Here is a 57,671-nt window from a genome sequence, read left to right as displayed (position 1 = left end):
GCCACATTTTATTCCGATGAGAATAATGCCAAACTTGGGATTTTTGTGAATGAGAATAACGACTTTGAAAATGTCGTCCCGATTGATTTTCAAGGGTTTATTCCCGAACGAAGCTTTTTAGCGGACTTTAATTCGGATGGTCTAACAGATATTTTTCTTAATGATAGCCTCAATGCAGCACTTATTTTTCAGAATATGGAGGAAGAACTCGTTTTTGAAATTATTCAAGATTCCCAAAATAAAATTTTCAACTTTTACGATGAAGATCAAGACGGAGATTTGGATATAAGTTCTATATCAAAAAATAGAAAGGACACATCAGAGTTGGCCATAAACTTAATTGAAAATCATGCCCCGGCTGAAAATCTTCCACCTTCTGTACCTGACTTTCATACAGCTTTTCAAACTTCAGAAGGTGTAATGATAGTTTGGGATGATGCTGTCGATGATCATACAGCGCCAAAAAATATTACCTATGACCTCTACATTGGTCAAAACAGCTATAATGTGGATATTTTAGCCCCTAATTTTGATGTTAATTCTTCGGAAAGGCTAAAAACGGCAAGGGGAAACAACTTTTATGGAAATGAATTGAAGCTTGATTCGCTTTCAGCAGGTAGGTACAGTTATGGTATTCAGCCGATCGATAATTCTCTTACTAGCAGGGTAATTGCTGGTTTATGTCCTCCCGGTTGCGGAGGACGCTATATGGCATGTGGGGAATTTGAAATTTGTGAGTCCATTAATGAAAATATCATCAATACTTGTATTGGCCATGAAATAACCTTGAGTAATGATTCAAAATCCCGTCATTGGTATTCTGAAGAAAGAGGATTTCTAGGTACATCAGATTCACTATCATTTGTGGTAGATTCTGAAGATATTATTTATGCTAGAGATGTTGATTTCACAGATTGTGATAGTTACCAAACATATAAGATCAATATTGTGGAGGAAAATGATTATCAATTTGAGGATAAAGTACTTTGTGAACCCGATGAAATTGAATTGGATTTTGCAGGTGAAGCAGATAGCATCAAATGGTATTCCGCAGTTGACGGATTTTTATCTGATGATTTTAGCACGACAATTTTTATAGAAAAAGAAGATCAAATAAGGTATGAAGCATATTTCAATAACTGTATTATTGAAGGAGAATTTTTGGTAGATTTTGATGAAAGCCAGGTGGAAATCACCAATAATAATTTTCAAATTAAAAGAGGAGGAAGTGTCCAATTGAATGCAGAAGGCGCCATGGAATATGAGTGGTTCCCAGCAAATTCAATAAGTCAAAGTAATATTGCTAATCCTATTGTCTCACCTGAAGCTACCACAAAATATATTGTCAGGGGTACTTCACAATTTGGCTGTATTTCGCAAGACACAATTGAAATCAAGGTGCTTCAAGAAGCCTTTATTCCTGATTTGTTCACACCAAACGGTGATTCGAGAAATGATAGGTTAAAGATTTATGGGCTTGTGGATGTAGCTGATTTTGAATTCATCGTCTATGACAGAGAGGGAAATATAGTATTCAAAACCGATAATGCCAATAAAATGGCAAGCACTGGTTGGGATGGGACAAAAGGGAGTAGTAAAGCGGAAGCAGGCATCTATTTTTGGCAAGTCAGAGGAAAATTTAATGATGGAGAAACTATCCAACTCAATGGCCAGCAAAAAGGAAAGGTTTTACTGAGCAAATAAGCCAAAATGAAGAAATTATTTCTCACATTATGTTTAGGTATAATAGCAGGAAGCTCCTTTGGCCAGAATTTTATGCATGCATTGTATGAATACACGCCAAATAGAGTGAATCCTGCTTTTGCCTCTTCTGATAATTTCCAAAAAGGGATGTTTATATTCCGAAATCAATACGCTTCGGAGGATATAAAATTCATGACTTCCTACGCAGAAGGAAATCACCCAATTTTTAATGAAGAGAGAAGATGGTCAGGAGTTTCTGTTTCATTAATGAATGATCGAAATTATGGTGCTGAAATTTACAGTCTTAACCAAATCAGTGCATCCTATGCGATAAACGTACCTCTTCAAAAATATACGGAATTCTCCATAGGTCTAAATTCAAGTTTTCAAAGTAAATCCCTAAATACACAACAATTAACCACTGGAAGTCAATATGTGGAATATTTTGGCTTTGACCCTAACTTGCCAAGTGGAGAGGGTCAATGCACTATCAATAAAAATTATTTTTCCTTTGCATTTGGCTTATCCTGGCAAAAAGTTGACCGGTATGGGAAAAAACTCTTTTCCGCTGGTTATGCTTTACATAACTTGAACAGACCAGAAGATTCGTTCTATGAAAATAATGTCAATAAGCTTCCCTTTTTATCGATTTTAACTGCTTCTGCCACTTTAATGGAGAATTACCAATGGCATATTAAACAAGATGTATTTTTGCGTCATGCTGGCTCAGTAACTGAACTGGTTTCAGGGCCTTCTTTTCGATATGCGGTTGGCAACATGAGAACGGAATCCATAAAAACCATGCTGAGATATTCCACTGCTAATAATATAATGCTGGGGGCTGTTTATGAATCTGAAAATTTTGCACTTGGGGGAAGCTTTGACTTTAATATCCTGAAAAATAATATTAGTAATAGCGGGACATTTGAAATCATGCTTTCTATTAAAAGACTAAAAAGGCCAAAGCGTAAAAGTAATTGGAGATTTAATGCTGAAAATACAGAAGAATCTGATCAACTTGAGGAGGAAAAGGAGGATCATTCGGTCAATACAGCAGAAGAAAATTCAAATTTTCAGGATGAAGAAAAAGATCCGCAAGATGAAATAACAGTCAAAACAGAAGCTGGTGTGATCACTTATCTTCCTCACGAATTAGAAGACTTAACTTATAATTTTCAATTTGATTTTGATGACTATAATCTTAATCACGAGGATGAACAATACATTAAAGAGATGACCGAAATTATTCGACAAAACAAGAAAGTCAAAGTGAGATTAACCGGTCATACGGATAATATTGGAACGGATGAATATAATATGGAATTAGCGTTTGAAAGAGCGAAAAAAATTGGGATTATTTTGTTGAAAAATGGAGTGCCAAAGCGTAAAATCAAATTGGTAACCAAAGGTGAAAGCGAACCAATTTCTACAAATGATACAAGTGAAGGGCGAGCCAAAAACAGAAGGGTTCAGATGCAATTGGTTTATGATTAATTTCTTATTTTAGCCATCTAAACTTTAAAATTATGCATTCACAATCACACGAAGTAGATTATAAGATTTTAGGAGATGGCGTTCAGCTAGTAGAAATCGAACTGGATCCACAAGAAACAGTAATTGCAGAAGCCGGGGCTATGGTTTATATGGATGATTCCATACATTTTGATACCAAAATGGGCGATGGCTCTAATCCAAATGAAGGCTTTTTAGGCAAATTGATGTCCGCAGGAAGCAGGATATTCACTGGAGAATCCCTTTTTATGACCCATTTCACTCACCAAGGGCAAGGCAAAGCGCATGTTGCTTTTTCAGGGCCATATCCAGGAACTGTAATTCCCTTGGATTTAAAAAATCATTACAATAATGAAGTGATAGTTCAAAAAGATGGATTTTTGTGTGCGGCTATGGGCACAAAAGTTTCTATTACTTTGAACAGAAAAATTGGTTCTGGTTTATTGGGTGGTGAAGGATTCATTTTACAGAAATTATCTGGTAATGGATTGGCATTTGTCCATGCAGGTGGAACAGTAATTGAAAAGCAATTGAATAATGAAACATTAAAAGTGGATACTGGCTGTGTAGTAGCCTTTGAGTCTTCAATAGATTTTGACATACAAACCAGTGGAGGTATTAAGTCCATGCTATTTGGTGGGGAAGGTATATTTTTGGCCACTTTAAGAGGTACAGGCAAAGTATGGTTGCAATCTATGCCAATTAGAAAGCTAATTCAGGCGATAGCTCCTTACAGTAAAAATTCTAGGAAAGAAGGTGGCTCATTGTTAGGGGAGTTTTTGGAGCGATAAATTATCATTTTATGCAATAGGCAAGATTTCCTTGCCTCTGTAAATTAATGATTGGTAAAAAGTTTCCCTTGATTCCTGCTCTTTTCATGAGCCTACTACAGGCCTCTATTCCGCTCTATGTCAATTAATTAGTTTTTATTCTTATATTGTATAAACTAAAGTGCTATACCATGAACAATATTGACAGAAGACAATGGCTCAAATCAATCGGACTAGCTGGAACTATGGCCTTTATTAATCCAGCTCAATTATTATCAAATGATAGCCCAGCATCATATGGGGGTTCAAAATCAGAGTTAATCAAGCTCAACTTCAATGAAAACCCTTATGGTCCCTCCAAAAGCGTGAGGCAGGCCATGAATTCAACTTTTGACAATGTTTGTAGGTATCCATTCTCTGACCTTAAGGAATTAGTAAAAAATATTGCAGCTAAAGAAGGGGTAACTGAAGATCATATTGTGGTTACGGGTGGTTCAACGGAAGGTCTCCGTGCAACAGCGCTTACTTATGGATCAGGTAGTGGTGAAATCATTGCAGCACATCCAACTTTTCAAGCTATGTTGAACTATGCAGAAAATTTGGGAGCTTATGTTCATCGTGTACCTGTCAATGAGAAAATGGAACATGACCTAGAGGGAATGGCGGCTAGAGTCACCAACAAGACGAGATTGATTTTCCTCTGTAATCCAAATAACCCTACGGGCACTTTATTAGATAAAGAGAAAATACAAGATTTTTGTAATTCACTTGAAAACAAAGCGGTAATATTTAGTGATGAGGCTTACTACGACTATATTACTGAACCAGAATATCCCTCGATGGTGGAATTGGTCAAAGAAGGCAAGAACATTATCGTTTCTAAAACTTTTTCTAAAGTTTACGGACTTGCAGGTATAAGAATTGGCTATTTAATTGCCCGTCCTGACATTGCAGATATACTGAAAAAAAATATAATGGCCATGACCAATGTTTTGGCTATCGCTGCAGCTAATGAAGCACTTCAAGAAGATGATTTTTATAAATTTAGTATTGCTAAAAATATGGAAGCTAAGCAGCTAATTTATAAAACCCTTGATAGATTAAAACTTGATTATATTCCTTCTCATACAAATTTTGTCTTTTTTCACTCTAATCAACACATTAATGAATTAAGCTCCAAAATGATAAATGAAGGAGTTGCAATTGGACGTCCTTTTCCTCCGCTGTACGACTGGGCAAGAATTAGTACAGGAACAGTAGAACAAACAAATTCCTTTTGTCTCGCATTGGAAAAGGTTTATAGCTAATCTAATTCAAAATGTATAATCTTTTCATTTTCATCATAAGCAAGTATAACAGTTGCTCCAGTAATATTTTCTAAAAATGGTTTGAGAACACTAATACTCATACTTTTGGCATCGGAGAGAATCCCAGATTGCAAGGCGGCTTCCCTGATTTGTGCCTCTGCTTTTGCATATACTTCATCCACGAATTCTCCAGCTTTCTTTTGATCCTTACTGGTTTTTAAATCATAGAACGTACTTTTATCTAAGTTCACCTTATAGTAGCAAATCTCAGGTTGAGGCAGCTTGATAATAATGGTATCTTCTCTAGTTTCAATGTCTTCAACTTTGATTTTTTGTAAATCGATACAGGCTACGGCCTCACCTTGGGCAATTAAAATTGCTTTTTGATCTTGACCACCCGGAATATAGAAATATCCCAGATCCAAATATCTTTTGGCCACATTCTCCATCTCTACTACTTCCTTGTAATTATATTTTACCAGTTCCAATTTCCCCAATTTTTCAATTTCTTGCAGCACTAAGGTACTTTCAATTTGGGTTTTTTCTGGGGTAGTGTAATTCCCTAATCTTCTGAGCCATAGAAAAACCAAAAGGACCAGTACAATTATCCATGGAATTAATCGAATGATTGCTTTAAAGTTCATGGGGATTTATTAAGTTCGTTTTTGCGTTGAGTACATCAATTAATTTATGCATTTTAAAGATAGCCTTAATCTACTTAAAAAGTTAACATTAAAAAAAGCAGTGAATACTTTTTCATTGTGGAGGAGCTATCATCAGTCCAAAAATGCAGGCTATTCCAAAATTAAGGGCAAGCCCATTTCCATTGCTATTGAGCCGACCACCTCTTGTAATTTACGTTGTCCTGAATGCCCGAGCGGTTTACGATCCTTTTCCCGACCGGTGGGTATGCTAAGGGCTGAGACATTTGAAAATATGCTATTGCAACTGAAGGACCATCTAATTTACATGCTTTTCTATTTTCAAGGAGAACCCTACGTTAATAAAAATTTCCTTGATTTGGTGAAGATTGCCTCAAGCCATAATATTTATACTGCCACATCCACAAATGCCCATTTTTTGGATGAAGAAACCGCCAAAAAGACGGTGGAAAGTGGATTGGACAGATTAATTATTTCCATTGATGGCGCCACCCAAGAAACTTATGAATCCTACAGAATTGGTGGAAAATTAGAAAAAGTACTAGACGGCACCAGAAATTTAATCAAATGGAAGAAAGCGTTAAAATCAAGCACCCCACATGTTATTTTCCAATTTTTGGTAGTTAGGCCCAATGAGCAAGATATCCCTCAAATCTATGAGTTAGCAGAAGAATTAGGTGTTGATGAAGTGAAGTTGAAAACTGCACAGATTTATGATTACGAAAATGGTTCGCCATTAATCCCCAACAACCCGAAATATAGTCGTTACAAAAAATTAGAGAACGGCTTGTACGCAATAAAAAATAAATTATTGAACCAATGCTGGAAAATGTGGCATAGTTGTGTGGTCACCTGGGATGGTAGAGTAGTGCCTTGTTGTTTTGACAAAGACGCTTCTCATCAGTTTGGAAATCTCAATAATGAAAGTTTTGATGATATTTGGAAGGGTAAAAGTTATCATGATTTTAGAAATAAGCTTTTAAAATCGAGAAGTGAAATTGATATTTGCACTAATTGTACAGAAGGCACTAAAGTTTGGGCAGAGGACTAAAGCAATAAAGCAAAATCGACAGACGTTTTAGTGTAACTGATTTAAAATTATTACATATTGGTCGAATTTGTACTAAAATACTTTAAAATTTCATTTTAATAGTTGAATTTAGTGGTTTGTTAGGTTATATTTACCTAGATTTTATATATTGCATTGATATATAAGTGATTAAACAGTGTTTATTAAACGAATACAATAACAGGATATGAAAAAGTGTGTGTTTAAAATCCAACATGCCATGCTTGCAGTAGCAGTAGCTATATTATCTGCTTGCGGTGGTGGAAACCCGACAGCCAAAGGGCCGGGTGTGTTAAGTACGACTACAGGTTTAGAGTATAACAGCGAAGAAGGCTTTCAGGTGGCTGAGTTTCGCGGTCAGCCTGATGGTCCAAACTTAGTCTATATAGAAGGTGGTAGAACTGTATTAGGTTCTTTCGAAGAAGATATCCTTCATACAAGAGACAATATTGAGAGAACGGTTACAGTTTCTTCATTTTACATGGATGAAACCGAAGTAGCCAATATACATTGGTTAGAGTTCTTGCATTATGTAAAATTAGATTCCTCACGAGATTATTATGAATCCGTAATGCCTGATACAACCGTTTGGGCAAGAAAATTAGCTTATAACGACCCTTACGTTGATCATTATTTAAGATACCCTGGTTTCCGTTATCACCCTGTTGTTGGGGTAACTTGGGAACAAGCTACAGAGTATGCTAAATGGAGATCAGTAATGGTAAATTATAAATTAGCCGAAGAAGCCGGAATTGAAGTTCCTGCTGAATCAGGTGGAAGAATTCCTTTAGAGACTGGCGTTGTTTTACCGGATTACAGATTACCTACGGAAGCAGAATGGGAATATGCTGCAACGGCATTGATCGGTACACAATGGGTTGACGAAGTGCAACTTTATAAAAGAATTTATCCTTGGGATGGCCACTCTTTAAGAAATCCTTATGGAAAAGAAATGGGTTACTTCTTGGCCAACTTCAAAAGAGGTCGTGGTGATTACGGTGGTATAGCTGGGAAATTAAATGATGGTGCATTCGTAACAGATTATATATACAACTATCCGCCAAATGATTATGGTCTTTATAATATGGCCGGAAATGTAAACGAGTGGGTATGGGATCTATACCGTCCGCTTTCATTCCAAGATTTTGAAGACTTAAATCCGGTTAGAAGAGATGGTACTTTAGATCCTCAAAGTAACTACGATAATGGAGCTAATGATCCAAATGCTATTAATTCATTAATTAATGACAATATTCGTGTCTATAAAGGAGGTTCTTGGGCTGATGTAGCTTATTGGTTATCTCCAGGTACAAGAAGGTTTATTGAGCAAGATTCTGCTACTGCAACAATCGGTTTCCGTTGTGCTATGATTAGAGCTGGCGGGAATAAGTAATAAGATATTCGTTTAATCATAGAAAAAGGCTTTCTCTTGTTTGAGAAAGCCTTTTTTATTGGAGTCTATCTAAAAATATTAATAAAATAACAGAAGATCAAATTAATCAAAACTCACTTCAGGGGCTTGGTCTGCTCCTTGATCAGCTTCAAAATAACCTTTCTTTTCAAAACCGTACATTCCGGCTAGCATGGCTTGGGGGAATTTTCGAATGTAAGTGTTATATTCTTGCGTTACTTCATTAAAGCGTCTTCTTTCTACTGCAATCCTGTTTTCCGTACCTTCCAATTGATCTTGTAATTTAATGAAATTCTGGTTGGCTTTCAGGTCAGGATATCTTTCCACTACTACCATCAAGCGAGATAAAGCAGAGCTTAAGCCTTGCTGAGCCTGTTGAAATTGTTGGATTTTTTCCGGGCTTAAATCATCAGCATTAACGTTTACGCCTGTTGCTTTGGAGCGTGCTTCTATTACACCTTGCAAAGTTTCTTGCTCAAAATCAGCATATCCCTTTACCGTATTCACCAAATTAGGAATCAAATCCGCTCTTCTTTGGTAAACATTTTCTACCTGTGACCAAGCGCCTGTTACTTGTTCCTCTTTGGTGACCATATTATTGTAGGATCCCGCAAAAAGTCTATAAAGTATAAATACTATTACGACTATTACGCCTATCGTGATTAAAAGTCCTTTTTTCATATTAGTTTAATTAGATTTAGTTATTATATAGCAAAATAATCTTTACGAAGGTAGCAGAGAAATGTTGAATTATAAATTCATTTCAGTTTCTTAGTTAAATTTGATTTTTGAAATCTTATTTTTGCCTTCTTCTAAAAAATAAATGTTATGGTGTTGAAAAAAATTGGTGGATACAGCATTTTGGTTGTCATTTTATTGGGGATTATTTATTTCTTTTTACCCAATTATGCGCAAAAGGCATTTCTTCATTTAACAGCCAATATTGATGATTATAAGATATTTGAAAATAGGACAATAGTGGCCAGCAATCCACAAGCTTGGGAAAAATCAACTTTGTACAATCAATATGAAATGGGGCAAACATTTCAAGAAGAATTGGAGGCTTATGAAACTACTGCTTTTTTGATTGTGAAGGATACCTCACTTTATTATGAAAAATATTTTTTAGGATATGATGAGAATGAAATTTCCAATTCTTTTTCTGCTGCTAAAAGCATTGTGAGTTTACTTATTGGAATAGCCATAGAGGAAGGTAAAATTAAAAGTGTCTTCCAGCCAGTTGGTGATTTCATTGAATCCTTTCAGCAAGGGGATAAATCCAAAATATTGATTAAGGATGTATTGACCATGAGTTCGGGTATCAGATGGAATGAAGCTTATATGAGCCCATTTTCAAAAACCACCGAAGCTTATTATGGAAGTGATTTAAAACAGTTGATTTCTGAATTGGAAGTTGAAGCCGAACCGGCAGAAACTTTTGCTTATAAAAGTATCAATACACAAATTTTAGCGGAGGTTTTGGAATCTGCCACTGGTCAATCCATTAGTGAATATGCCACCAACCGTTTATGGAGAAAGATTGGAGCCGAGAAGGATGCACTTTGGAGTCTGGATAAAGCTGCAGGAATGGAGAAGGCATTTTGTTGTTTTAATAGCACGGCCAGAGACTTTGCTCGAATTGGTCAGTTAATTTTAAACAAAGGAAAATGGAAAGGGGAACAGGTGGTTCCGGTCGCCTACATTGAAATGGCCACTCAACCGGCACAATTACTGAACTCTGAGGAAACTATTCAGCATTATGGCTACCAATGGTGGATCTTGAATTATAAAGGCAGACAAATTCCTTATGCCAGAGGTATTTTGGGGCAATATATCTTTGTATTGGAGGATAAAAATGCAGTTGTAGTCAGATTAGGAAAAAATAGAAGTAAACTATACACAGGAGAACATCCTGATGATGTCTATACTTATGTGGAAGCGGCTTATGAATTATTGAAATAAAAGAAATATGGAGTTTACGAAAATTTTGAGGATTATATATTGGATATTGGTAACAATCATGATCATGGTGTTTTATTATAGTTTGCGCTATGCTGGCGATCAGGCTATGGAATACACATTTTTAGCATTGGCTTTTTGGGCCGCTGCTTTTATATTAAATAGGTATATAAATAAGAAAAAATCACAAGATTAGATTTCATTGCAGCCAAAATTTAATGGTTCAAACTAATAAGTGATTAATACAAAAAAATAAGAAATATTACTTAAGCAAACTGTTGCATAAAAGATGTTATAACACCTTTTGTAAGCCATCTTCATAATTTAACCACTCATCGAAATATAAATTACTTAATTATAGATTAAATAGTACAAACCAAACATTTAATCTATATTCGACTGCTAATTAGACAATTTATTTCAATTGAAAAAGCTGATCCTCAACGTATTAAATGCTGAAGAACAGGAATCCAAGAGGGTATTTTTATTATTACTCATGGGATTCTTCATGGGCTTTTTTGTTTCTGGACTTTCCGTAGGTGCGGAGGCTTTGTTTTTGAATAACTTTAGTGAAGAAACAGACTTACCATTGGCTATAGTGGTATCAGGTGCGATTGGAGTATTGGCCACATACCTTTTCAATTATTTCCAATCAAAAATTAGTTTTGTCCGATTAGCAGGCTACACTCTCTTGGTCATTTTTATTTTATTGATTTCAGTTGAAGTAGCCTATTCTTACTTGCCAGATGTATATCCACTTTATTTCATCACATTCACATTCGTCCTGCCTTTTACCTATTTGATTTTACTGATTTTTTGGGGAGCTTTTGGCAGGCTTTTCGACCTACGTCAATCCAAAAGAATTATTGGGGGAATTGATACAGGTCAGCTTACAGCTTCAATTCTAGCTTTGTTAATCATTATTCCATATTTATTGAATAGACCAGATTTTGCGGAAAAAGACCTCATTACCATGAGTGTTATAAGCCTTGGAGGGATGTTTTTATCCTTTTTATGGCTCATGAACAGCTCTAAAAAATACTTGATCAGGGCAGGGAAAAATGAACTGGTTTCTTTTAAAAAAGTACTGACAGACAAATATATGCTATTGATGGTGGCATTTGTTTTAGTAAGTGTTGTAGCGGTAACATTCATCGACTATTCTTTTTTTAGTGTTGCATCGGCTCAATTTAATGAAAGTAACCTAGCTACTTTTTTAGCATATTTTAATGGTACTATCATAATTTTCAGTTTTCTATTTCAAACTTTTGCAACAGATAAGATCATTGCACTTTATGGACTTAGAGTATCTCTGCTGATTAATCCAATTCTTATAATGATAATGGTGGGTGCGGCATGTCTAATTGGAGCCAGCTTGGGTTTCACCCCTGAGGATCCTAATTTTATCTTCTTTTTTGTAACTATTGCCGTAAGTAAGCTTTTTGCCACTTCTTTAAAGGATGCACTGGACGAACCCGCATTTAAACTTTATTTTCTACCCTTAGATGTTGAGAGTAGATTTGATATCCAAGTAAAAATTCAGGGAGTGGTGAACGCATTTGCTGGAATATTGGCCGGTGCCATCATTATTTTACTCAATAATGTTGAAGTATTTAACCTTTTGACAATTTCCATAGCCGTACTCCCACTATTAGTTTTATGGTATTTTGTTACCCGAAAAATGCATAAGGGATATCGAAGAACACTTCAGGGAACCTTAATTCGAAATAAAGAGAAGAATAAGGTAGATGAAAATGAAAATTCCATTAGTAGGCTATTACAAAAACAAATAAATAGTAAAGAAGAGCATAAAAGGCTTTACAGCTTGAAATTAATGGAAAAACTCGAACCAGAAGAGTTTTCAACTTTTAAGGAGAATTTCAAAGGAGATATTTCCCCTAAGATGAAGGAATATCTTGGTGATGGAAAATCAGCATTTGGAATCAGGTCAAATCTTACTTTAAAAAAATTAGCAGAGAAAGCCCTTAAGGAAAACGAATCAAGAGATGTTACCCCAGTAAGTTTTGAGCAATTAAGTAGCTGGGCAAGGTCTTTAGAGCCTGAGAAAAGATTATACACAGCCCGTATATTTAGGCAACATGCTGATGCCAAGAATATATTTCTGCTGTTGGATTTATTAAAGGATGCTAACATTGAAGTGAGAATGGAAGCCATTGAGACAGCGCGCTTGTTGAAAAGGCATGAGACATGGAATGTGCTGATTGAAATGCTTGATACCGATAAATATGGACATGCGGCCTCCGCTGCATTAGTTTCCGCAGGAAAAGAAGTCTTGCATCATTTAGAGTCTGCTTTTCATAAATCAGGCCAAACAGATAAAATCAAAATGGCGGTTGTCCGCATAATGGGTAAAATAGGTGGTGAAGAGGCGGAAAAGCTATTGTTAAAAAAGATAGATTACCCTGATAAAAGGATAGTATATGAAATGTTGAACAGTTTTGGTTATGAAGATTTCAATGCGCAGGGAAATCAAGCTCAAATAATCATTACTTTAATTGAAGAAGAAATTGGTAAGGCTATCTGGAATATGGCCGCTTTGCAAGAACTGGCCAGCGAAGAAAAGTATGAAATCTTAAGACAAGCATTTAAAGAAGAAATAGGTCATAATTACGAACAAATATTTTTGTTGTTATCACTTATTTACGATACGGAATCAGTATCCTTAGTTAAGGAGAATATTCTTTCCGAAACTGCAGAAGGTATAGCCTATGGAATAGAGTTGATGGATATGTTTATTGATTCAGAATTGAAAACCAAGCTGTTTCCCTTGGTAGATGATATTGGGGTAAGTGAAAAAATCAGAGCATTGGATCATTTCTTTCCAAGAGAACATTTTGAGCCTTTAAAATTGCTAAATAATATTCTCAATAGAGATTACAATCAAATTTCAAGATGGATAAAAGCTTGCGCCTTATATAATTTGGCTTTTCAAAAAGACCATGAACCAAATTTTGCGGTGATAGCCCATATTTTCAATAACGATAGATTGTTACAGGAAGTGGCGGCTTGGTTATTATATCATAGAAAACCGAATCAGTTCGAAAAAGTGATTGGAAGGGTAGAGCAAGAAGACCAGGAAGATTTGATCAATACCATTGCGCACAATCAACTTGAAGATGGCTTAAATGATGGATATTTTCTATTGGTGGAAATTGTTATGTTTCTCAAACAAATTGAAGTATTCTCAAAAATTAATGGCGACCAATTATGTGATTTAGCCGATAACACTAGAGTGATAAGGATGAAGTCAGGTGAGACCATCGATTTAACCAATCCTGAAAATAATGCAATTTATGTGGTGGCAGAAGGGGTGTTCAATCTCAAATCTGATTTGGAGCCTGACATTACATTAACTCAGAAAGATGTGTATGGGGAATTATTTATTCCTGAGAAAACCCTTAAAGCTAAAGAAATCGAAGCAGAAGAAAATTCCGTGGTTTTTCAATTGAACATAAATAATTTCTATACTCTAATGTCAAGAAGCCAAGAGTTTACAAACCAATTATTTAACGCTATAACCCAATTTTATCAATCAAAAGTATGAGTGAAAAATTAGAAATAAATATAATTTATGCAGAGGAGGATAATAAACCTATTCTTCAAAATAGGGGCTGGGTAAGCTATTTTGAGAAATTTCTGTACATGATGTTAAAACAGACCATGAACAGGAAAATTCAAATTAATTTAATTTCTGATGCGGAGGGAAATGATGCTGAATCGAAAGGTATATATATACCTGTTCTTTCACCTGATTTTATTTTATCCGGGGCTTGTCTGGATAGAATAGAAAATCTATTTATAGTCAATAAAACGGATAAAATCCAAGACCGAATATTCCCGGTTTTTAAATCCTCGCTTTCATATATCGATATACCAGAAAAATTAAGGGCATTAAGAGGCTATATCTTTTATCTCAATAGTGAAAACCAAGAACAAGAGCTTTTAGATTTTTTTTCCAAGGAAGCTGAGAAAGGATATTGGATGAAAATGGTGGATTTATGCTTTGATATCTATGAAACCATTTTGAATATGAACCAAAAGAATAAAGGTGATAAAGAGCATGGCCGGAAAGCGATATATTTAGCTGAAACGGGTCAAGACTTATCCGGAGCCAGAAATATCATTAAAAGGGAACTGACCAGACATGGTTATGAGGTTTACCCTAAAAGCCTTCTACCACATAACGTATCAGATGTTAAAAAATCAATTAAAGAAGATTTGCTTAAATGTACTTTTTCCATTCATATGATAGGGGCTTCTTATGGTACTATCCCTAATGGAACAGAAAGCTCAATAATGGATATCCAAAATGTATTGGCGTCAGAATATGCAGAGAAAAATCCTCAAAAATTTAATCGATTGATTTGGATCAGCCCTGGATTAAAATTCGCAAGTGAAAAGCAAAAGTCCTTTATTCACAATATTAAAAGGGATGACAAAGCTTCTTTCGGTGCGGAAGTATTGCAAACTTCCCTTGAAGACTTTAAAAATACGCTTTGGGAAGAGCTATTAGACAAGGGGTTGAACAGAAAATTAAGAAATACTTTCCATAATAAGGAACAAGATAAAGCCATTATTTACCTTATATACGATGAAATTGACTCAAATGAAGTAGAATCTATTAAAAAAGAAATCCTTCAATATGATGTAGAATTGATTGTTTTGGATAATAAGGGAGAATTAATGGATCTAAGAAACAAACATATTGATGCCTTGAAGGAAATGGATGCGGCCATAGTTTTTCAAAAAAATGTAAATAACCAATGGGTTTATATGAAACTCTTGGATTTGTTAAAAGCTCCTGGTTTTGGCCGGTCGAAACCAATTTTGGGTAAGTTGTTTAAATCCAAATTGGCGAAAGGTTCTGAGGATGAGTATATTAGTAGGTACGAAGTGGAGGTTGATGTCAATAAGAATTCCAAAATTTTGAGTAAATTTATTAATGATATAAAGTTGGCTTTTGAAAATAGCCAATCAAAAATGGCAGCAAAAAGCTAAAATGCAAGAGGAAAAATTAACCATATCGAATTCCCCCAAATCGCAATATGGAAAGAAAAGTAATCCTTTTCCAGGGTTACGTCCTTTCAAAATTGAAGAAAGTCATCTATTCTTCGGAAGAGAAGGTCAAAGCGATGAGGTATTATTAAAGCTTTCCAAACATCGGTTTGTAGGGGTTATTGGCCCATCAGGAAGTGGTAAATCTTCCTTTATATACTGCGGTGTTCTTCCCATTCTTTATGGCGGATTTCTAACCGGAAGATCCACGGATTGGGAAGTAGTAGTGACCCGTCCTGGAGCGGCACCAATTGACAATTTGGCTCAATCTCTCTTGAAGGCGGACTTGATTGATAAAGAGCATTCTGATGAAGATAAGCAAATCAAAAAAACCATCATCTCTTCTTTGTTGAGAAGTTCATCTGCAGGCTTGGTTGAAACCATCATGCAATTTAAGGGGGATAAGGAAAAGAACTACCTTATTTTGGTTGATCAATTTGAGGAATTATTTCGATTCAAGGATTCATCCAATATTCAATCGGTCAATGAAACTTTAGCTTTTATAAATCTTTTAATGGAAGCGGTTAATCATGCGGATGTGCCAATATACGTAGCCATCACCATGCGTTCCGATTTTATTGGAGAGTGCTCGCAATTCCCGGAATTGACCAGGCAAATCAACGATAGCCAATATTTGATTCCTCAAATGACAAGGGAGCAAAAAAGAAGGGCCATCACAGGGCCTGTAGCTGTAGGGAATGCGGAAATTGCCCCTAGATTAACCCAACAACTTCTGAATGACTTAGGAGATAATCCTGATCAATTACCTATTCTGCAACATGCTTTAATGCGTACTTGGGATTATTGGAGCCATTTTAGGGATTACGAAAATGAACCTTTGGATATTAAGCATTATGAAGCTATCGGCACAATGTCAGAAGCTTTATCCATGCATGCCAACGAAGCTTATGAAGAGCTCAATGACGAGCAGCAAAGAAATTGTGAGTTTCTATTTAAAGCCATTACCGAAAAAAGGGGCGGTGGCAGTTATGGAATCAGAAGACCAACCCAACTGAATGAAATTGCCGCTATAGCCAATACCTCAGAGGAAAAAATTATTCAAGTAATAGAGAAATTCCGTGACCCAGGAAGGTCTTTATTAACTCCACAATACGGTATTCCGCTTAATAGTAATTCCATAGTGGATATATCTCATGAGAGTATCATGAGAATATGGAACCGATTGAAAAATTGGGTAAATGATGAGGCCGATGCAGTGGCCATGTATAAACGTTTGGCAGAAGCAGCCGATATGTTTCAGCAGGGAAAGACCAGTTTATGGAGACCACCAGATTTACAATTGGCTTTAAATTGGAAGGAAAAGCACAACCCAACGCTAGTTTGGGGACAGCGCTATCACCCTGCTTATGAAAGGACAATGTCCTTTTTGGAACATTCGGCAGAAGAATATGAAATTGAGCAAAGAGCTAAAGAACTCCAACAGAAAAGGAGGCTAAGGACTGCCAGGGTTACGGCATTTATTATGGCTTCTGCTACTGTAATTTCGCTTTTATTTTTGATATATGCTTATTATCAGCAAACAATAGCCGAAAGAAACGAGCGATTAGCAGAAGAGCAAAAAGATAAAGCTGAGGAACAAAAAAACTTGGCTGAGGAACAGCGATTAATAGCAGAAAAAAGAGAACAAGAGGCCACTGAGGCTAAATTAGACGCAGAGGAAAGCGCTGAAAAAGCAAGGATTGAAGAAGAAAAAGCTACTATAGCTGCAAAATTAGCTGAAGAAAGAAGAATTGAAGCGGAAAGAGCCAAAGGAATAGCAAGTGAAGAGGCTATTAATGCTAGAAAAGCGGAGAAAGAAGCCAATCAGGAAAGAGATAGGGCCGAAGAAGAAAAAGCAAGAGCTGATCAATTACGGTATTTAGCCATAGCCAATGCTATATCTGTAAAGTCAACTCAATTAAACGATCCTCAATTACAAGGCTTATTAGCGCAGCAAGCATACATTTTTGATGAGCGATATAATAAATATGAATATGATCCTGAAATATATGATGGCTTGTATTATGCCTTAAAGGAATTTAATCATCCAATTACCAAAAAAGTAGAAGGGCATCAAAAATCAGCCAAAGTGGTTGTGGGAGGTGTTTCAGATAACGAATTTTTCTCTGCGGGTTCCCAAGGGAGCATTCTCAAGTGGGAAAAAGTAGAAAATCAATGGGTAGCAGATACCATTGCCTCAATAAGAAATAGAAGAGTGGTGAAATCCATGATTTATGATAGTGAAAAGAACCATCTTTATGCGGCCGGCCAATTTATAACGGATGCAGGTGAGTCTATAATTGAGCGATATGACCTGAATCAAAGTAGTCCTATGCTTGAAGAGATAAAGGGCGTGAAAGGGGCATTTGTCAAAATGCGATTTGCAAACGATAAATTATGGGTCGTAGATGAAGGGGGCAAGTCCATAAAGTTATTGAATGATGATAAAAGTCAGAGGATTTTTCAATCGGATGTGAAAATAAATGATTTTGTTGTTGATGAGAGCAAACCATTTATTTGGTTGGCCACCGAGACTGGTGCATTAACCCGAATCGATAAAACTGGGGAAAACGACACTGTACTATTTAAGAGTGAAAGTGCTTTAAGTGCCGTAACTTCCAAGTTCAATTTTGTAGTGACAGGTGATGTCAATGGATTGGTAAATTTATTTTCAGATTATAATTTTTCTAAGCCAAATGCACTAACTGGTCATATAGGGGGTATTGATGAATTGAAAATTAGTAAAAACGGCTCTGCAATGCTTTCGGCAGGAAAAGATAGAACTGTTAGAGTTTGGAATTTATCTGAGATTACACAGCCTCCTATTGTTTTATCCGATCACGATGATTGGGTCTGGTCAACAGACTTTAGCGCCAACAATGAATGGATCTTTGCGGCTTCAGAGGACGGGAAACTTCATGTATGGCCATATTCCATTGATAGGATGGGCGATAAACTGTGTGATGATTTAGAGAGAAATATGACACAAACGGAATGGGCAACCTATGTGGGCAGCGATTTGCCCTATGAAGAAACTTGTGAAAATTTAGAAAAACTATCAGATGCTGGTGAATAAATATATCATAGTTCTATTTTTATTAGTGGGCATATCCAATTTAGGTAATGCACAAAGCAATTGTGTTCAAAATTTAAGGGACGCCAGAAACGCTTATGATGAAGGAAAACTTCAAGACATGCCTAAGTTGTTGTCAAAATGTATAGAAAATGGCTTTACTGATGAAGAGAAAGTAGAAGCCTTAAGGTTTTTAACTTTATCTTATTTGTTTAGTGAAGAGCAAGAAAAAGCGGAAATTTCCTTCTTGCGACTTTTAAAAATTAATCCTGAATTTCAAGTTAATGAGGAAACAGACCCTACTGAACTCATCATTTTATCTGAAAACTATGATACAGACCCAAAATTCTTTTATGGTTTAAAATTGGGCAGTAGTTTTAATCTTATTCAAGTTACACAATATAAGCCTGTGTTTAATTTAGCAGGTCGTGGCAGTTACGAACCACCAATTGGTTTTGGAGCGGGTTTGTTTTTTCAATACCCTATTAATGATGATTTTACGGCCAATGCGGAAGTTCATTATAATTACAGAGGCACGGTTTTAATTAAACCCACTGTAACGGCCGAAGGAGGTAGTGGTGTACCTCAGACTATTACGGAAAATCAGCAATGGATTGAGATGCCTTTATTGATCAATTATAAAATACCGTTGGTCAATAAATTTTTGTTGGAGGCTACTGCAGGTCCATCTCTTCATTATCTTTTATCATCTTATTTATCAGTTGAAGGTGGCACTGAAACCATCAATAACTTAGATATGATCAATTTCAGAAATCAATTTAATGTTAGCGGTATTATAGGTTTGAGAGGAAATTTCAAGCAATTGGGGAGAAATTATATTACAATAGAAGCGCTCTATCAGTATAGATTTATTGAGGAGGTTGATTTTAATAGTCCTGGCCGTGCACAGCTGGATTTAGATTTAATACCACTGGCTTATGCTGAAAATCAATATAAAGGACATGCATTCATTTTAAGGTTAGGTTTTCGATTCCCAAGATTTAATCCTGAGTTAATCAAATGAGAAGTATAAAGCAATACATATTAATTTTTACAATTTTAACGACCGCGTTTGCTTGTAATACAGAGGAGGATTTAATTCCGGCTTCTAGGGACTCTTTTATCAAAATTATAAAAGGTCAAGGTTCAGAAACCCCTTTGAAAATTGAGCAACTTTCAGATCAAAATCTCCTAGTGGTTTCTAATACTAGCATTTTTCAAGAAGCATCTACCAAGGAGAAAATAAGAGTATTAAAGTTGAATATGGCTGGCAATGAAGTTTCAGACCCGAAATATTTTCCAGAAGATATTAATCAAAGTTGGAGGGCCGCTGATGCCATTGTTACATCAGATGGTAGAATAATAATTGGAGGCACAGTTGCCGATACGAGTCTAGTTTTCTTCTCCCTGAATAGTAACTTGCAATTAGTGGATACTAAACATTATAAATTGGAGAATGCGATTTCCTATGAACTTAAAGGCTTTTATTTTGATGAATCCAATAACAAAATCATATTTAGTGGATCCGAAATTCAGGGAAGTGAAGAAGGTGAAGAAGAGGTAGGATATACAATATATGGGGAATTGGACTCCGATGATTTAAGCCTGCTAAACGTTTTTAGAAGTGAAAAGGCAAAAGAACTACCCGCTACTAAATTGTATCGAGACCTTGATGGTAGAATTAACTGGGTTTACAATAGCAGTTCCTCCACTTTATTAAGAAGTAATACACCGCAGCTTAGTTTAATTGAAGAATTGGGATTTCTTGAATTTAAAGGAGCTACTAACATCACCACTAAAAAATTAATCGGAACCAATGAAGAAATTGTTCTTTTTGGTGAATTAGATATCAGTAGCCAAACTCAATTGTTTTATAGTAAAGCTTATACTTCAGAGCTTATACCTTTTGGAGATAAAGGAAATCATCAATTAAACAATGTTAAAAAAATTGAATCGGGCTACTTGGTTACTGGCAAAACAGAAATTTTGGAAGAAGGGGCCAATTCGCAAAGTGATTTTTTTATCTCTAGAAGAGGCCTAAATGGCGGAGAGGTATTCACGGAAACCTTTGGAAGCGATGCGGATGAAGAACTGCACGATGCGGTTATGGTGAATAATAAGATTTATGCAATAGGATCCACTATAATAGGGATTAACAATACCTTATTGTTATTGAAAATGGATGAATTCGGAAGATTAAGTAATTAAGCTGTAAGCAGATTTTTATGAAGAGACTTTTACATATATTAATTTTATTTCTGGCTACAAGCTTTCAAGTGAATGCTCAATTAACGGGCACAACTATTAGTAGCGCATCTAATATTACCATAAGTGAGGCAACACTGAATGGAGAAATACAGACATCCTCTGCTGTAGATGTTAATTATCAATTTAATTACGGGGAGACAAGTGGAAGTCTTAATCTCTCTTCCACATTAATAGAGAACTTTAATGTGGATGGAACAGCTTCAGTTAATGCCAATTTATCTGGTCTCTCGCCTGAGACTCAATATTTTTACGAACTGTATGCTGAAAAATCTTCTGATGATACCGAAAATGAAACAAGTTCAGAAGGCTCTTTTTATACCCTTTCCGAAGTTTTCCCTAATGCCATAGCTGACTTTACAACCGGTAATATCACAAATGATGAAATCCAATTAAATTGGACAGCAGCCAGTAGCACCACAACGGATGGATACATAATTCTATATACAACAGGCGCAACTGCTCCTGATCCTGATGGCATACTGGATTTGGGTGTACTTCCGGAAAATCAATCTTTTGCCAATAAATTGGTGATTAATAGTGATGCAACAGAATCAGGCACCGTTTTATCATTATCACCGGGTACTCAGTATTCATTTTCTATTATTCCTTTTAACAATGATGGCGCTGATACGGAAGAAACTACCAATTACAATTTGACTACTTACAGTACTGTTACGGCTTATACCTTAGCCAATGAGCCAACAAGTGACCCCACTAATCCCGCTGTTATTAGCCAAGCGATAGATGAAATTACTATTTCCTACGATCAGGTTAATTCCTCAGATGGTTACCTTCTGTTATGGAAAGAAAACAGTAGTGTAGCCCCAAACATAACGGGCGTTGTAGATGGAACAAAAAGCACTGATGGAAGTGAGTTCACTGATGCTGATGGTTATGAATATGTTCAATTGTCAGGCTCTACCTCTCCTGCTATTTCCCTTCCAACAGCAGGAGAAGAATACAGTTTCAGAATTATTGCATTTGCACATGCTGCCGATGAACCCGCTACTTACAATTATAGAACACCAGGAGTAGAATTGGTTTCTGCCTTCACATTGGCAACCCAACCAACCCAAGCGGTTAGTAATTTTCAATTTGCAGATAATTTCACAGATAGTATATACTTTACATTTGATAGCTATACTTTTCCTGATAATGGCGGATTTGTTTTATTTTATAAATCCGGTGATTCACCAGAAGACCTGACAAATTTAAATAACGGAGCTAGGCCTGACGGACAAATTGCAGGTGCAAATTTTGTGTTTGAGCCTGATGATAATGCTATTCAAATCGGTACTGCAGGTTTATCCGCAGGAACAAAATATTCATTTATTCTTCCTGTTTATAATTCTGATGGTACTAATGATGAAACAATACATTATAGGAAGAGTGATGCGCCAGTAGCCACTCACTGGACTTTAGCCAATCCAGCTTCCGGAGGCGATGTGGACGGGGGAAATTTTATTTTAGACAATGAAACAACAAACAGTATTGATGTAAGTTGGGATGCCGTAACCGGTACCGATGGATATTTGGTAATTTATGAAACAGGCAATACAGCTATTGATCTTACAAATTTGGAGGATGGTTTGGCTCCGGGCGATCTTTCAAGTCCGGGCTTTGATTTTGAAGATGTGGGAAATAGTCTTTCAACCACTATTTCAACCTTGAATTCTGGTACAGAATATGCTTTTCATGTTATTCCTTACACATTTGCTGATGACGCAGGTACTCCTGTTTCTGAAACTTACAATTATAATATTACTTCACCACCTTTAAAAACTGCTTCTACTTTATGTGAACCGCCTTCAGGAACGGCAACATTTAATGCCCCTACCAATAAAACGGCCAGCTCAATTGATTTAAGTTGGGCTGCAGTAACAGGAGCGGATAAATATTTGGTGGTGGCCAAACAAGGGGCGAATGTTGACTTAACGGTAGAAAATGGTGATGATTTTGAAGGAGAAGCAAGCACAAGTTTCATAAATGCCGGTGAGCCGGATTTAGATGGTAATAAAATAATTTATGCTGATGCAGGAACTTCCATAACGGTAACGAATCTTAGTAATTCTACAGAATATACATTTGCGATTTATGCTTATAAAAACACTACCTTTTGTTATGCTTTCGGTCCAGATAGTGAAACAATTACCACCGATCCCGCTGACCAAAGCAATACCCTTACATTAATTGGTGCCGAACCTACCATTTCTTCGGTACTTAATGATGCTTCGGGCAGTTTTATTACGGTAATGGATTTTGATATGAATGATTTGGGGGGTGACAATGAAACAACCAATCTTTCTGGATTTACTTTTTCTGCAGGGGCAAATGATGAGTTTGAAAATCTTCCAACGCTTTGGAATAATATTGTAGAGGAGGCTAAAGTAGTTAATACTAATAACGGAGAAGAATTACCTGCTACTATCAGCACCACAGTTAATGAAATTAATGTTTCAATAGCGACTAACAATAATAACAATGCAGGTCAATTTGGTTACATAGCGGATGGCGGAAGCATCAATGTAGAACTACAAATAAAATTAAAAGAAACTATCACAGCTACTGATATAGATGGAAAAAACTTTGTCTTTACATTAGATCCTTCCGCAATTACTACAGAGGGTAATTCAAGTGAATTTGCTACTGGAGCTGGATTGGAAATTACAACAAATGATGCTGATAATGAAATTGAGGTAATTGCTACTGATTTTAATTTTATAACAAATCCACCTTCAACTATCAATGCAGGTGAAAATGTGAGTCCTCAAGCAGTAGTGGAAGTAACGGATGCCAATGGAAATTTGGATTTGGATTACACCACTAATTTTACCATCACTAATGGAGATGGTATAAGTATGCAAAACTTGCCGACCACTTTTACAAATGGTGAAATGCAATTTCCTGCTAATTTTAATTACCAAGGAAGTGGCGATGGTACTTTAACCATCACGGATAATACTGATAGCTTTTTTGGGAATTCAAATGCAGTAAGTGTTAATCCTACAGTTGGATTAACAGAATTAACTACAGGTTTAAATAGTGGAACACTACAAAGTGGCACCACAGAGCAAGCAGTTTTAGGATTTTCAGTTCAGGTTTTGGGAAGCACACAATTACAAGAAATTGAATTTACTACCAATATTGATTTGACAAATGTAATTGAGAATATTCAAATAGCCGGTTCCGCAGATAATACTTTCGATGGTACGGGAACAGATGGTGTAATAGCCTCCTCACCTGTTGTGGACAATGGTAATAATACCATAACCTTTACCGGTCTTACGCAAAATTTCAGTAACGAAACAAAATATTTTTTCCTCCTTGTGGATGTGGATGAATCTGTCAATGAATTTGATAATTCGGATTTGACTGTCGGGCTGAATATTACAGATTTAAATTTCAGTAATACAGCTAATAAATTGGCTAATGATTTTGCCCAGTCCTATAGTTTTGAGGATATCACAAAACCCTTGGTAAATCAAGTGTTGGCCACCCCAACTTTGCTTTCAGGCAAGGATTTAGGGAATGATGCGCTTGAAATTCAAATTACCTTCAATGAGGAAATGGATCCTTCTTCCATTCCATTGGTGTCTTTTCCTGTTGAAGACCCTACCAACAGTTTATCTGCGCCAAACGGGAACAGCGCTTGGTCAGCCAGTAATACTGTTTATACTTTATTCTATGATTTAACGGATCAAGATGAATTAGTGGAAAACATTGATGTTTTGATTGAAAATGCTACTGATAAATCAGGAAACATTTTAGATGACTTTACCGAGAATGATTTATTCAGCATTGATACCGAAAATCCAGAAGCATCCTCAATTAATTTAGATCGATCCTTAGTAAATCGACCAAATAATACAATTGAGCTTCAAATCACATTTAATAAGCAAATGAATGATGCTATTGAACCTACAATAGTGGTTGATGGAACTAACAATATGTCCGATAATAGTGATGGAGCTTGGAGTGGAGGAGATTTGATTTACACCATCACCTTTAGTCACGATTTGACTGAAGAGGTATTAAGTAACATCAATTTTGATATTACGGATGCTGAGGATGTAGCAGGTAATTTAATGGATCCGGCTACTTCTGGTAATTTTAATATCAATACTAAAAGACCTCGAGTTGATTTTATTAACTCGAGCAGTTCTGATGGACTTTACGGCCCAGGAGATAATATTAATATTCAATTAGTTTTTGATGAAGATGTTACAGTTTCAGGAAATCCTTCTTTGGATTTAAATTCAGGGGGAGAAGCAACTTTCCAAAATGTTACAGGAAATACAATTAACTTCAACTATACTGTAGGGGCTGTGAATTCTGGAGAAAATACAGCGGATTTGGATGTTGTCCAGTTTAATTTGAATGGAGGGGAGATTCAAAATTTAGCTGGAAACGATGCAGAAATAATATTACCAAATAACCCAGATCGTTTACAGGATAATGCGGCTATACAAGTCGATACTGACCCAGCCAATATTGACAATGTTACTTCCACCAATGCTGACGGATTCTATAAAGCAGGGGATATTATTGATATTACTATAGCTTTTAATGAAGATGTTTCCGTAAGTGGAACACCTCAGCTCGAATTAAATTCAGGCGACAAAGCTGATTATCAAAGTGGCGATGGTTCAAATATTCTTACTTTTACTTACACGGTTCAGGCAGCAGATGGTGGCAGCTTAGTAGATGTGGTGGATCTAAATTATGTGGCTACCAATAGTTTAATTTTAAATGGAGGAACAATAACAGATCAGGCAGACATAAATGCGGATTTAGGGTTACCCGCAACAGGCAGTGGTAATTCTTTAGGCGGAAATAAAGATATCACAATTGATACAAAAGTGCCCGAATTAGAAGTTGATCCTTTCAATCCTGCTAGTGGAGACCTAAATGTATCACAACAAATGGTTTTCACTATAGAATTGAATGAAGCAGTAAGTGGGGCGGGTACAAATAATATTCGAATAGTGGAAATGGAATCAGGAAATGTATTGGAAACTTTAGATGGGGCTACAGCTTTCACAAATAATACAAATTCTACATTGAATTTTATTTCACTTGAAACCATTCTCAATGATACCACTGAATATTATTTTGAATTTGATCCGGGCGCAATTGTAGATAGGGCAGGAAATGAATTTGCAGGATTTACAGCCGATAATATTTGGTCATTTACAACCTTTGGCCCTGCAAGAATAGATGATTTTTCAATAGGAGCCTGTGTTGGGGAAACCTTTGCGATTCAAGGGAAATATTTTACTGGTGTAAGCAGGATAAGGACTAATATTAATGGAGGCTCTCCTTTTACCATTTCTACATTTACTATTATTGATGATGAAAATATCGAGTTCACAGTTCCAGCTGGAACAGAGCCCGGCACCATTACTTTGGACAAGCAAAACGGTCAGGCGGGAAATACAGATGACGCATCCACAACTTCACAGGACAATATAAAAGTAGGGCCAAGCAGTGCTCAATTAGTGCTTGTAAATCCTGGGACTGATGTGGTTTGTGACGATCCCGAAGGTGGATCTCCAATTGAAACCGCTTTAAGGGTAGATATTGTAGGAGGTTCGGGTACCTATACTTTGGAATATGATAACGGGACTGAAATCATTACAGAAACGGGCTATAGTTCCGGGCAAATACTCAACGTTAACCCGCCACAATCAGGAATTAATACCTATGAGATTATTTCCTTAATAGACGAAGATGAGGATTTAAACAGATGTTCTGCACCTGATTTAGGCACAACATTAGATGTTGAAGAATACACAAGATCAACTGTAGAAGCAGGCGGTATATTTGATTCGGAATTTGGTGCAGGCTTGATTGAGATTTGCTTAGCCACCACCAATGAAATCGATTTTTCTGATGCTGGCCTAGTGGGGGTCTTACCTTCAATTAATGGCAATGTTACTACAGGAACTTGGACTATAGATCAAGGGCCTAGCCAAAATGGTGGTGGATTTAGTCCTGATGGAAGTGTGAAAACTACTACTGATATCCAGCCGATTTATTACCCAAGTCTGGCAGATGCATCAGAAGGGGAAATTGTATTGCGACTTATTTCTGATGATCCTGCAGCACCTAATCCTTGCGTGCCGGACGAAGATGTAGTTTTGATTCGATTTGTTTCTACCATTTCGGTTCGTTTGGGTGATGACCTATCAATATGTAAAGAGCCAATTAATGAAACCACTAGTATTGCCACAGCTCAACTTAATGCGGCTCTAGGCGGTGGAGCTGATGGAATTGAATGGACTAGGGTCGATCAATATGGTGAAGCAGGTGGCCATGATGGAAGCTGGGGATTTGCAGATGATGAAAATGACAATAGTTTTACTTTGACCTCTACCAATCCTCAAGCAATTTATAAAGCAAGTCCAATGGAAGTTGAAAATGGTGGAGCGATTTTGGAGGCCATCCCAACCGCTTCGGGAGGAGGTTGTGGAGGAACACCTGACCCTAGGCAATTAGAGATAAGCATCAATGATTTGCCAACACCATCCAAATCACTGGATCCGGAAATTGTTTGTTCCGGAGAAGAAAGTGTTCGATTCAGAATGTCTGCCAGCAGTTCTCAAAGTACTTTCACATGGTCATTAACCAATACAGGCCAGGATAGCGAAGGCTTAAACGATAAAAATGAAATTGATGGTTTAGAAACTGGTAATCTTTTAATAGTAAACTTTAGGGAAGTTGCTCAGGAAACACAAGACACATTGATAGTAAATGAAATTAATACATTAACAGGATGTGTAAGTTTACCGGATACCTTTTTTATTACCATTAAGCCTGAACCCATTGCCGAGATTTTATATAATTCTACCACCACCCTATCCAATTCGGCTGATTTGATTTTATTGCAAGGTCAGGGAGGGCAAGAAGGAGCAGTAGAAATAGGAGGCGAATTTTTTGGACCGGGGGTTATTCAGAATAGCAATGGTGATTATTTCTTGGATACCAGCCAATTGGGAGTGACCGATATTACAGACGAGAATGATGTGCATGAAGTAACTTTTATTTATGAAGATGAATTCGGTTGTTCGGCCAGTAGCACAATATCATTTAATGTATTTGATGCCGAAACCATATTTCCAAATTTGGCTCCCCAATATTGCGAGTTAGATGCTTCGGACACGATATCAGTGGATAATGCCATTATTCCTGAAGGATTTATAGTAAGTGATATCAATGGCCCCGGAATCAATGTCATAGGCAGGGAAGAAGTAATTGTTGGAACCGATACATTGGAAATTTTACGGGCAATTTTTAATCCTGAAATTGCATTAGCTGAAAATGAAGGCAGTGAAAATCCATCTCTAATTTCCATTCAATATTCAATAGCGGATCCTGAAAATTCGGCAAATGATGTTGAAAATATTGGAGAACAAATTGTGGTTGTAAATCCATTGCCGGAATTGTTTTATTCTGAGCCAGAATATGATTTCTGTACTTATGATGAACCAGAAGAACTTGAACCTGAAACAGGTAATCCGGGTATTAATTTTTCATTTGAAGTAGTTAATGAAGGCTTGCCTTCTGAAATTCTCACAGGAGATAGCCTCGAAGGATATGAATTCGACCCAGGACCTTTATTAAGCTACCTCAAAGGAATCAATGAAGATTCAATACGTATCGAAATTAGATATACCTATCAAGATGAAAATACTTGTCAAAACTCGGAGATATTTGATTTCTTAGTATGGAGACAACCCCAAAAGCCAATAGTAAATTCTACTAATTTATGTTATGTGAACAATGTATTGGATACCGCAAGGGTAAGTAATTATACAGGGGATAATCCTAATCAAGAAATATTTTGGTATGCAAGTCAAGATTTCTCTTTAGATCCTATTGGGGAAGGATTAACTTTTGTGCCAGATGAAAATTTCTTTGCCACTACAAAGGAAAGAACATTTTACGTATTGAGGAGAAATGTCAATAGTAGCGGGGAAGATAATGACTTATGTGAAAGTGAATCAACAGCCGTTACCTACAGAAGGGTTAATAATCCGGATTTTAGTTGGAACAGCTCGGTTTACCAAGAAGAAGGAATTGAATTTACCAGTACGCCAAATGAATCAGATATTGATACTTTGGAATGGAAGCTTAAAAAATGGCAAAATGATGAATTAATTGAGGTATCCAGTAGTGTATTTACGTTGAAAAATGATTCCACCACATCTGTGGACTTTACTAGTCTGGGTGCTGGAAGATATCAGATGACTTTTAAAGTATATACCACAAACAGTTGTGAAGCTGAACATACTGAAGAAATGCTAATATTGCCAAAAGCAACATCCGGTGTTCAGTATGTTTATGATTTTGAAAATGACAATAGTGAATGGATCAGCTATAGTCCTGATGGACGTGATAATGATTGGGAATTGGAAGTGCCAACAGAAAACTCCAATATTAAATCATCCAATAAAGTTTGGATTACCAATGCCGATGGTTCTTATAATCCTGGTGCATTATCCTATGTTTATTCTCCAGCATTTGACATAAGTGCAGTGTCTAAGCCAGTTTTGAGTTTCGATTTATGGCTTGATATGGTACAGAACGATGATGGTTTAATTTTAGAATATTCCACTGATGATAAAGTGATAGAAGATCCAACCAAACAATGGAATTTGTTGGGTGATTTTGATGGAAGCCAATCTTCAGGTCTTAATTGGTATAATGATGGGGACATTAAATCTCGAATTGGAACCACAAATATTGTAGATAATGAACTAGTAAATAATAACCCATCATTTGTTGGTTGGTCAAGTGAACATATCGAGGATGGTGAAGTATTGGTTAATAATGCAGTCCATGCATTAGAAGCAATTCCATCACAGGATAGAAACCAGGTGATGTTTAGATTTCAATTTAAGTCGAGATCCAATGAAAATGAACAATCTGTAGAAAATGATGGTGTGGCTATTGATAATTTCCGAATTGAAAGTCTTAATCGAAATGTATTGGTAGAATATTTTGGTGATAATACTTCAGCTGATGACAGTGTGGAGATGAAAAGTATCCAAAGTGTTTATGAACAATCCAAAGATTTTGCTTGGATTAATTATCGAATAAATGAGAATGATACATTGTACAAGCAATTTTCCTCGGCTATGCTCTCGCGGATTTATTATTATGATGCTTATGAAGATAGAGACCGGATTTCGATTGATGGAAAATTAAACAGAGAATTCAATTTTAGTGAATCTGGAGAAATTGAATTGGATCAAGCACGGCTTGTAGCCAGTATGGCCACAATAAATATTAATGCAACGGCTGAACAAGAAAAATTATTGATTAATGTTGATTATAATTTAAATGAATCCGAATCGCTGACTGAAAACACCAGATTATTTGTGGCTATAATTCAAAAAGAAGTTTCTGGTGGGGACTTAGGCACCAATGAATCGAAAACCTATTATCATGTTCTAAGAAAATTATTGCCCAATAATGGAGGTATGATTTTAGAAGATTTAAACAATGGCTCTCAATCCTTTGAGTTTACGGCCCAATATCTATCTGATGAAAATGAATTGGCGGTGGTGGCATTCTTGCAAGATATAGAAACAAGAGAAATCATACAATCTGCTCAGACGGATGATTTCGAGACACTATCCTTGCAAAATATTACGTCTAGTGACAAAGCCTTAAAAGATTTGGATATTCAGCTTTATCCAAATCCAGCTAAATCACATTTGAATATCCGCTGGTCCAGAGCGATCGATCAGGAATTGAAGGTAAAGGTAATGGATTTGACCGGTAAGATAATTGAAGAGATAGCGTTTGTTCCAGGCACTTTCAATTATGAATTGAATACACAAAAACTCAAAACCGGAATGTATAATCTCTTGATCACAAATGATAAAGGCGAGCACAAAGTATTGAAATTTGCAGTTACTAATTAAGTTAAAAGACTGTTTTGCTACAATGAACATCTTAATCTTTCATTTCGTTAGTATAAATGTTTAAATATATTTAAGAAAAGAAAATGGTAGAATATAAAAATATTATAACTATTGAATCTGGTAAAAGGGGAGGGAAGCCATGTATAAGAGGAATGCGAATTACTGTTAGCGATATTTTAGGTTGGTTAGCTTCGGGAATGACAATTCAAGAAATCCTTCATGATTTTGATGAATTAACTCAAGAGGATGTTTATGCAGCACTTAGTTTTGCAGCTAATAGGGAAAATAAAACATATCATGCTACTATATGAGATTAATTTTTGATCAAAACATATCTCATAGAATTTTAAAAGAATTACCATCAAGATTTTCAGCTTCGACCACAATTAAAAAAGAAAGTCTAGTAAATGCGGATGACAAGGAAATTTGGGAATTTGCCAAAGATTTTAATTTTACTATCGTAACGCAAGATTCAGACTTTAACGACCTGAATTCAGTTTACGGATATCCTCCTAAAATAGTATGGTTAAGATTAGGAAACTTAACAACTGTTCAAATTGTAAAGATAATTTTAACTAAGGAAGAGGAAATTCTAAATTTCATAAATAACGAAGCGTATGGGTGTTTCGAAATAACTTATGAAAACTTCAAATAGCCACCTGACAATTTTTTAAATTTATTCTACCTATTGTGAGTTTCTAAGCTCTTCAGGAAAGCAGAGCAACATTCTGCATACTGGTTGTGGAGACCTGTCTGCACAGGCAGGCACAACTAGGGGCAAGGGAAGACAGCATACGTACTGTCACTTAAAAGAATGATGAGGCTTAATAATGGCTTAACTTAACGACATTGAGTACGAGCTTCCTAGCTTGCGCTTTGTTTACCTAAATAAAAACCCTCACCCCATTTTCCAACATCCATCGCACTTCAATTTAGCACTCTCCAAAGTCACCCTTTGAGGGATATTGGGGGGATTTAGGGTGTATATAGTGGGTTATCCCAAACACAGAAAGCTACCGTTCAATAAATTTTCTTTATTATAATCGAACCTTTCTTCTTCAGTATTTTCTTTAAAGACTTTGCCTCCCGAAGCTTCCAAAATGGCTTGGCCTGCTCCTGTATCCCACTCCATTGTTGGGCCATGTCTGTAATAAATATCGGCTTTTCCTTCCGCTACCATGCAAAATTTCAATGAGCTCCCTTTTGATATGCTGTCTTTCACATCATATTTTGATAGTAATTCATCCTCTTCAGGAGATGCATGTGATGCACTTCTAACGGCAATTCTGTCAGCGGATTTCTGATTTACCCTTAATTCAATTTTTTCTCCTGCTTCTTCCTTAAATGCGCCTAGCTCACTTCCATAATAAAAAGTATCGGTAGCCGGAACATAAATGACGCCCATAACCGGATAATGATCTTTAATTAGCGCAATGTTCACCGTAAATTGGCCATTTCTTTTAATGAATTCCTTGGTGCCATCCAAAGGATCAACCAACCAGAAAGTGTTCCAGTCTTTTCTTTCTTCATAAGACATTTTTTTACCTTCTTCTGACAGGATTGGATATTGAACTGACAGCGCTTCCAATCCTTTTTTGATGACCTTATCAGCTGCACCATCAGCCAAAGTTAATGGGCTGTCATCTGCCTTATAATCTACCACTTGACTTAGGTCTGCATCTGCATAAATTTTCATGATGGCAGCCCCTGCATCTTGGGCAATTGTTTTTACTTCTTCTACTAAATTTTCAATTTTCATACAATAAACTTCTTGATTTTCAATTCCGAACCGAAATCCCTTAAAATTTTTTTCACCAAAATCGTTCTCTATTAGCCTACAAACCCAATAGACTTTAAATATTTTTGGAGAATTGCAAAATTACGCAAGAAATGCTTATTAGTATAATTTTATCCTATTAACTTTGCCAAAAATTAAATCAGTTTGGAAAATATTTATCCCATATTCGATACTATTCTGAGTCGTTCCGATAAGGAAAAAATGCTCAAGCAAAAATCCGTTGTCATTTGGATGGTGGGTTTATCCGGTTCTGGAAAAAGCACCTTAGCTAGGGCCTTGGAAAACAGTTTGCATGAAGAAGGCTATCTTACCCAATTGCTCGATGGCGATAACATGAGAACAGGTATCAATAATAATTTAGGATTTAGCCCTGAAGACAGAACTGAGAATATCAGAAGAGCAGCCGAAACGGCAAAGCTCTTTATGAATGCTGGATTGGTCACTATTTGTTCATTTATTAGTCCAACTAATGACATCCGAAATATGGCCAAAGAAATCATTGGAGATGGCTATGTGGAAGTTTATGTGGATTGTCCGGTGGAGGTTTGTGAAGAGCGAGATGTAAAAGGGCTTTATGCCAAAGCCAGAAAAGGCGAAATCCCCGATTTTACTGGAATCAGTGCGCCTTTTGATGTGCCTCAAAAACCAGATGTAGCTGTGGATACGGCCAATCAAAGTTTAGAGGAGAGTCATCAGCAATTAGTGAAAGCAATTATCAATAGAATAAAATATTAATCAGTAGGTTTTATTCCATAGAAAAAGAAATTAAAAAATTAGAATTAAAACAATATGTCATCTTACAATTTATCACATTTAGACCAATTAGAGTCAGAAGCTATCTACATTTTCCGTGAAGTAGCGGCTCAATTTGAAAAGCCGGTTATTTTATTTTCTGGTGGAAAAGACTCTATAACCATGGTGCATTTGGCTCAAAAAGCCTTTTGGCCGGCAAAAATTCCATTTCCTTTATTACATATCGATACTGGTCATAATTTCCCGGAAGCTCTAGAATTCCGTGATAATTTGGCGGAAAGATATAAAGTGAATTTAGATGTGGGCTTGGTACAAGATTCTATCGACAAAGGAACAGCAGTAGAAGAAAAAGGAATCAACCCTAGCAGAAATACTTTGCAATCCATCACTTTGTTGGAGAAGTTGGAAGAGGGTCAATACGATGCGGCTTTTGGTGGCGGAAGAAGGGATGAAGAAAAAGCCAGAGCTAAGGAAAGATTTTTCTCGCATAGAGATGATTTCGGACAGTGGGATCCAAAAAACCAACGTCCTGAGTTATGGAATTTATATAATGGCAAAAAGGCACCGGGTGAATCATTCCGAATTTTCCCTATCAGCAACTGGACAGAAATGGATGTTTGGCAATATATTAAAAAGGAGAAAATAGCCTTGCCAAGTATTTATTTCTCACATAAAAGGGAAGTTGTGAACAGAAATGGTGTATTGATCGCAAAATCTCCATACAACACCCTTTTAGATGGGGAAAAATATGAAGAAAGAGTGATTAGATACAGAACTTTGGGATGTATGACCATTACAGGCGCTGTAGAATCAGATGCTGATAATTTAGATAAAATCATAGAAGAAGTAGCAGCCGCAAGACAAACGGAGCGTGGAGGAAGAGCAGACGATAAAAGATCAGAAGCTGCTATGGAAGAAAGAAAGAGGCAAGGCTACTTTTAAAGTTCTTTGAAAGAGGCAATGATGCTAAGTTTTCGCAAAGGGAGTGTTTTTAATTTGCAGTTAACTAAGCTTCAAGAAAGATAATAGAAATTTTGCGTTTTACTTAGAATAGTATTGAAACGACCACTTCCGAGGAACTCGGAAAAGAGGGAGGGAAGAAAGTTTAGCGAGCCAGCGCTGGCATTGAGGGAGGAAGCATTAAACTTTCTTGATTTTTTGTTTCTTTTTGATCAAGCAAAAAGAAAAGAGTATAGAAGTCAATGAAGGAGCTGGTTTTTTGGCTAGCATTATTAGAAGAATTAAGTATTAATAATAAAGAAACATTATTGAAATTGAGAAACGAGGCAAATTAGCCAACAGCAATTTTTACGTCAATTGTAAAGAATAATAAATAGAGATGCTTTTTTTAGTCTCAAGTTTCATATTTCAACTTTAAAGAAAAATATATGCGCGACACAGAAGAATACAACAAGACAGATACTGCCGGTTATTTAGATATGGACTTATTGCGTTTCTCCACTGCAGGCAGTGTGGATGACGGAAAAAGTACCTTAATTGGTCGTTTGATGTACGATACGAAATCAATCTTTGAAGATCAGATTGAAGCCGTGGAAAAGTCAAGTAAAAACCGTGGTGATGAACACGTTAACCTGGCCCTCTTGACGGATGGTTTGAAAGCTGAGCGTGAGCAAGGAATTACCATTGATGTAGCTTATCGATATTTTGCAACCCCTAAACGAAAATTCATAATAGCCGATACTCCAGGCCATGTTCAATACACCCGAAATATGGTGACAGGAGCTTCTAACGTAAATTTGGCCATTATTTTGATAGATGCCAGGAAAGGCGTAATTGAGCAAACGAAAAGACACTCTTTCATTGCATCCCTTTTGCAAATCAAGCATGTGATTGTTTGTATAAACAAAATGGACTTGGTGGATTATAAGGAAGAAGTCTTTGAGCAAATTAAAAAGGATTACTTAAGCTTCGATGCCAAGTTAGAAATTCCGGATATCCGATTTATCCCTATTTCGGCCTTAAATGGTGATAATGTAGTGGATAAATCTGAAAATATGGATTGGTACAAAGGCCCGTCTTTACTCTGGACTTTGGAAAATGTTCAGGTGGCATCTGATAGAGATTTAATAGATGGAAGATTTCCTGTTCAGTGGGTGATTCGTCCACAGTCCAACGAATACCATGATTTCCGAGGCTATGCTGGTTTGGTAAGCGGAGGTATTTTCCGTAAAGGAGAAGAAGTGGTGGTTTTACCATCAGGCTTCACATCCAAAATTAAATCCATTGAAACTATGGATGGAGAATTGCAAGAAGCATTTCCCCCTATGTCAGTGGCCATGACTTTAGAAGATGATATTGACATCAGCCGAGGAGATATGTTGGCCAAAGTCAATAATCAACCCACTAAAGGCCAGGATATAGAATTAATGGTTTGTTGGTTGAATGTTGATCCATTGAAGTTAGGTGGAAAATATACCATTAAGCATACTACCAATGAGACCAGAGCGATCATCAAAGAAGTGAAGTATAAAGTAAATGTCAATACTTTAGAAAAGAATGAGGAAGACAAGACTGTTGGAGCAAATGACATTGCGAGGATCACTTTGAAAACGGCCAAACCATTATTGTATGATGCATACCGCAAAAATAGAAATACCGGTTCCTTAATCATCATAGATGAATTCAGCCAACAAACGGTGGGAGCTGGGATGATAATTTAAATTCATTAGGTTCATGCCAAGCAAGTAAATCTTGGCATGAACCTATTATTATCTTATTGGATTTAATCAACATAACACTGGATTTTCATATAGCGATGCTTAATGCATTGCCTTCCACAAGCTAGTTAGTCAGCTTCCGGCTGATTTCTTTTGTATCAAGTCCTCGAAGTACTATAGACCGGACTTCAAGGGATTTAACAATAAGTTTACTTAGCGAAAGCTCTGTCTGCCTTTTTACCGAAAGGCAAGTTGGCGTTTCCCGACTAAAGTGCAGGACAGATTATACGAGAGTTTTTCAACAGCCTTTGGCTGTGCTTTTGTTTTCTTTTGATTCTTTGTGGTGATTTTATCAGCCTTCGCCTGTCCTCAGTGCAACCCTGTGGTAAAAACCCATTTCATTTTTCCAATCCAACTTTCATTTTTCCAATACATTCAAGATAAAAAGCACATTCACTTCCTAAGTAATCAAAAATGACTAATTTTGCATTTCATTTGGATTATAGTATGAAAAAAATTGCAGTAATTGGTTTGGGTTATGTGGGTTTACCACTGGCCGCAGAATTCGGAAAGAAAAGACCTACAATAGGCTTTGATATCAATCAAAAGCGAATTAGTGAGCTTTCTAATGGATTTGACCATACTTTAGAAGTAGATTCAAATGAGTTAAAAGAAGCCAATCAATTATCTTATACTTCTGAACTAAATGATTTAACAGAAGCTCAGATTTACATAGTTACGGTTCCTACTCCTATAAATGAATACAAGCAGCCAGATTTAACTCCTTTGAAGATGGCTTCTGCCACTGTTGGCAAGACCCTAAAAAAGGGAGATATTGTAATTTATGAATCTACGGTTTACCCAGGTTGTACGGAAGATGATTGCGTGCCCATTTTAGAAAAAGAAAGTGGCTTAAAATTCAATCAGGATTTCTTTTGTGGTTATTCACCGGAAAGAATTAATCCAGGAGATAAAGAGCACCGATTACCGACTATTAAAAAAGTAACTTCAGGGAGTACACCAGAAATTGCAGAAGAGGTAGATCAATTATATAAAGAAATTATTACCGCTGGCACTCATAAAGCAGCCACTATCAAAGTAGCAGAAGCAGCAAAAGTAATTGAGAACTCACAGCGAGATTTGAATATTGCTTTCGTAAATGAGTTGGCTTTGATTTTTGATAAAATGGGTATTGACACTGCTGATGTATTAGAAGCAGCCGGTACTAAATGGAATTTCTTACCGTTTAAACCAGGCTTAGTTGGTGGACATTGCATAGGAGTTGATCCTTATTATTTAACCCACAAAGCAGAATCATTAGGATATCATCCACAAGTTATCTTATCAGGAAGAAGGATTAATGACAATATGGGTGCTCATGTGGCCAGTTCAGTAGTAAAATTGATGGCACAAAAAGGCTCAGTCATTAAAGGCTCAAAAGCTTTAGTTATGGGCATTACTTTTAAAGAAAATTGCCCCGATATCCGAAACAGCAAAGTAATTGACGTTATCAAAGAACTTGAGTCTTACGGGATAGTAGTAGAAACTTACGACCCACAAGCAGATAAAGAAGAGGTTAAACTTGAGTACGGAGTTGATTTAATTGAAAACCCAGGCTCAGATTATAACGCTATTGTCTTAGCAGTTTCACATAAAGAATTTAAAGATTTCAACTTATCCAACCATTTAAACAGTAATGGAGTCAGTTATGACATAAAAGGATTTTTTGAGAGAGGTAAAGCAGATAAAAGATTGTAAATGAAAATAGCAGTAGTAGGTACAGGTTATGTAGGATTAGTAACAGGAACATGTTTTGCGGAGACCGGCAATCATGTTACTTGTGTGGATATAGATGAAGTAAAAGTTAAAAAATTGCAGTCAGGAAAAGTAACTATTTACGAGCCTGGTCTTGAAGTAATCTTTGAAAGAAATGTAAAGCAAAATAGACTGGATTTCACCACTAATCTTAAAGAAGGAATTAAGGGAGCCGAGGTAATTTTCTTGGCTTTGCCGACTCCTCCAGGTGGAGATGGTGCAGCAGATTTGAGATTTGTTCTTAAGGTAGCAGATGATCTAGGACACATATTGGAAAATTATGCTGTAGTGGTTGATAAAAGTACTGTCCCTGTAGGAACTGCAGATAAAGTGCATGCCGCTATCTCAAAAAATGCCAAAGTAGATTTTGATGTAGTCTCTAATCCAGAATTCTTGAGAGAAGGAGTTGCAGTGGAAGATTTCATGAAGCCTGATAGGGTGGTGATCGGTACCCAATCTCCTAAGGCAACCAAAATCATGGAAAGATTATATGCTCCCTTGGTACGTCAAGGAAATCCTGTCATTTTTATGGATGAGAAGTCAGCTGAGTTGACTAAGTACGCAGCCAATTCATTTTTAGCTACCAAGATTACTTTCATGAATGAGATCGCTAATCTATGTGAAAAACTGGGAGCAAATGTAGATATGGTGCGTAAGGGAATCGGAACTGATACAAGAATTGGAAAAAGATTCCTTTTTGCAGGGATCGGATATGGTGGTAGCTGTTTTCCAAAGGATGTTCAGGCTTTGGCAAAATCCGCCAAGGATGTTAACTATGATTTCAAGATATTGAATGCGGTAATGGATGTGAACACTATCCAAAAAACGCGTTTGATGGATAACTTAAATGGTTATTTCAAAAATGATTTAAAAGGCAAGACTATTGCGATGTGGGGATTGGCTTTTAAACCGAATACAGATGATATAAGAGAAGCGCCAGCTTTGTATAATATAGACGCTTTGATAGAAGCAGGAGCCAAAGTTCAAGCCTACGACCCTGAAGCTATGGAAAATGTGAAAGATCAGATAGGTGATAAAATCACTTATGCCGATAATCCAAATGATGCTTTAAAAGGAGCAGATGCTTTGATGATTATGACGGAATGGCCTGTATTCAGAACACCTGACTTCAATGAAATTAAAAAGGAATTAAAAGACCCTTTGATTCTGGACGGAAGAAATTTATATGATTTAGAGCAGATGAAGGAATTGGGTCTCACTTATTTTAGCATAGGAAGATAATTGTTAGTATGAAACACAAAACTATCTTAATTACCGGAGGAGCTGGCTTCATTGGCTCCCATGTTGTACAATTATTTGTGAACCATTATCCTGAATACAAAATTGTTAATCTAGATTCATTAACCTATGCAGGAAACCTAGAAAACCTTAAGGATATAGAAGGTAATCCAAACTACATATTTGAAAAAGGAGATATAACGGATGAAGCATTAATCTTTAATCTCTTTGAAAGATACGACTTCGATGGAGTGATACATCTAGCTGCAGAATCTCATGTGGACAGATCGATCAGCAACCCACTTGAATTTTTGAAAACCAATATATTCGGAACGGTAATATTGCTGAATGCAGCAAAAGAAAGTTGGAAAGATAATTTTGAAGGCAAGCGCTTTTACCATGTTTCCACTGATGAAGTATATGGTTCTGTTGATGATGGAGGATTTTTTACAGAAGAAACTTCTTACGATCCGCAATCTCCATATTCAGCATCCAAAGCTGGTTCCGATCATTTTGTTAGGGCTTATGCTAATACTTATGGATTACCAATCGTAATCAGTAATTGTTCTAATAATTACGGACCCAATCAGTTTCCTGAAAAATTAATACCGCTTTTCATCAATAACATCAGAAATAATAAGCCTTTACCCGTTTATGGAAAAGGAGAGAATATAAGAGATTGGCTTTATGTAATCGATCATGCTACAGCCATTGATCTGGTTTATCATAAAGGGAAAAATAAAGAGACTTATAATATTGGTGGTTTTAATGAATGGAAAAACCTAGACCTGATAAAGGTAATGTGTAAGACAATGGATGAAAAGCTGGGCAGGGAAGAAGGAACTTCCGAGAAGCTGATTACCTATGTTAAAGATCGAGCAGGTCATGATTTGAGATATGCCATTGATGCTAATAAAATAATGAATGATCTGGGCTGGAAACCAAGTCTTCAGTTTGAAGAAGGTATCTCCAAAACCATTGATTGGTACTTAGAAAACGAAGAGTGGTTGAAGAACGTCACTTCAGGCGCTTACCAGCAATATTATGATGAAATGTATGAAAAGAGAGACTAGAAATAGGCTCTAAAATCTAAAAAACATTAAAAATGAAATGAGCATAAATTTAGAATCCTTATTATACTTAATCAAAGGATGAATAAATTTATAGCGAATTCCATAGCTTGTCCCGGGAAAACGGGATGGCAATAAAAATTTAATAAGATACACATGAAAGGAATAATATTAGCAGGTGGATCTGGAACAAGATTACATCCCTTAACAATTGCATTAAGCAAACAACTCATGCCGGTTTATGATAAACCCATGATTTATTATCCACTTTCAACACTGATGTTGGCTGGGATTAAAGATATATTAATTATCTCAACTCCTGAACACACTGGGCTTTTCAAACAATTATTGGGCGATGGATCACAATTAGGTTGTAATTTTGAGTATGCCGTTCAGGAAAAACCAGAAGGTTTAGCACAAGCTTTTATAATAGGAGAAGATTTTGTTGGGAACGATGATGTAGCACTTATTTTAGGAGATAATATATTTTATGGCTCTGGCATGTCCACTTTATTGCAATCCAATAGTAAGCCGGAAGGTGGAATAGTATATGCTTATCATGTACATGATCCTGAGCGTTATGGAGTAGTAGAATTCAATGAGGAAGGCAAAGCTATTTCCATTGAAGAGAAGCCTGAAAACCCAAAATCGTCTTTTGCGGTGCCAGGGATATATTTTTATGACAATAGAGTGATTGATATTGCTAAAAATATTAAACCAAGTCATAGAGGTGAACTGGAAATCACGGATGTGAATAAAAAATACCTAGAGGAAGGAAAACTAAAAGTAAGTGTATTGAACAGAGGAACTGCTTGGTTAGATACGGGTACTTTTTCATCCTTAATGCAAGCATCTGAATTTGTGAGAGTAATTGAAGAGAGACAAGGCTTGAAAATAGGTTGTATTGAAGAGGTAGCTTTCCGTATGGGCTTTATTAATAAGGCACAATTACAAAAACTAGCAGAGCCTTTAGTTAAAAGTGGTTATGGGGAATATTTGAATAATATTATCAAATTATGAAAGTAGAAGAAACTAAGTTGAAGGATTGTTTTATCCTCGAACCAACTGTATTTGCAGATGAAAGAGGCTATTTTTATGAGAGTTTTAATAAAATCACATTTAAAGAAAAAACTGGTTTAGATATAGATTTTGTACAAGACAATCAGTCAAGTTCCAAATATGGAACTCTACGAGGGCTTCATTTTCAAAAAGGTGAACATGCACAGGCTAAGTTAGTAAGGGTTCTTAAAGGAGAGGTACTTGATGTGGCAGTTGATCTTAGACCAGAAAGCGATACATATGGTGAACACATTTCAGTGAAACTTAATGCTGAGAATAAGAAGCAATTTTTTGTACCTCGAGGCTTCGCACATGGTTTCGTTGTCTTGAGTGAAGAAGCTGATTTTTTTTACAAATGTGACAACTATTATAATAAGGAAGCAGAAGGGGGAATTATTTATTATGATAAAGACCTCAATATTGATTGGATAATAGACAAGAAGGATTTAATTGTATCAGAAAAAGACTTAAATTTACATCACTTTGAAATAAATAAAAATGTTGAATAATAAAGCAGTCTTAATAACGGGCGGAACTGGCTCACTAGGAAAAGCATTAACAAAGCATATCTTTCAAAATTATCCTAATGTAAAAAGGGTAGTTATTTTTTCGAGAGATGAGCAGAAGCAATTTCATATGGCTCAGGAATATCCTCATAATGAATTCCCTCAGATAAGATTTTTTATTGGGGATGTAAGAGATGGAGAAAGATTAAGAAGGGCTATGCAAGGTATTGATTATGTGATACATGCCGCTGCTATGAAGCATGTACCGATTGCAGAATACAATCCCGATGAATGTATCAAAACCAATGTGAATGGAGCACAAAATGTGATTGATGCTTGTTTTGCCACAAAAGTGGAACGAGTGGTAGCTCTATCAACAGATAAAGCATGCGCACCTATCAATCTTTACGGTGCTACTAAATTAACTTCTGATAAGCTTTTTATTGCTGCAAACAATATTAAAGGAGATAACCCTATTAAGTTCTCTGTAGTTAGATATGGGAATGTTATGGGATCTAATGGATCTGTAATTCCCTTCTTTTTAAACAAAAAGAAAGATGGAGTATTACCAATTACAGATCCCGACATGACGCGTTTTAACATCTCCCTTCAAGGGGGAGTAGATATGGTAATGCATGCATTAGAACATGCTTGGGGAGGTGAATTATTCGTCCCTAAAATCCCTTCTTATAAAATTACTGATGTTGCTGAAGCTATTGGGCCTGAATGCGATAAACCAGAAGTAGGGATCAGACCTGGAGAAAAGGTGCATGAAGAAATGATAACATCTTCTGATTCATATTACACTTATGATTTGGGAAAATATTACACCATTTTACCAGCAACTCATAAATGGAAATTAGAAGATTATATTAAACAATTTAATGCCGAAAAGGTAGAAAAAGGTTTTCAATATAATTCTGGAGAGAACACGGAGTGGGAAACTGTTGAAAGTTTACGAACCCTAATTAAAGAACATGTAGACCCTTCTTTTGAAGTATGAACCAACAAATAATTCCATACGGAAAGCAAAACATTACAGAGACTGATATTCAGGCAGTAGTGGAAACCTTGCAATCGGATTATCTTACCCAAGGTCCTAAAATTAAGGAATTTGAAGGTGCTTTCGCTCAATATGTAGGATCTAAATATGCAGTTGCCGTTGCTAATGGAACAGCAGCCCTACATTTAAATTGCCTAGCTTTAAATGTAAAAGAAGGCGATAAAGTGATTACCACTCCAATTACTTTTGCCGCCTCTGCCAATTGTATCAGATATTGTGGTGGTGAAGTAGTTTTCGTTGACATTGATCCCGAAACCTATTTGCTGGATATAAACAAAGTAAGAGGGCTGCTCGAAGCTTCACCAAAAGGGACTTTTAAAGGAATCATTCCGGTAGATTTTGCAGGTAGAGCAGTAGATTTGGAAGATTTTAGAAAATTGGCAGATGAATACAACCTTTGGATAATTGAAGACTCATGTCACTCACCAGGAGGGTATTTTACCGATAGTCATGGACAAAAGCAAAACTGCGGCAATGGTAAATTTGCTGATTTAGCCATTTTCTCATTTCATCCCGTTAAACATATTGCGGCTGGAGAGGGAGGAATGATCACCACTAATGATGTTGATTTGTATGAAAAATTGTTAAAGCTCAGAACTCACGGGATTACAAAAGACGAAGGCTCTTATGAAAATTCTATTGACTTTGCAGGGGGAGATGTCGCTTATCCTGCGTGGTATATGGAAATGCAGGAACTAGGTTACAATTATCGTTTGACAGATTTTCAGGCAGCTTTAGGCTTAAGTCAGTTAAAACGAGCTGATGAAGGATTAGAAAGAAGAAGGGAAATTGCTAAAAAGTATTTTGAAGCATTTAAAGGAAAACAATTTATTAAAGGTCAGTCTGGCATAGAAGAAGGCCATGCCTATCATTTATACGTAATTGAAGTGGAAGATAGACTGGGACTTTACAACCATTTGAGAGAGAATAAAATATTTGCACAAATTCATTATATCCCTACTCATTTAATGCCGTATTACAGACAGTTCGGGTGGAAAGATGGTGATATGCCTCAAGCAGAAACTTATTATAAGCATTGCATCAGCTTGCCGATGTTTCCGACCTTGTCTGATGAAGATCAGGGTGTTGTAATAAATAAAATTACTGAATTTTATAAATGAGCACTTTATGCATCATACCGGCAAGAGGTGGAAGCAAAAGAATTCCCAGAAAAAATATCAAGGAATTTTTAGGTAAGCCTATTATCGCTTATTCTATTGAAACTGCTTTGCAATCGGGTCTATTTGATGAAGTGATGGTTTCAACTGATGATGCTGAAATAGGTGAAATTGCTGAAAAGTACGGTGCCCGCGTACCTTTTCTTCGCTCCACTGAAAATGCTGATGATTTTGCTACTACTGCAAATGTACTGATGGAAGTGTTAGATGGATATAAGAATAAAGGGAAAGAGTTTGAATACGCATGTTGCATCTACCCCACAGCTCCTTTGATTAAGGCAGAGAAACTAAAAATGGGTTTTGATAAATTGAAGAATGAGCATTTCAATACAGTTTTTCCCTCAGTAGAATTTTCCTATCCTATTTGGAGAGGCCTTAAAAAGACTTCCAATGAAGGATTTGAAATGGTTTGGCCTGAGAACTTAAACAAAAGATCTCAGGATTTAGAAGCCGTTTATCATGATGCAGGACAGTGGTACTGGTTGAATCTTGAAAGCTTTAAAAAAGAGCAAAAATTATTTGGAGATAACACCTCTTGCATTGTTTTAGAAGCAACGGAAGTGCAAGATATTGACAACCTGGTAGATTGGAAATTGGCAGAATTGAAGTATGAGCTCTTATAAGGTTTTATCACAGCAAAAATTTGAATCTGATGGCTATGCAATTGTGCCCATAAGAATGGAAGACCGCCATGCCATTATGCAATGGCGCAATGAGCAAATCTACCACCTTCGACAGGAGAAACCACTCACTAAAGAAGCACAGGATAATTATTTTAATGAAGTAGTAGCCAAATTATTTAAACAGGGACAGCCAGAGCAAATACTGTTTTCGTATTTGAAAGATGGAGAATGCATAGGATATGGTGGCTTGGTGCATATTAACTGGATAGACAAAAATGCTGAGATATCTTTTATAATGAAGACCTCATTGGAAGAAGAGCAATTCGAATTTCATTGGATAACCTATTTGAGCCTGATTGAAAAAGTAGCTTTTGAGGAATTAAAATTACATAAAATTTTCACCTATGCTTTTGACCTTAGACCAAGGCTCTACATTTCACTTGAAAAGAGCGGGTTTAGAAAGGAGGCTCAGCTAAGCGAGCATAGTTTATTTGATGGGAAGTATATTGATGTGTTAATTCATGCGAAGTATAAAAATAACCTTTTGCTGAGAGAAGCTACATTGTGTGACTTAGACATCACCTATCAATGGGCAAATGATAATACAGTTAGGGCTTATGCCTATAATCAAAATAAAATATCAAAAGAAGCCCATTCGGAATGGTTTACTAATAAGTTGAAGTCTGATGATTGTAAATATTTCATTTTAGAAGAAAATTATCATCAGGCCGGTTCTATCCGCTTTGATATAGAAAATGACCAGCAGACTGCTAAAATCAGTTATTTGGTAGACCCTAAATTTGTAGGGAAAGGGTATGGAACTTTTTTGATGGAAAAAGGTGTAGCTAAATTAATAAACAGCAATGCTAGTGTGGCTTCTGTTTACGGCCATGTATTGAAAGAAAACCTTGCTTCCATTAAAATATTTGAAAAGTTAGGGTATAAAATCACATCTGAGAGTGATTCTGAATTAAAATTTGAAAAGAAACTAAAGTGAAAATTCAAAATAGAGAAATAGGAAACAATCAGCCTGTATTTATCATAGCGGAACTTTCAGCTAATCATAATGGCAGCTTGGATACTGCATTAGAAACTATAAGGGCTGCTAAAAGGGCAGGTGCGGATTGTATTAAGTTGCAAACTTATACTGCGGATACTATAACAATTGATTCGAGAAAAGATGATTTTCTTATAAAAGGAACTATATGGGAAGGTAAAAACTTATATGATTTGTATAAGGAAGCCTTTACTCCTTGGGAATGGCATGAAGCATTATTTAAAGCAGCAGAAGAAGAAGGACTTATTTGTTTTTCTTCTCCTTTTGATAAAACTTCAGTAGACTTTTTAGAACGTCTAAATACGCCTGCCTATAAAATCGCTTCCTTTGAAATTACAGATATTCCCTTAATAGAATATGTTGCATCTAAGGGTAGACCAGTTATTATATCTACTGGTATTGCTGAAATGGAAGACATTGAATTGGCATTGGACGCTTGTAGAAGAATGGGGAACGAGGATATTGCCATGCTTAAATGCACCTCAAGTTATCCAGCTCCAATAGAGGAAGCCAATATGGTGATGGTAAAAGATCTTGCAGAACGATATGGTGTTATTTCAGGACTTTCGGATCATACTTTGGGGAACACAGTACCAATTGTAGCGACCTGTTTTGGTGCAAAAATAATAGAAAAACATTTTATTTTAGATCATTCAGTGGGTGGACCTGATGCTTCTTTTTCAATGGATGAAAAAGAATTTACTGAAATGGTGAAGGCTGTTAGAGAAACAGAAAAAGCTATTGGGAAAGTAGATTATACACTGACTGAAAAGCAGAAAAAAGGCAAAGATTTCTCTCGCTCTTTGTATGTAGTAAAAGATATTAAGAAGGGGGAGAAATTTACTGAAGAAAATGTAAAAAGCATTCGCCCTGGATTTGGAATGCATCCTAAGCATTACAAAGACATTATTGGGAAAGAAGCATCTAAGAATTTTGAAAAAGGCAATAGGTTTGAATTCTAATATGAAAAAGTATACAATTATTTCAACTTTCCCAGCAGAAGGCACGCAAAATATTGGTGATGCCCTAATTACGGAAGCAACAAAGGCTATTTTAAAACGGGTAAAAGGGGAAAATATAACATTCGATGTAATTTGGCGAGCAGATAGTTGGAAAAACGTTAAAGACCAAGTTTTAAAATCTGAATGTGTAATTTTCGCATGCCTAGCTATAAGAGAGAACATGGATACTATTACTTATCCTTTCATTAATCAAATAATAGACTCTAATATTCCGTATGGCATTTTGTCTGCTGGGACCAGTTTAAACACCAATAGGTTGAAATGGCCTCTGAAATTAGAGAGTGATTCTTCATTGTTTCTCAAAAAATTGTATGATAATGCTATTTTTTTCTCAACTAGAGGAATTCTAACTCAGCAATTTTGTCTTGACAACGATTTAAAAGGTTGCGTTTTTACGGGAGATGTTGCATTTTTTGACAGTAGATTCGAAAAAAGAAAATTCTCAATTAACAACAACATTAAAAAGATCGTCATTTCAGATCCTCATTATTCTAAATTTTATATGAAAGGGTTTGATCACCTAATTAAGAATTTGAGAAATATTTTTCCAGGGTCATCTATTTCCGTTCACATCCACGGAATTAATAAAGAGGTAGTTAATTATTGTGTTAAAAATGAGATAAATCATCATTTGATTTATCAAAATGTTGGGTCGGGCTTGGATCTCTATGATGAATACGATCTACATGTCGGTTTTAGGGTACATGGACATGTTTCAATGTTAAAAAGAAGAAAGCCATCGTATTTATTAGAACAGGATGGAAGAGGTCATGACTATGGATTAAGCATAAATCTCAATTCTTCTTACCCTTGTTTTAACCCTGTAATGAATCAATCTAGTATTATAAATAAGTTGTCTTCAAAAATATTTCCAAATAAGGTAAATAATAAGCATATCTATTCAGTTAATATTATTTCTGAAATAATTAAAGAGGATAAGAAAGAGAATTTTATCAAGTTCCTTGGTTTTGAAAGACAGATCAAAGGATTTATTGATAAATTACATACAGAAATAACTAAATTACCTTAGCATTTAATTTAAATATTTTTAAGCGGATGAATATTTTCTTTGTTTCCTCACCTTTACAACTAATAAATGCAACTGAAGCAAGATATTTCTATAAAATTGAAGCAAATTCCAGTTTGCTAATTATTTTGGACTTTTATGGGAAAAATAACAAAGAACAAGTATTTAATGTTTTAAAGAATTTTGAATGGCCTAACAAAATGATATTTTCTTATGTTCCTTCTAAAAATAGGTTCAAGTTATTATTCAAGATAAAAGAAGTAATAAATTCATTGAGGTTAAAGACTTATGATAAGCTTTTTATAGGAGATTATTACGCTTATGAAATAAGAGCTGTGGTTAATAAAATAAGGTTCGATGAGCTATGTATTTTTGATGATGGAAATGCATCTATTCTGGTATTAGAAAATCTTCAAAAGGGAATAAAAGAGAAGTTTGGGATTAGGTATTTTTTGTATAAATCTTTTGGTCTAAATGTGAATCAACTTAAAAAATTTAGATTGTTTTCTGCATATTCTCATACAGTAAATTCGGATACTAACCCCAATATTGTAATAGATAAAAATAATTATTCTTTACTGAAATCGAGTGTTCCTGCGAAATCTAAAGCTGATGAAATCATTATTCTTGGGGTGAAATTTGTAGAAGCTAATTTTGTTACTTTTGACGAGTATGTATTTAAGTTAAAGGCAATGATTTCCGATTTAAAAAAAAGATTTAATGGAGAGGTTGTTTATATACCCCATAGACATGAAGATAAAAATAAAGTTATTTCACTTCAAGAGATATTAGGCCTCAAAATAAGGGATGTTAATTATTCAATAGAAATTTATTTAATTAACGAAGATTTTCCGCAAGTCGTAGCAACTTTCTTTAGTTCCGCGTTATTTAATTTAAATCTGATTTTTGGCCATGAAATACCTCTCATTTCATATTATATAGATATAAATGTTGATATTCCTTCAAGTTATAGCGAATATCGGAAACTGGGTATTGAGGTAGTAGATGCCTATTAAGATGAAGAATATTAAAAGCACATTTTTACTTCTTTTCGGAAATATATTTTCACAAGGTCTTCCTTTTCTACTTCAACCATTTTTGACTAGAGTTTTAAGTCCTGAAGATTATGGTTACATATTTATTTTTCAATTAATTGCAGTTGTACTAGTACCCATTACACATTTATCTTACTCAATTTGTTTAGAGAAATCATATTTTGATTTCTCTGAACATAAACTTAAACTACTAAGAAGTACTGCATTATTGACATCTTTTGTACTTAGCATTCTATGGTTCGCTATCATTTTTTTCACTATAGAAGTGCTAAAAGTCGATTTTACCATACCCCCAAAATATGTTTATTTAGGGTGTGCTTTTAGTTTGCTGGAAACGTTTTTCGTTTACGGAATGAGTCATTTTAAAATTAGGGAGAAGTTTAAAAGCTTAGTATTCTTACAAATTATATTGGTAATAATTGACTTCTCTCTGACTTTAGTTTTTATATTAATTTTGGAGTTAGGCTGGGAAGGTAGAGTTTATGCAAAACTGATTGCCTGGGCTCTTTTGGTGACTTTTATAATTATATATTTCTATTCAAAAAATTTATTTGAATTTAAATTGAACAAAGAGTCATTTACTTATCTTAATAAATTCTCATTACCCCTAGTCCCACATGCGTTAAATACAGTAATAATAGCTGTTTCAGATAGATTTTTTTTATCCTGGTTAGAAAGTCCTAAGGCACTTGGACTTTATTCAGTGGGTTACCAGTGGGGATTGATAATCACAACTGTGGGACTTGCAATAAATAAAGTTTGGATTTCGACTGCTTATAAAAGATTAAATTTAAACACACATGAGTCTTCTTCTGGATTTGTTAAGGATTTTTACATTTACTCTGCATTTATAATGCTGCTGGCAATCTCCTTGGCGCTATCTTCCGATTTTTTAATTAAATTATTGTTAGGAGGAGAGTTTCATAGTGCAAGTACTTTTGTTAACTTTACAAGTTTCGCCTACGCATTTAACAGTATATATTTATTATTAACCCCTATTTACTATGTTGCTTCAAAAAACAAAGTTTTATTAAAAATATCAATGTCAGTAGCTTTAATAAATATTATCTTAAATTATTTTCTCATCTCTTTAAACGGAGCAATTGGAGCTGCTCAAGCCACTTTAATAAGCTTTAGCTTGAAATTCTTTCTTACTTGGATGATTGCTATAAAAATAAATAAAATGCCTTGGCGCTTGAATTAATTAAAGTCTTGCTTTTTAATTTACTATTGAAGAGTTATCCTAATAAAATAGATATATTATTATATTTAATAAATGATAAAAATCAGTCAGATTAATCCTCGATTTTCAATAATAAACATTTATTTTGTTTACTATGTCTTACTGGAATTTTTTATTTCAAGTGGTAAATGGGATAAATTTTCAGTATTATATTTTGCCATGGTTCTCCCTATTCTAGCTTTTATCGTCTTTTCACTAAAAAGTGTTTTGAAATGGCAGTTTAGCAAATCAAGTGTGTTTTTGATACTGATTTTGGTATGTGTTGCTCCAGTTACTATTTTGAGAGCTGACTTAGCCACAATTTATAATCTATGTTTATTCGTGATTCCAGTTATAAGTATTCTTGAAACAAATTCAAGGATAAACATCAGGCTAATTAATACACTTTTTATTTTGTCAATAATATTTGGCATAGTTTTATATCATTTAGAAATTAACCGATTTGGCTATATTCCTTTTATCCATTCTGTAGGTGGTTTAGAACCTGATTGGAAGATATCAATTTTCCCAAGAACTCCAGCATCTGGTTTTTTCGCTTTATTTATTGTCATTTTAAACTACTACTTTAATTCTAAAAGAAGCAGATTTATCTTATATTTTTTAGGCTTTTACTTTATGTTGTTTAGTGGACTTAGATCAACATTATTACTATTCAGTGTTTTTGCGTCCTTTGAATTGTTTTCCAAGTTTGTTAAGTTCAAAGCAAGACGAACATATTTACTTCTCGGTTTAATATATGTTTTCGTGGCGTTATTTACTGTCAGTGGTTCAAGCCTCATCCAGTTAGTTCAAAAAACAGATAATAAATTTGTTAAATCATTGTTGGCAAAATCAACATTTACAAATATAAGTGAAGTAGAGGGGCAGGAAAATTATAGGGCTTGGTTATGGGGTGTTCATTTCAATATCTATAAAGAGAATTTGCTTTTTGGAGTTGGTTCATATGATATAAAGGATTACGAACAAAAGGATGCGTATGGGAAGACTGATTTCGAAGGCTCTGAATCATTTGTCACAAGATGGCTTGCTAGAATTGGCTTGCCTATAATTTTTTTATTTCTATTGTTATATAAAATATATATGGATGGAATGTTAGAAAAAAACAAGTATAAGTACATTTTGCCAATTTTATTAACCTTGATTCTTTTTACTTACGGAAGCTTTATGATGCCATATAACTTCATGTATTTCCTGATATTTGGAACCATTAATAATAAAAATTACATATGAAAATTTTTATAGTTGCCCATAATATTAATAGCGCAGGAATAACTTCGCAAACAAATAATTTATTAAGAGAATTAGAAAGCAGGGAAGATCTTTCTTGTAAAATAGTATTGCCAGATCATTCTGGATTTTCAGAAACTAATAACCTTGAAAAAAAAGGGCTATCAATAGTTAAAGTTCCATATCCAAAAAATAGATTTTTAAGATTAGTCTTGAGGATTATTTATGATTTTTTACTTATTCCGGGATTGATTATTGCATATAATCCAAAAGCAGTTTTAGCAATAGCCAATTACATGCCAACGCCTGTTTTTTTTAGAAAAAAAATAATCCTAATAAGGCATCCTTATTTACTAAAAAAAGATTTATCCAAGAATCTTCCCCTGTTTCAAAGGATGAAGGAGCAAGCGACAAGATTACTTTTAAAATTAACCTTAACTACAACGGACTTGGTTATTGTTCAAAGCCAATATATGAAGGACAGTTTTCAACAGGCATTTAATAATAAAACACCAATAATAGAACTACCAAATCCACTCAGTAGATCATTTGTGGATAAAGAAAGACCAAAAGAACATCAAAAATCATACGAAGAAGGATATAAGTACTTGTTTTATCCAAGTAGATTCTACCCCCATAAAAATCATCTGTTTATAAATAATATAATAGATAAGTATTCAGAGGAGTTAAAGACCCTTAAAATAAAAATAATAGTTACTTTAGGAGGAGAATCTCTGATTTATCTCTCAGGCTACGAAAAAGAACTTTACAACAAAATAACAATAACCTATGAAAAAGAACCCTTCAACAATATTATCATGAATATTGGAGAAGTCAGTCAAACAGAATTGATTAAATATTATCAAAAGTCTTCAGCACTTTTTTTCCCTTCTTCTGAAGAAACATTTGGCAATGGACTTATTGAGGGAATGTTTTTCAAACTTCCCATTTTGGTTCCTAAATTGGACTACGCTATGACTATATGTGGAAATGCTGGAGTTTATTTCGAACCTGATAATGTAGATTCAGCTTTTGTTTCAATAAAAAAAATAGTGTCTGACAGAGATTTCTCGGTAGCGCATTCAATTTTAAGTGAAAAAAGATTTTCTAAATTTATCTTAACAAATGAATGGATTGATATTTTAGTTAATAAGATCAATTCACTCAGTTCTAAGCAATGACTCTGAAAAAAGGAATAATCTTATTTTTTTGTACGTTAGTACTTTGGCTTTTTATTGACAAAGTAATCAATAATAATTTCAATGATTTAGTAAATGTTGAAATTACGTATTATACAGAACATGAACCTATAAAATTTTCGCTCTATTATTCTTCTTCAGAATTATTTAAAAGAGATCTTTTCCTTCGAAAAAACTCTGAATTATTAGCAAAAAATAAGTATAAAGTTATCTTTGAATTAAAGCCTTATAATATAAATTATATAAGAATAGACACAGAATTTGAAAAATTTAATTCTGAGATAACTATAAATGAAGTTACCCTAAAGGCAAAAGAAAACACCATTAAACTAAACGGAAGTGAAATCTCAGAATTTGTTGATGAATCAAACGATATTAAATATGAATTACTTAACTCAGGGGTAAGGGTAATACCTACAGCTCCAGTTGAATTTGCAGATTTCTTTATTACTCTATCCCCTTTAGAAGAAATTAGACACTGGTACTTTGGAGGAATTACTAAAAATCTTTTTTTAAATCTCATTATGATAGGCCTAATATTAATCATAGTTTTTAAGCAGATAAGGTCATCAGAAAATTTATATTGGCTTTTAATATCGAGCTTTTTTTTCACTTCACTTTTCTTTAATAGACCTCTGGTAATTGCCTCTATTATATCATTTATTATCGTCTGCTTAATATATATTGCACAAAATGGCAAAAAAGCTTCGGTTAGTAAAGATTATTTTGTGATCTCATCGATTTTAACATTGTATGCTGGTTATATAATTATATCGTTTGATTTAACTTTATTTAAGTTATTGGAGTATCAATTTTCTTTAATTCTTTTTCCTTTTATTTTCAATTATTTAAAGCTCTGTAAATACGATGTTTTTCGTATTAATCTGATATTTGTAAATATTTCCAAAGTAATTATTTTAATTATTTCCCTATCTATTGGTTTATTAATAATGGAAACAAACCTAAGTTTGATAGACATCATCAAAAATTCATCAAACTTATCAAAATCTATTTTTGGGTGGCTTGATAATCCAATCCATCCTTCTTTTTTTAGTTATACTCTTTTTATTGGGTTTCTTTTGATGATATGGAATTCATACGAAAGATATAATATTAGTAGTTCACAATTCAATTTGGTGATTTGGATATTTTTTTACTTTTTATTAATGATTATAATTGGATCTAGAGTTTCTTTGTTACTGACGTGTGTATTAATTCTATTTATCCTTGTCAAAAGGTACAAAATTAATATTTTCTGTCTTTCCAAAATTCAATTAGTATTAATAATCTTATTAATTGGAGCCTTATTTCACCTTTTATTATATAATTTAATTCTTGAAAATTTAGATTTCACAAGGTATCATCTGTGGAAATTAAGTCTGGAACTTATTTGGCAAAATCCATGGATGGGAATAGAGTATGGGCAATTTGGAGACTATTATAGAGAATATTTATTTACTAATAAGTTTAACTCTAATAAAATATATGGGCATCCACATAATCAATTTTTATATATAGGATTAAATTTTGGATTACCTATTTTAGTTTTATTTATATTTATATTAGGGCTAACCATATATAAATCAATTAGACTGAAAAATAGCTTGCTATTTTTCTTTTTAATTGGGTCTTTAGTTTTTATGTCTTTTGATCTACTTCTAAATTCTTTAAAAGGTGTTGTTCCATTTGCTTTTTACTACTCATTTATTTTATGGGATAATTACGAAACACGTATATAAAACAAGTATTTTTACAATTAATTTACAGTCGATATTAATTACTTATACATTATTCCTAAATTTGAAAAATATTATTTCTAATGTAGAAAGCAGGTCAGTAGTGAAACTTGTCTCTAATAGATAGAAGTAAATAGGATGGAAAAGATTTTTTATCCTCTATTTTAAGATATGAATTCTTGAACAATGTAATTGAATGTGGTCGAAGTACTCTTTGATGATAAAAAATTCAAGTGTTTTACCTACTAATGCAAACTTATAATTACATAAATTAAGCACGATGATTTCAGGTATTAAATATGATATAACTGCTTCTATTGTTTTATATAAAAATGATCTAAAAACTTTACGATTAACTGTTGAGAGTTTTTTAGATACAGATTTAACGGTAAGGTTATATCTAATTGACAATTCTCCATCTGACGAATTAAAAGATTTTTTTAGCAGTGATGACAGAATAGAATATATTTTTAATAACGAGAACCGAGGGTTTGGGAAGGCTCATAATCAGATTCTCCTAAAGTCTCCTCAATTATCTAATTATCATCTGGTGTTAAATCCAGATGTTTACTTCGAAGGTTCTATTTTAAAAGAGATTTTTTATTTCATGGAAAGGGAAAAATCAGTCGGTCAGTTAATGCCTAAAATATTATATCCAGATGGATCCATTCAATATTTGTGTAAGCCTTTACCTAGACCTATTGATTTAATTTCAAGATTTATAATACCTTTTGATACTGATAGTAAGAAAAATTTCGAGTTAAGGTTTTTCAATTATAACAGGGCAGCAAATATTCCTTATCTTTCAGGATGTTTCATGTTTTTAAGGTCTTCAGTTATAGAAGAGATTGGAGGATTTGACGAAAATATTTTTATGTATTTGGAGGACGGTGATTTATCAAGAAGAATTCACATGAAATATAAAACATTGTTTTATCCAAAAGTTGAGGTTGTTCACGAACATAATAAAGAGTCATTTCGAAGCCGTAAACTTATGCTGATTCACATTAATTCTGTCATTTATTATTTTAACAAGTATGGTTGGTTTTTTGATAAAACTAGAAAAAAGATAAATACAAGATTATTTAAGGAATTAAAAAAATAGAACAACATGGAAAATATTCTTATTACTGGAGGTTCGGGCTTTATTGGTTCTTATTTCAATGAAAAATTGAATGTTAATATAATCAATTTCGATTTGCGAAAGCCAATCCATCCTACTAACAATAAATACGTCAAGGGTGATGTTTGTGATTTTAAAGCCTTAAATAGTGTTGTAAAAGAATATAATGTAAATACTATTATCCATTTGGCTGCAGCTCACCATGATTTTGGGATTTCTAAAGAGGAATACTTTGAGGTTAATGAGACTGGGACAGAAAACATTTGCAAAGTAGCTGAAGAAAATGATATAAAGAAAATTGTATTTTACTCATCAGTTGCTGTTTACGGAGATAATAAAGAGCCATCAACTGAGGAAAGGGCTCCTGAACCCTCAAATCATTATGGAGCCTCTAAGCTTGCTGGAGAAGCAAAATTAAAGAGTTGGTCAGAAAAGGAAGGTAATCAAGCAATAGTAATTAGACCTTGTTTAGTTTATGGCCCACGTAACACTGCTAATATGTATAATCTTATTAAGCAGATTGATTCAGGAAAGTTTTTTAATGTTGGTAAAGGAGATAATGTGAAATCAATATGCTTTGTAGAAAATATAGTTGAAGCGACTATTCATTTATTAAACACATTGAATAGAACTGGCTACAATTTTTACAATTATGCTGATTCCCCCCAGTTGACCTCAAAAGAAACAGCTAATTATATTTCTGAATGTTTAGGAAAAAAGAAACCTTTTAGTGTGCCTAAAACTTTGCTACAAATCGGAGCTATTCCATTTGATATTCTTATTAAAGTAACTGGTAAAAACCTACCGGTCTCTTCTGCAAGGGTAAATAAATTCGCTACTGAAACATATCATAAAGCAGAAAAGATTTTAGAAACGGGTTTCTCTCCTAAATTTGACAATTATCAAGGTTTGAAAAAAATGGTAGACTGGTATAACTCTAATAATGGAAAATAGCTTTTTAATTATTTAAACTAAGACTACTTATAAAACCCCCAAACAAAAAATTAGATAATTCCCCAAAACCCTTTAAATTTGTTGACTTGTTAATGGCTGATGACCAAATTGATTGGGCTCAAGCTAAAATTGTAGATTTATCAAATTTTAAACATGCCCCAAACCCTAGCTAGTTTAATTACTTCATTTATTCTAACCTTTTTGGTTACCCCCTTGGTTATTGGCTTTTTCAAAAAGCGTAATATCATGGATAAGCCAGGAGGTAGGAAGATACACACAGGTGATACTCCATCTATGGGTGGCATAGCTATTTTCATGGGCATGATCATAGCGCTTTTAATTTGGATGCCTTTACCAGGTTTACAGCGCTTTAAATTCTTCTATGGCGCAATGGGAATTATGTTTGTGGTGGGCCTAAGGGATGATTTAGTGCCTGTAAGGCCAACAGTTAAATTAGCGGCACAGCTTTTATCATCTTGTATGGTGATTTTCTTAATGGATATTAAACTCAATTCATTCTATGGATTGTTGATGATCGAGGAATTGCCTTATATCATAAGTTTCTTTTTTTCCTTATTTACTTTAATTGTCATCACCAATTCCTATAATCTAATAGATGGTCTGGATGGTCTGGCCAGTAGTATTGGAATCATAGCCTTTTTCTTTTTTGGCATCTATTTCTTTTTGGTTGGGCAAACCTACTATTCCATGGTTTGCTTTGCCTTCATAGGGGCTTTAATAGCTTTCTTGAATTTTAACTGGGAACCATCCCGTATTTTTATGGGAGATACGGGAGCTTTATTAATTGGTTTTGCTTTAGCAGTGGCTACAATCAAGTTTATTGATTATAACCACTATTTACCGGAAGAAACTCCATTTAAACTGAAATCTTCGGTTGCAGTGGGGATTTCAGTGATTATTATTCCGCTTTTCGATACATTAAGGGTATTTATCTCAAGGGCCATGAAAAAAAAGTCCCCGTTTTCACCTGATAAAACGCATTTACATCATATCTTAATGCGTTTGGGTTTTAGTCATTCGGGTACAACTCTTATTATGATAGCCACTAATATTGCGATTATCTGTATTGCATTAGCTTTGGATTTCCTTGGTGATAATATATTAGTGCCGCTTATAATTGGCCTTTGCCTATTGCTCAGCTTAATGCTAGATGAGATTTTAAGGGCCAATATCAGAAGAAAGAAGAAGGCACTGACAAAAAGCTTTAGAAGAGATTAGAGTATTATCAAGAAGCTAGTATTGAGTATCGAGATTCAGATTGATTTCTAAATTATATTTTGCGGTTTTTATTTTTACTACTATATAGCAAAACTTGTACGTAGGCGTATAAAGACGCTTGAAAAGTCTCGCGGAGTCGCAGAGATTCTGTGTTGAGAACCAAATAATTTTTTATTAAATTTACTATTAGGAAAACAAATCAAGAGCGGACTTGATCCAGCTCGGTTAGGGCGGCCTCTCGGGGCTGCTCTAATAAAAATTTAT

Annotated in this window: 41 protein-coding genes (1 of these 41 running past the window's edge); 38 read left to right on the top strand and 3 right to left on the bottom strand. The window is 35.0% G+C overall.

The window, feature by feature from the left end:
- The 4 genes from ACFE0M_RS05935 to ACFE0M_RS05920 all read left to right on the top strand — a co-directional run.
- On the top strand, positions 1-1,704 hold the 3' portion of the coding sequence (locus ACFE0M_RS05935) for a gliding motility-associated C-terminal domain-containing protein (protein WP_434544829.1). 765 nt of this gene lie to the left of the window's left edge; only the last 1,704 of its 2,469 coding nucleotides appear in the window; the start codon falls outside the window, past its left edge; its stop codon occupies positions 1,702-1,704.
- A 6-nt stretch (positions 1,705-1,710) separates the two neighbouring features.
- Positions 1,711-3,198, top strand: coding sequence for a PorP/SprF family type IX secretion system membrane protein (locus ACFE0M_RS05930; protein WP_434544828.1), 1,488 nt, complete (start codon positions 1,711-1,713; stop codon positions 3,196-3,198).
- 32 nt (positions 3,199-3,230) lie between these two features.
- Complete coding sequence (locus ACFE0M_RS05925) at positions 3,231-4,007, top strand: TIGR00266 family protein (RefSeq protein WP_434544827.1); 777 nt, start codon at positions 3,231-3,233, stop codon at positions 4,005-4,007.
- A gap of 170 nt (positions 4,008-4,177) precedes the next feature.
- Positions 4,178-5,293: a pyridoxal phosphate-dependent aminotransferase gene (locus ACFE0M_RS05920; protein WP_434544826.1), complete on the top strand. Its 1,116-nt coding sequence runs from the start codon at positions 4,178-4,180 to the stop codon at positions 5,291-5,293.
- Here ACFE0M_RS05920 and ACFE0M_RS05915 read toward each other — a convergent pair.
- Positions 5,290-5,937, bottom strand: a complete 648-nt coding sequence (locus ACFE0M_RS05915) for a DUF4230 domain-containing protein (protein WP_434544825.1) — start codon at positions 5,935-5,937, stop codon at positions 5,290-5,292. The two genes, ACFE0M_RS05920 and ACFE0M_RS05915, sit on opposite strands and share 4 nt — an antisense overlap.
- Positions 5,938-5,983: 46 nt before the next feature.
- Between ACFE0M_RS05915 and ACFE0M_RS05910 the strand changes: the two genes are divergently transcribed.
- Both ACFE0M_RS05910 and gldJ read left to right on the top strand, forming a co-directional pair.
- Positions 5,984-7,006, top strand: a complete 1,023-nt coding sequence (locus tag ACFE0M_RS05910) for a radical SAM/SPASM domain-containing protein (RefSeq protein ID WP_434544824.1) — start codon at positions 5,984-5,986, stop codon at positions 7,004-7,006.
- 205 nt (positions 7,007-7,211) lie between these two features.
- A complete protein-coding gene (gene gldJ, locus ACFE0M_RS05905; RefSeq protein WP_434544823.1) occupies positions 7,212-8,417 on the top strand; it encodes a gliding motility lipoprotein GldJ in 1,206 nt (401 codons plus the stop codon).
- 102 nt (positions 8,418-8,519) lie between these two features.
- Here the strand turns inward: gldJ and ACFE0M_RS05900 are convergent, their stop codons facing one another.
- Positions 8,520-9,116: a LemA family protein gene (locus ACFE0M_RS05900; protein WP_434544822.1), complete on the bottom strand. Its 597-nt coding sequence runs from the start codon at positions 9,114-9,116 to the stop codon at positions 8,520-8,522.
- 147 nt (positions 9,117-9,263) lie between these two features.
- Here ACFE0M_RS05900 and ACFE0M_RS05895 point away from each other — a divergent pair, with 147 nt between their 5' ends.
- The 10 genes from ACFE0M_RS05895 (at position 9,264) to ACFE0M_RS05850 (ending at position 31,398) form a co-directional block, all read left to right on the top strand.
- Positions 9,264-10,397, top strand: coding sequence for a serine hydrolase domain-containing protein (locus ACFE0M_RS05895; protein WP_434544821.1), 1,134 nt, complete (start codon positions 9,264-9,266; stop codon positions 10,395-10,397).
- Between the two features lie 7 nt (positions 10,398-10,404).
- Positions 10,405-10,590: a hypothetical protein gene (locus ACFE0M_RS05890; protein ID WP_434544820.1), complete on the top strand. Its 186-nt coding sequence runs from the start codon at positions 10,405-10,407 to the stop codon at positions 10,588-10,590.
- A 228-nt stretch (positions 10,591-10,818) separates the two neighbouring features.
- On the top strand, positions 10,819-13,959 hold the full coding sequence (locus tag ACFE0M_RS05885) for a hypothetical protein (protein WP_434544819.1): 3,141 nt from the start codon (positions 10,819-10,821) through the stop codon (positions 13,957-13,959).
- Positions 13,956-15,413: a hypothetical protein gene (locus ACFE0M_RS05880; protein WP_434544818.1), complete on the top strand. Its 1,458-nt coding sequence runs from the start codon at positions 13,956-13,958 to the stop codon at positions 15,411-15,413. Before ACFE0M_RS05885 ends, ACFE0M_RS05880 begins: the two co-directional genes overlap by 4 nt.
- Positions 15,376-18,546 carry an nSTAND1 domain-containing NTPase gene (locus tag ACFE0M_RS05875; protein WP_434544817.1) on the top strand — a complete coding sequence of 1,057 codons (3,171 nt, stop codon included), beginning with the start codon at positions 15,376-15,378 and terminating at the stop codon, positions 18,544-18,546. Before ACFE0M_RS05880 ends, ACFE0M_RS05875 begins: the two co-directional genes overlap by 38 nt.
- Positions 18,533-19,567: an outer membrane beta-barrel protein gene (locus tag ACFE0M_RS05870; protein ID WP_434544816.1), complete on the top strand. Its 1,035-nt coding sequence runs from the start codon at positions 18,533-18,535 to the stop codon at positions 19,565-19,567. Before ACFE0M_RS05875 ends, ACFE0M_RS05870 begins: the two co-directional genes overlap by 14 nt.
- The gene (locus ACFE0M_RS05865; RefSeq protein ID WP_434544815.1) at positions 19,564-20,751 is read left to right on the top strand and encodes a hypothetical protein; all 1,188 of its coding nucleotides are present in this window, start codon (positions 19,564-19,566) and stop codon (positions 20,749-20,751) included. Before ACFE0M_RS05870 ends, ACFE0M_RS05865 begins: the two co-directional genes overlap by 4 nt.
- A 17-nt stretch (positions 20,752-20,768) precedes the next feature.
- Positions 20,769-30,743, top strand: a complete 9,975-nt coding sequence (locus ACFE0M_RS05860) for a T9SS type A sorting domain-containing protein (protein ID WP_434544814.1) — start codon at positions 20,769-20,771, stop codon at positions 30,741-30,743.
- Between the two features lie 83 nt (positions 30,744-30,826).
- Positions 30,827-31,054, top strand: coding sequence for a DUF433 domain-containing protein (locus tag ACFE0M_RS05855; RefSeq protein WP_434544813.1), 228 nt, complete (start codon positions 30,827-30,829; stop codon positions 31,052-31,054).
- Positions 31,051-31,398: a DUF5615 family PIN-like protein gene (locus tag ACFE0M_RS05850; protein ID WP_434544812.1), complete on the top strand. Its 348-nt coding sequence runs from the start codon at positions 31,051-31,053 to the stop codon at positions 31,396-31,398. Before ACFE0M_RS05855 ends, ACFE0M_RS05850 begins: the two co-directional genes overlap by 4 nt.
- A 339-nt stretch (positions 31,399-31,737) precedes the next feature.
- Here the strand turns inward: ACFE0M_RS05850 and cysQ are convergent, their stop codons facing one another.
- Complete coding sequence (cysQ, locus tag ACFE0M_RS05845; RefSeq protein WP_434544811.1) at positions 31,738-32,502, bottom strand: 3'(2'),5'-bisphosphate nucleotidase CysQ; 765 nt, start codon at positions 32,500-32,502, stop codon at positions 31,738-31,740.
- 183 nt (positions 32,503-32,685) lie between these two features.
- Here cysQ and cysC point away from each other — a divergent pair, with 183 nt between their 5' ends.
- The 22 genes from cysC to ACFE0M_RS05735 all read left to right on the top strand — a co-directional run bounded on the left by cysC (position 32,686) and on the right by ACFE0M_RS05735 (position 57,407).
- A complete protein-coding gene (gene cysC / locus ACFE0M_RS05840) occupies positions 32,686-33,276 on the top strand; it encodes an adenylyl-sulfate kinase (RefSeq protein WP_434544810.1) in 591 nt (196 codons plus the stop codon).
- A 54-nt stretch (positions 33,277-33,330) separates the two neighbouring features.
- A complete protein-coding gene (gene cysD, locus ACFE0M_RS05835) occupies positions 33,331-34,236 on the top strand; it encodes a sulfate adenylyltransferase subunit CysD (RefSeq protein ID WP_434544809.1) in 906 nt (301 codons plus the stop codon).
- 446 nt (positions 34,237-34,682) lie between these two features.
- The gene (gene cysN, locus ACFE0M_RS05830; RefSeq protein WP_434544808.1) at positions 34,683-35,975 is read left to right on the top strand and encodes a sulfate adenylyltransferase subunit CysN; all 1,293 of its coding nucleotides are present in this window, start codon (positions 34,683-34,685) and stop codon (positions 35,973-35,975) included.
- Positions 35,976-36,446: 471 nt separating this feature from the next.
- Entirely contained in the window at positions 36,447-37,730 is a 1,284-nt protein-coding gene (gene tviB / locus ACFE0M_RS05825) for a Vi polysaccharide biosynthesis UDP-N-acetylglucosamine C-6 dehydrogenase TviB (protein WP_434544807.1), read from the top strand.
- Positions 37,731-39,029, top strand: coding sequence for a UDP-glucose dehydrogenase family protein (locus tag ACFE0M_RS05820; protein ID WP_434544806.1), 1,299 nt, complete (start codon positions 37,731-37,733; stop codon positions 39,027-39,029).
- 8 nt (positions 39,030-39,037) lie between these two features.
- A complete protein-coding gene (gene rfbB / locus ACFE0M_RS05815) occupies positions 39,038-40,099 on the top strand; it encodes a dTDP-glucose 4,6-dehydratase (RefSeq protein WP_434544805.1) in 1,062 nt (353 codons plus the stop codon).
- Positions 40,100-40,252: 153 nt separating this feature from the next.
- On the top strand, positions 40,253-41,116 hold the full coding sequence (gene rfbA, locus ACFE0M_RS05810; protein WP_434544804.1) for a glucose-1-phosphate thymidylyltransferase RfbA: 864 nt from the start codon (positions 40,253-40,255) through the stop codon (positions 41,114-41,116).
- Positions 41,113-41,664: a dTDP-4-dehydrorhamnose 3,5-epimerase gene (gene rfbC / locus ACFE0M_RS05805; protein ID WP_434544803.1), complete on the top strand. Its 552-nt coding sequence runs from the start codon at positions 41,113-41,115 to the stop codon at positions 41,662-41,664. Before rfbA ends, rfbC begins: the two co-directional genes overlap by 4 nt.
- Entirely contained in the window at positions 41,654-42,664 is a 1,011-nt protein-coding gene (pseB, locus tag ACFE0M_RS05800) for a UDP-N-acetylglucosamine 4,6-dehydratase (inverting) (protein WP_434544802.1), read from the top strand. Before rfbC ends, pseB begins: the two co-directional genes overlap by 11 nt.
- Positions 42,661-43,845 carry a UDP-4-amino-4,6-dideoxy-N-acetyl-beta-L-altrosamine transaminase gene (pseC, locus tag ACFE0M_RS05795; RefSeq protein ID WP_434544801.1) on the top strand — a complete coding sequence of 395 codons (1,185 nt, stop codon included), beginning with the start codon at positions 42,661-42,663 and terminating at the stop codon, positions 43,843-43,845. Before pseB ends, pseC begins: the two co-directional genes overlap by 4 nt.
- Entirely contained in the window at positions 43,842-44,525 is a 684-nt protein-coding gene (pseF, locus tag ACFE0M_RS05790; RefSeq protein ID WP_434544800.1) for a pseudaminic acid cytidylyltransferase, read from the top strand. Before pseC ends, pseF begins: the two co-directional genes overlap by 4 nt.
- Entirely contained in the window at positions 44,512-45,522 is a 1,011-nt protein-coding gene (locus ACFE0M_RS05785) for a GNAT family N-acetyltransferase (protein ID WP_434544799.1), read from the top strand. The genes pseF and ACFE0M_RS05785 overlap by 14 nt, the downstream gene beginning before the upstream one ends.
- Positions 45,519-46,544, top strand: a complete 1,026-nt coding sequence (gene pseI, locus ACFE0M_RS05780) for a pseudaminic acid synthase (RefSeq protein WP_434544798.1) — start codon at positions 45,519-45,521, stop codon at positions 46,542-46,544. Before ACFE0M_RS05785 ends, pseI begins: the two co-directional genes overlap by 4 nt.
- A 1-nt stretch (position 46,545) precedes the next feature.
- Positions 46,546-47,634, top strand: coding sequence for a polysaccharide pyruvyl transferase family protein (locus tag ACFE0M_RS05775; RefSeq protein WP_434544797.1), 1,089 nt, complete (start codon positions 46,546-46,548; stop codon positions 47,632-47,634).
- 26 nt (positions 47,635-47,660) lie between these two features.
- Positions 47,661-48,647 (top strand): glycosyltransferase family 52, encoded by a 987-nt coding sequence (locus ACFE0M_RS05770; RefSeq protein WP_434544796.1) that lies wholly within the window; start codon positions 47,661-47,663, stop codon positions 48,645-48,647.
- A gap of 1 nt (position 48,648) precedes the next feature.
- Entirely contained in the window at positions 48,649-49,890 is a 1,242-nt protein-coding gene (locus ACFE0M_RS05765; protein ID WP_434544795.1) for a lipopolysaccharide biosynthesis protein, read from the top strand.
- A 72-nt stretch (positions 49,891-49,962) separates the two neighbouring features.
- A complete protein-coding gene (locus ACFE0M_RS05760; RefSeq protein ID WP_434544794.1) occupies positions 49,963-51,159 on the top strand; it encodes an O-antigen ligase family protein in 1,197 nt (398 codons plus the stop codon).
- On the top strand, positions 51,156-52,337 hold the full coding sequence (locus ACFE0M_RS05755) for a glycosyltransferase (protein ID WP_434544793.1): 1,182 nt from the start codon (positions 51,156-51,158) through the stop codon (positions 52,335-52,337). Before ACFE0M_RS05760 ends, ACFE0M_RS05755 begins: the two co-directional genes overlap by 4 nt.
- Positions 52,334-54,094 carry an O-antigen ligase family protein gene (locus ACFE0M_RS05750; RefSeq protein WP_434544792.1) on the top strand — a complete coding sequence of 587 codons (1,761 nt, stop codon included), beginning with the start codon at positions 52,334-52,336 and terminating at the stop codon, positions 54,092-54,094. The genes ACFE0M_RS05755 and ACFE0M_RS05750 overlap by 4 nt, the downstream gene beginning before the upstream one ends.
- Positions 54,095-54,371: 277 nt before the next feature.
- Positions 54,372-55,196 (top strand): glycosyltransferase family 2 protein, encoded by an 825-nt coding sequence (locus tag ACFE0M_RS05745; RefSeq protein ID WP_434544791.1) that lies wholly within the window; start codon positions 54,372-54,374, stop codon positions 55,194-55,196.
- A gap of 6 nt (positions 55,197-55,202) precedes the next feature.
- A complete protein-coding gene (locus tag ACFE0M_RS05740) occupies positions 55,203-56,168 on the top strand; it encodes an NAD-dependent epimerase/dehydratase family protein (protein WP_434544790.1) in 966 nt (321 codons plus the stop codon).
- Positions 56,169-56,321: 153 nt separating this feature from the next.
- Positions 56,322-57,407 carry a glycosyltransferase family 4 protein gene (locus ACFE0M_RS05735; protein WP_434544789.1) on the top strand — a complete coding sequence of 362 codons (1,086 nt, stop codon included), beginning with the start codon at positions 56,322-56,324 and terminating at the stop codon, positions 57,405-57,407.
- Positions 57,408-57,671 lie beyond the last annotated feature (264 nt).

Origin of the sequence: Marivirga sp. (assembly GCF_051117495.1) — a bacterium.
In the GTDB taxonomy this organism is placed as follows: domain Bacteria; phylum Bacteroidota; class Bacteroidia; order Cytophagales; family Cyclobacteriaceae; genus Marivirga.
The sequence above is the reverse complement of the archived record's forward strand: the minus strand, read 5'-3'. Positions and strand labels throughout refer to the sequence as shown.

Excerpts from the sequence above, each read along its gene's own strand:
- ACFE0M_RS05740 (WP_434544790.1), top strand. The coding sequence starts at position 55,203 with ATGGAAAATATTCTTATTACTGGAGGTTCGGGCTTTATTGGTTCTTAT.
- ACFE0M_RS05820 (WP_434544806.1), top strand. The coding sequence starts at position 37,731 with ATGAAAATAGCAGTAGTAGGTACAGGTTATGTAGGATTAGTAACAGGA.
- ACFE0M_RS05785 (WP_434544799.1), top strand. The coding sequence starts at position 44,512 with ATGAGCTCTTATAAGGTTTTATCACAGCAAAAATTTGAATCTGATGGC.
- ACFE0M_RS05750 (WP_434544792.1), top strand. The coding sequence starts at position 52,334 with ATGACTCTGAAAAAAGGAATAATCTTATTTTTTTGTACGTTAGTACTT.
- cysD (WP_434544809.1), top strand. The coding sequence starts at position 33,331 with ATGTCATCTTACAATTTATCACATTTAGACCAATTAGAGTCAGAAGCT.
- ACFE0M_RS05850 (WP_434544812.1), top strand. The coding sequence starts at position 31,051 with ATGAGATTAATTTTTGATCAAAACATATCTCATAGAATTTTAAAAGAA.
- ACFE0M_RS05735 (WP_434544789.1), top strand. The coding sequence starts at position 56,322 with ATGCCCCAAACCCTAGCTAGTTTAATTACTTCATTTATTCTAACCTTT.
- ACFE0M_RS05925 (WP_434544827.1), top strand. The coding sequence starts at position 3,231 with ATGCATTCACAATCACACGAAGTAGATTATAAGATTTTAGGAGATGGC.
- ACFE0M_RS05915 (WP_434544825.1), bottom strand. The coding sequence starts at position 5,937 with ATGAACTTTAAAGCAATCATTCGATTAATTCCATGGATAATTGTACTG.
- pseC (WP_434544801.1), top strand. The coding sequence starts at position 42,661 with ATGAACCAACAAATAATTCCATACGGAAAGCAAAACATTACAGAGACT.
- ACFE0M_RS05765 (WP_434544795.1), top strand. The coding sequence starts at position 48,649 with ATGAAGAATATTAAAAGCACATTTTTACTTCTTTTCGGAAATATATTT.
- pseF (WP_434544800.1), top strand. The coding sequence starts at position 43,842 with ATGAGCACTTTATGCATCATACCGGCAAGAGGTGGAAGCAAAAGAATT.
- rfbB (WP_434544805.1), top strand. The coding sequence starts at position 39,038 with ATGAAACACAAAACTATCTTAATTACCGGAGGAGCTGGCTTCATTGGC.
- ACFE0M_RS05910 (WP_434544824.1), top strand. The coding sequence starts at position 5,984 with ATGCATTTTAAAGATAGCCTTAATCTACTTAAAAAGTTAACATTAAAA.
- rfbA (WP_434544804.1), top strand. The coding sequence starts at position 40,253 with ATGAAAGGAATAATATTAGCAGGTGGATCTGGAACAAGATTACATCCC.
- ACFE0M_RS05775 (WP_434544797.1), top strand. The coding sequence starts at position 46,546 with ATGAAAAAGTATACAATTATTTCAACTTTCCCAGCAGAAGGCACGCAA.
- pseB (WP_434544802.1), top strand. The coding sequence starts at position 41,654 with ATGTTGAATAATAAAGCAGTCTTAATAACGGGCGGAACTGGCTCACTA.
- tviB (WP_434544807.1), top strand. The coding sequence starts at position 36,447 with ATGACTAATTTTGCATTTCATTTGGATTATAGTATGAAAAAAATTGCA.
- ACFE0M_RS05920 (WP_434544826.1), top strand. The coding sequence starts at position 4,178 with ATGAACAATATTGACAGAAGACAATGGCTCAAATCAATCGGACTAGCT.
- ACFE0M_RS05855 (WP_434544813.1), top strand. The coding sequence starts at position 30,827 with ATGGTAGAATATAAAAATATTATAACTATTGAATCTGGTAAAAGGGGA.
- ACFE0M_RS05880 (WP_434544818.1), top strand. The coding sequence starts at position 13,956 with ATGAGTGAAAAATTAGAAATAAATATAATTTATGCAGAGGAGGATAAT.
- gldJ (WP_434544823.1), top strand. The coding sequence starts at position 7,212 with ATGAAAAAGTGTGTGTTTAAAATCCAACATGCCATGCTTGCAGTAGCA.
- ACFE0M_RS05745 (WP_434544791.1), top strand. The coding sequence starts at position 54,372 with ATGATTTCAGGTATTAAATATGATATAACTGCTTCTATTGTTTTATAT.
- ACFE0M_RS05890 (WP_434544820.1), top strand. The coding sequence starts at position 10,405 with ATGGAGTTTACGAAAATTTTGAGGATTATATATTGGATATTGGTAACA.
- ACFE0M_RS05770 (WP_434544796.1), top strand. The coding sequence starts at position 47,661 with ATGAATATTTTCTTTGTTTCCTCACCTTTACAACTAATAAATGCAACT.
- ACFE0M_RS05900 (WP_434544822.1), bottom strand. The coding sequence starts at position 9,116 with ATGAAAAAAGGACTTTTAATCACGATAGGCGTAATAGTCGTAATAGTA.
- ACFE0M_RS05870 (WP_434544816.1), top strand. The coding sequence starts at position 18,533 with ATGCTGGTGAATAAATATATCATAGTTCTATTTTTATTAGTGGGCATA.
- ACFE0M_RS05865 (WP_434544815.1), top strand. The coding sequence starts at position 19,564 with ATGAGAAGTATAAAGCAATACATATTAATTTTTACAATTTTAACGACC.
- ACFE0M_RS05760 (WP_434544794.1), top strand. The coding sequence starts at position 49,963 with ATGATAAAAATCAGTCAGATTAATCCTCGATTTTCAATAATAAACATT.
- ACFE0M_RS05895 (WP_434544821.1), top strand. The coding sequence starts at position 9,264 with ATGGTGTTGAAAAAAATTGGTGGATACAGCATTTTGGTTGTCATTTTA.
- ACFE0M_RS05755 (WP_434544793.1), top strand. The coding sequence starts at position 51,156 with ATGAAAATTTTTATAGTTGCCCATAATATTAATAGCGCAGGAATAACT.
- cysQ (WP_434544811.1), bottom strand. The coding sequence starts at position 32,502 with ATGAAAATTGAAAATTTAGTAGAAGAAGTAAAAACAATTGCCCAAGAT.
- ACFE0M_RS05930 (WP_434544828.1), top strand. The coding sequence starts at position 1,711 with ATGAAGAAATTATTTCTCACATTATGTTTAGGTATAATAGCAGGAAGC.
- ACFE0M_RS05860 (WP_434544814.1), top strand. The coding sequence starts at position 20,769 with ATGAAGAGACTTTTACATATATTAATTTTATTTCTGGCTACAAGCTTT.
- cysN (WP_434544808.1), top strand. The coding sequence starts at position 34,683 with ATGCGCGACACAGAAGAATACAACAAGACAGATACTGCCGGTTATTTA.
- rfbC (WP_434544803.1), top strand. The coding sequence starts at position 41,113 with ATGAAAGTAGAAGAAACTAAGTTGAAGGATTGTTTTATCCTCGAACCA.